The 56714-nt window shown below is 69.1% G+C and carries 48 protein-coding genes (2 of these 48 only partly in view); 9 read left to right on the top strand and 39 right to left on the bottom strand.

Annotated elements, in window-relative coordinates:
- Positions 1 to 1054: the 5' portion of a DUF1570 domain-containing protein gene (locus tag HUA74_RS29235; protein ID WP_254614349.1), read on the bottom strand. Its footprint begins 401 nt before the window's first position; only the first 1054 of its 1455 coding nucleotides appear in the window; the start codon lies at positions 1052 to 1054; its stop codon lies beyond the left edge, outside the window.
- Positions 1055 to 1186: 132 nt separating this feature from the next.
- Here HUA74_RS29235 and HUA74_RS29230 point away from each other — a divergent pair, with 132 nt between their 5' ends.
- Entirely contained in the window at positions 1187 to 2203 is a 1017-nt protein-coding gene (locus HUA74_RS29230; RefSeq protein WP_141646950.1) for a stage II sporulation protein M, read from the top strand.
- Positions 2204 to 2294: 91 nt separating this feature from the next.
- Positions 2295 to 2744 (top strand): inorganic diphosphatase, encoded by a 450-nt coding sequence (locus HUA74_RS29225; protein ID WP_141646949.1) that lies wholly within the window; start codon positions 2295 to 2297, stop codon positions 2742 to 2744.
- On the opposite strand, the gene HUA74_RS29220 is transcribed toward HUA74_RS29225, so the two are convergent.
- The 12 genes from HUA74_RS29220 to HUA74_RS29165 form a co-directional block, all read right to left on the bottom strand.
- Positions 2701 to 3243 carry a GNAT family N-acetyltransferase gene (locus HUA74_RS29220; protein ID WP_174457179.1) on the bottom strand — a complete coding sequence of 181 codons (543 nt, stop codon included), beginning with the start codon at positions 3241 to 3243 and terminating at the stop codon, positions 2701 to 2703. The genes HUA74_RS29225 and HUA74_RS29220 overlap by 44 nt on opposite strands.
- A gap of 11 nt (positions 3244 to 3254) precedes the next feature.
- Positions 3255 to 4562 carry a DUF58 domain-containing protein gene (locus tag HUA74_RS29215; RefSeq protein ID WP_141646947.1) on the bottom strand — a complete coding sequence of 436 codons (1308 nt, stop codon included), beginning with the start codon at positions 4560 to 4562 and terminating at the stop codon, positions 3255 to 3257.
- Entirely contained in the window at positions 4559 to 5557 is a 999-nt protein-coding gene (locus HUA74_RS29210) for a MoxR family ATPase (protein WP_141646946.1), read from the bottom strand. Before HUA74_RS29210 ends, HUA74_RS29215 begins: the two co-directional genes overlap by 4 nt.
- Positions 5554 to 6837, bottom strand: a complete 1284-nt coding sequence (locus HUA74_RS29205; protein WP_174457178.1) for a DUF4350 domain-containing protein — start codon at positions 6835 to 6837, stop codon at positions 5554 to 5556. The genes HUA74_RS29210 and HUA74_RS29205 overlap by 4 nt, the downstream gene beginning before the upstream one ends.
- Entirely contained in the window at positions 6830 to 8722 is a 1893-nt protein-coding gene (locus HUA74_RS29200) for a DUF4129 domain-containing protein (protein WP_174457177.1), read from the bottom strand. Before HUA74_RS29200 ends, HUA74_RS29205 begins: the two co-directional genes overlap by 8 nt.
- A 3-nt stretch (positions 8723 to 8725) precedes the next feature.
- A complete protein-coding gene (locus HUA74_RS29195; RefSeq protein ID WP_141646943.1) occupies positions 8726 to 8995 on the bottom strand; it encodes a hypothetical protein in 270 nt (89 codons plus the stop codon).
- Between the two features lie 63 nt (positions 8996 to 9058).
- The gene (gene rho / locus HUA74_RS29190) at positions 9059 to 10633 is read right to left on the bottom strand and encodes a transcription termination factor Rho (RefSeq protein ID WP_141646942.1); all 1575 of its coding nucleotides are present in this window, start codon (positions 10631 to 10633) and stop codon (positions 9059 to 9061) included.
- A 257-nt stretch (positions 10634 to 10890) separates the two neighbouring features.
- Positions 10891 to 13371: a signal peptide peptidase SppA gene (sppA, locus tag HUA74_RS29185; RefSeq protein WP_174457176.1), complete on the bottom strand. Its 2481-nt coding sequence runs from the start codon at positions 13369 to 13371 to the stop codon at positions 10891 to 10893.
- Positions 13372 to 13419: 48 nt separating this feature from the next.
- Positions 13420 to 14631, bottom strand: coding sequence for a PEGA domain-containing protein (locus tag HUA74_RS29180; RefSeq protein ID WP_174457175.1), 1212 nt, complete (start codon positions 14629 to 14631; stop codon positions 13420 to 13422).
- A gap of 55 nt (positions 14632 to 14686) precedes the next feature.
- Entirely contained in the window at positions 14687 to 16225 is a 1539-nt protein-coding gene (locus HUA74_RS46690; protein ID WP_174457174.1) for a PEGA domain-containing protein, read from the bottom strand.
- A 97-nt stretch (positions 16226 to 16322) separates the two neighbouring features.
- Complete coding sequence (locus HUA74_RS29170) at positions 16323 to 18254, bottom strand: type IIA DNA topoisomerase subunit B (RefSeq protein WP_141643842.1); 1932 nt, start codon at positions 18252 to 18254, stop codon at positions 16323 to 16325.
- Positions 18255 to 18266: 12 nt separating this feature from the next.
- Complete coding sequence (locus tag HUA74_RS29165) at positions 18267 to 20639, bottom strand: DNA topoisomerase (ATP-hydrolyzing) subunit A (RefSeq protein ID WP_141643843.1); 2373 nt, start codon at positions 20637 to 20639, stop codon at positions 18267 to 18269.
- 393 nt (positions 20640 to 21032) lie between these two features.
- On the opposite strand from HUA74_RS29165, the gene HUA74_RS29160 reads away from it, so the two are divergent.
- Positions 21033 to 21884 (top strand): helix-turn-helix domain-containing protein, encoded by an 852-nt coding sequence (locus HUA74_RS29160; RefSeq protein ID WP_174457173.1) that lies wholly within the window; start codon positions 21033 to 21035, stop codon positions 21882 to 21884.
- A gap of 27 nt (positions 21885 to 21911) precedes the next feature.
- Positions 21912 to 22760: an NAD(P)H-binding protein gene (locus tag HUA74_RS29155; protein ID WP_174457291.1), complete on the top strand. Its 849-nt coding sequence runs from the start codon at positions 21912 to 21914 to the stop codon at positions 22758 to 22760.
- 723 nt (positions 22761 to 23483) lie between these two features.
- Here the strand turns inward: HUA74_RS29155 and HUA74_RS29150 are convergent.
- Positions 23484 to 24152, bottom strand: coding sequence for a hypothetical protein (locus tag HUA74_RS29150; RefSeq protein WP_174457172.1), 669 nt, complete (start codon positions 24150 to 24152; stop codon positions 23484 to 23486).
- A gap of 96 nt (positions 24153 to 24248) precedes the next feature.
- Here HUA74_RS29150 and HUA74_RS29145 point away from each other — a divergent pair, with 96 nt between their 5' ends.
- Positions 24249 to 24905, top strand: coding sequence for an MBL fold metallo-hydrolase (locus HUA74_RS29145; protein ID WP_174457171.1), 657 nt, complete (start codon positions 24249 to 24251; stop codon positions 24903 to 24905).
- Between the two features lie 56 nt (positions 24906 to 24961).
- On the opposite strand, the gene HUA74_RS29140 is transcribed toward HUA74_RS29145, so the two are convergent.
- Together HUA74_RS29140 and HUA74_RS29135 are read right to left on the bottom strand one after the other, a co-directional pair.
- Complete coding sequence (locus HUA74_RS29140) at positions 24962 to 25267, bottom strand: hypothetical protein (protein ID WP_174457170.1); 306 nt, start codon at positions 25265 to 25267, stop codon at positions 24962 to 24964.
- 13 nt (positions 25268 to 25280) lie between these two features.
- The gene (locus tag HUA74_RS29135; RefSeq protein ID WP_174457169.1) at positions 25281 to 25691 is read right to left on the bottom strand and encodes a hypothetical protein; all 411 of its coding nucleotides are present in this window, start codon (positions 25689 to 25691) and stop codon (positions 25281 to 25283) included.
- A 229-nt stretch (positions 25692 to 25920) separates the two neighbouring features.
- Between HUA74_RS29135 and HUA74_RS29130 the strand changes: the two genes are divergently transcribed.
- Complete coding sequence (locus HUA74_RS29130; protein ID WP_174457168.1) at positions 25921 to 26847, top strand: hypothetical protein; 927 nt, start codon at positions 25921 to 25923, stop codon at positions 26845 to 26847.
- A gap of 71 nt (positions 26848 to 26918) precedes the next feature.
- Here the strand turns inward: HUA74_RS29130 and HUA74_RS29125 are convergent, their stop codons facing one another.
- The 3 genes from HUA74_RS29125 to HUA74_RS29115 all read right to left on the bottom strand — a co-directional run bounded on the left by HUA74_RS29125 (position 26919) and on the right by HUA74_RS29115 (position 30901).
- Positions 26919 to 27644 carry a hypothetical protein gene (locus HUA74_RS29125; protein WP_174457167.1) on the bottom strand — a complete coding sequence of 242 codons (726 nt, stop codon included), beginning with the start codon at positions 27642 to 27644 and terminating at the stop codon, positions 26919 to 26921.
- A 250-nt stretch (positions 27645 to 27894) separates the two neighbouring features.
- Positions 27895 to 30066, bottom strand: a complete 2172-nt coding sequence (locus HUA74_RS29120; protein ID WP_174457166.1) for a PHB depolymerase family esterase — start codon at positions 30064 to 30066, stop codon at positions 27895 to 27897.
- Between the two features lie 97 nt (positions 30067 to 30163).
- Positions 30164 to 30901 (bottom strand): M50 family metallopeptidase, encoded by a 738-nt coding sequence (locus HUA74_RS29115; RefSeq protein WP_141643856.1) that lies wholly within the window; start codon positions 30899 to 30901, stop codon positions 30164 to 30166.
- A 140-nt stretch (positions 30902 to 31041) separates the two neighbouring features.
- On the opposite strand from HUA74_RS29115, the gene HUA74_RS29110 reads away from it, so the two are divergent.
- From HUA74_RS29110 to HUA74_RS29100, 3 genes are read left to right on the top strand one after another with little or no spacing between them, the layout of a single operon-like run.
- Positions 31042 to 33219 carry a S46 family peptidase gene (locus HUA74_RS29110; RefSeq protein ID WP_174457165.1) on the top strand — a complete coding sequence of 726 codons (2178 nt, stop codon included), beginning with the start codon at positions 31042 to 31044 and terminating at the stop codon, positions 33217 to 33219.
- On the top strand, positions 33219 to 33878 hold the full coding sequence (locus HUA74_RS29105) for a hypothetical protein (RefSeq protein ID WP_174457164.1): 660 nt from the start codon (positions 33219 to 33221) through the stop codon (positions 33876 to 33878). Before HUA74_RS29110 ends, HUA74_RS29105 begins: the two co-directional genes overlap by 1 nt.
- A gap of 51 nt (positions 33879 to 33929) precedes the next feature.
- Complete coding sequence (locus HUA74_RS29100; protein ID WP_217443593.1) at positions 33930 to 34856, top strand: ADP-ribosylglycohydrolase family protein; 927 nt, start codon at positions 33930 to 33932, stop codon at positions 34854 to 34856.
- Between the two features lie 11 nt (positions 34857 to 34867).
- Here the strand turns inward: HUA74_RS29100 and HUA74_RS29095 are convergent, their stop codons facing one another.
- From HUA74_RS29095 to HUA74_RS29000, 20 genes are all read right to left on the bottom strand, one after another.
- Positions 34868 to 35377 (bottom strand): RNA polymerase sigma factor, encoded by a 510-nt coding sequence (locus HUA74_RS29095; protein ID WP_141643873.1) that lies wholly within the window; start codon positions 35375 to 35377, stop codon positions 34868 to 34870.
- 540 nt (positions 35378 to 35917) lie between these two features.
- Positions 35918 to 37555 (bottom strand): sigma 54-interacting transcriptional regulator, encoded by a 1638-nt coding sequence (locus HUA74_RS29090; RefSeq protein ID WP_141643860.1) that lies wholly within the window; start codon positions 37553 to 37555, stop codon positions 35918 to 35920.
- A 93-nt stretch (positions 37556 to 37648) separates the two neighbouring features.
- Positions 37649 to 38623: a type II secretion system protein GspN gene (gene gspN / locus HUA74_RS29085; protein WP_141643861.1), complete on the bottom strand. Its 975-nt coding sequence runs from the start codon at positions 38621 to 38623 to the stop codon at positions 37649 to 37651.
- Positions 38624 to 38626: 3 nt separating this feature from the next.
- Positions 38627 to 39181, bottom strand: coding sequence for a type II secretion system protein GspM (gene gspM, locus HUA74_RS29080; protein ID WP_141643862.1), 555 nt, complete (start codon positions 39179 to 39181; stop codon positions 38627 to 38629).
- A gap of 2 nt (positions 39182 to 39183) precedes the next feature.
- On the bottom strand, positions 39184 to 40788 hold the full coding sequence (pilM, locus tag HUA74_RS29075) for a pilus assembly protein PilM (RefSeq protein ID WP_174457163.1): 1605 nt from the start codon (positions 40786 to 40788) through the stop codon (positions 39184 to 39186).
- Between the two features lies 1 nt (position 40789).
- On the bottom strand, positions 40790 to 42181 hold the full coding sequence (locus tag HUA74_RS29070; RefSeq protein ID WP_141643864.1) for a general secretion pathway protein GspK: 1392 nt from the start codon (positions 42179 to 42181) through the stop codon (positions 40790 to 40792).
- The gene (locus HUA74_RS29065; protein ID WP_141643865.1) at positions 42181 to 42855 is read right to left on the bottom strand and encodes a type II secretion system protein J; all 675 of its coding nucleotides are present in this window, start codon (positions 42853 to 42855) and stop codon (positions 42181 to 42183) included. The genes HUA74_RS29070 and HUA74_RS29065 overlap by 1 nt, the downstream gene beginning before the upstream one ends.
- Entirely contained in the window at positions 42852 to 43778 is a 927-nt protein-coding gene (locus tag HUA74_RS29060) for a prepilin-type N-terminal cleavage/methylation domain-containing protein (protein ID WP_174457162.1), read from the bottom strand. Before HUA74_RS29060 ends, HUA74_RS29065 begins: the two co-directional genes overlap by 4 nt.
- A complete protein-coding gene (locus HUA74_RS29055) occupies positions 43775 to 44518 on the bottom strand; it encodes a prepilin-type N-terminal cleavage/methylation domain-containing protein (protein WP_174457161.1) in 744 nt (247 codons plus the stop codon). Before HUA74_RS29055 ends, HUA74_RS29060 begins: the two co-directional genes overlap by 4 nt.
- Positions 44515 to 44961: a type II secretion system protein GspG gene (locus HUA74_RS29050; protein WP_141643868.1), complete on the bottom strand. Its 447-nt coding sequence runs from the start codon at positions 44959 to 44961 to the stop codon at positions 44515 to 44517. Before HUA74_RS29050 ends, HUA74_RS29055 begins: the two co-directional genes overlap by 4 nt.
- A 38-nt stretch (positions 44962 to 44999) precedes the next feature.
- Entirely contained in the window at positions 45000 to 45428 is a 429-nt protein-coding gene (gspG, locus tag HUA74_RS29045) for a type II secretion system major pseudopilin GspG (RefSeq protein WP_141643869.1), read from the bottom strand.
- A 61-nt stretch (positions 45429 to 45489) separates the two neighbouring features.
- On the bottom strand, positions 45490 to 45645 hold the full coding sequence (locus HUA74_RS29040) for a hypothetical protein (RefSeq protein ID WP_174457160.1): 156 nt from the start codon (positions 45643 to 45645) through the stop codon (positions 45490 to 45492).
- Between the two features lie 12 nt (positions 45646 to 45657).
- Positions 45658 to 46914, bottom strand: coding sequence for a type II secretion system inner membrane protein GspF (gspF, locus tag HUA74_RS29035; RefSeq protein ID WP_141643870.1), 1257 nt, complete (start codon positions 46912 to 46914; stop codon positions 45658 to 45660).
- 40 nt (positions 46915 to 46954) lie between these two features.
- A complete protein-coding gene (gene gspE / locus HUA74_RS29030; protein ID WP_141643871.1) occupies positions 46955 to 48769 on the bottom strand; it encodes a type II secretion system ATPase GspE in 1815 nt (604 codons plus the stop codon).
- 6 nt (positions 48770 to 48775) lie between these two features.
- A complete protein-coding gene (gspD, locus tag HUA74_RS29025; RefSeq protein ID WP_174457159.1) occupies positions 48776 to 51352 on the bottom strand; it encodes a type II secretion system secretin GspD in 2577 nt (858 codons plus the stop codon).
- Positions 51353 to 51376: 24 nt separating this feature from the next.
- Positions 51377 to 52282, bottom strand: a complete 906-nt coding sequence (gspC, locus tag HUA74_RS29020) for a type II secretion system protein GspC (protein WP_174457158.1) — start codon at positions 52280 to 52282, stop codon at positions 51377 to 51379.
- A 193-nt stretch (positions 52283 to 52475) separates the two neighbouring features.
- Complete coding sequence (locus tag HUA74_RS29015; protein WP_141647404.1) at positions 52476 to 53867, bottom strand: sigma-54 dependent transcriptional regulator; 1392 nt, start codon at positions 53865 to 53867, stop codon at positions 52476 to 52478.
- 31 nt (positions 53868 to 53898) lie between these two features.
- Positions 53899 to 54918, bottom strand: coding sequence for a ParB/RepB/Spo0J family partition protein (locus HUA74_RS29010; protein ID WP_174457157.1), 1020 nt, complete (start codon positions 54916 to 54918; stop codon positions 53899 to 53901).
- Between the two features lie 122 nt (positions 54919 to 55040).
- A complete protein-coding gene (locus HUA74_RS29005; RefSeq protein ID WP_174457156.1) occupies positions 55041 to 56387 on the bottom strand; it encodes a TldD/PmbA family protein in 1347 nt (448 codons plus the stop codon).
- An 18-nt stretch (positions 56388 to 56405) separates the two neighbouring features.
- On the bottom strand, positions 56406 to 56714 hold the final stretch of the coding sequence (locus tag HUA74_RS29000; RefSeq protein ID WP_174457155.1) for a TldD/PmbA family protein. Its footprint extends 1173 nt past the window's final position; only the last 309 of its 1482 coding nucleotides appear in the window; the start codon falls outside the window, past its right edge; the stop codon is at positions 56406 to 56408.

Genomic DNA, 56714 nt, shown 5'->3' with positions numbered 1-56714 from the left:
CCCACGCGAGGCCGCTCTCCGGCCTGCGGCTCACCAGGTCCCGCGCGAAGCCGAGCTGCTGGTCCGGGTCCCCCATGGAGCGGATGCGCAGGAGCGCCACCGTGAGGTTGCCCGGGTCCTCCTTCAGCGCCTGCGCCATTTCCCACTCGGCTTTTTCCTGGCGAGCGTCGGCGGGCGCGGCGCCGGGTGTCAGGAGGATGAGGCGCGCGCGGACCGCGTGCACCTCAGCGGGGTCCAGGAGTCGGGTGTGGATGTCGCTCGACACGGGCAACAGCGGCGCGGTGATGCGCGGGTAGTGGACGTGTCGTCCGCCGTGGGCGTAGGCGTGGACCTGGCCCGCGATATCCTTCACGCCCCGGAAGGACTCGTCCCAGGCGCTCCTAGGCTCCTCGCCGCGCATGAGGCGCTTCTGGAAGCGCTCGAAGCGCTCGGAGTGCTGGCTGATGAAGAAGTGAACCCAGAGCCACGCGGAGGCGTAGTACTGCCGCGACTCCGCGCTGCTCATCAGCCCCCGCCGGTCCCACTCCCACAGCTCGTCGAGCGTGCGCCAGCCACTGCGTTTGACGTGGTCGAGGAACGGCGCGTGGAGCGCTCCGAGGATGACCTCCCGTCGCTCCGGCCTCAGGGTGATGGTCTCCAGATAGGTCGCCAGCCCCTCGGACAGCCAGCGCGGCTGTCGCACCAGGGCGAACTGCGAGAGGTAGTGCGTCAGCTCGTGCGCCTGCGTGGAGATGTCCGCGGCGTCCTCGCTGAGCGCGTAGCTGTTTCCCGCCATCACCAGCAGCGGGCCCTCGGACGTGGTCGCGGAGAAGCCCTCGATGCCGACGTTGGTGAACTCCGACAGCTCCCGGCGGTTTCGCAGGACGATGACCTCCACCGTTCCCGGCGGGTCGAAGCTGCCGCCCCACGCCTGGAGCAATCCCTGCCGCAGCATCTCCAGCTCGCGCGCCGCGTCCTCGGCCGTGTCCGTGTCCAGGTCGGTACGGATGCTGAAGTGGGGGCTGCGCACTTCCACCCAGGGACGGCCGCCCTCCAGGGGACACAGCGCTCGCATGGAGCTGCATCCCGATAAACAGGCCAAGAGCCATCCCAGGAACGCCAGCCGACACGTCATCCCCCTGTTTTCCCACAACCGGCGCCCGTAGGGCAGGGTGGGCGTACGGCCCTCCTGGGCTAGACTGTCGTCATGGAGATGGCGGAGTTCATCGAGTCGCGTCGACCTCGGTGGGAGAAGCTCGAGAAGCTTTTGGACCAGTCCGAGGTCCGCGGCCTGCGCGGCCTGAGCCTCGATGACGCGCGAACGCTCGGAAAGCTGTACCGCGCCGTGTCGAGCGACCTGCTCTGGGTGAGGGCCCGCAGTGGCTCGGCCGACGTCAGTGCGTACCTGAATGACCTGGTGGGGCGGGCCTATGCGCTCACCTATCCGGGGCGCCGCCCCCGGTTGGCGGACGTCTGGGGTTTCGTGGCGCGAGGCTTTCCCGCGCTCCTGCGCCGCGAGTGGCGCATGTACGTGGCGGCGGTGCTGCTCTTCCTGGCCGGCGTGGGCTTCGGCTACTTGGGGATGATGGTGGACCCGGATGCGGCGCACTACCTGGTGCCCGCCGAGCACCTGGACATGGACCCCGTGCAGCGCGCCGCCAACGAGGCCGCGGGTGACGGAATGTCGGCGGGCCAGCAGGCGCACTTCTCCTCGTTCCTCTTCACCCACAACATCCAGGTGGCCTTCCTGTGCTTCGCGCTGGGCGTGACGCTGGGGCTGGGCACCGCGGTGATGTTGTTCGTCAACGGCCTGTTCCTGGGCGCGCTCGCGCACGTGTACGCGGCGAAGGGGATGGCCGGCTGGTTCTGGGCCTGGATTCTCCCCCACGGCATCCCTGAGATAACGGCCATCTGCATCGCGGGTGCGGCGGGCCTCGTCATCGCGCGCGGCCTGGTGGCCCCCAAGGGACTGCCACGAGGGCAGGCCCTGCGCGCCGAGGCCGTGACGGCGGTGAAGCTCCTGTTCGGGACGCTGGTGCTGTTCGTCCTCGCGGGCTTCATCGAAGGCACGGTGTCGCAGATTCATCCGCCCAAGCTGTCGGTGGCCTTCAAAGTCACGTTCGCGCTCGTGGTGGGCAGCGGCGTCTATTCGTACCTGCTGTCGGACTGGCTGCGAGGTTCGCGCTCGGACGACGCGCGGCTGGACGCTCCTCGGGCGTCCTGACGGGCTCCCCGACTCGCGGCGCGCGTCTGTCGCTCGACAGGGGAGGGCGAGGCTCCACGCGCCCTGTCCCCGCCCGTGCTACACGGGACTCGTGTCCGAGCCGCTGCTCCTGCCCCTGCTTCCGCGCGAACCCGAGGTCGTCATCGAGTGCCCGCGCTTCTCGTTCGTGAAGCGACGCGCGGACGGCTCGGTGGACTTCGTGGCGCCGCTGCCGTGTCCGTACAACTACGGCAGCATCCCCGGGCTGATGTCGGACGATGGAGACCCGCTCGACGCGGTGGTGCTGGGCGCTCGGTTGCCTCGAGGCCAGCGCGTGCGTGTGCCCGTGGTGGCGGTGCTGGGCTTCATCGATTCGGGGCGCGGTGACCCGAAGGTGATTTGCAGCCTGGGCGAGTTGAGCGACACGGAGCGGCTCGGTCTGGAGTCGTTCTTCCGCGTCTACGCCTTCTTCAAGCGCGGCCTGCACCTGGTGCGGGGCAACGTGACGGACACGCGCTTCACGGGGTGGCTGCCGGTGACGTCAGCGTCTTTCGCATCCTGAGCACGCGGTAGTTCAGCTCGCCCTGCCGCATCGGGCCCACCCACTCCTCGTCCTCGAAGCCCATGCGGCGCCAGAAGCGCAGCGCCGCGGTGTTCGGCTCGGAGACTCCGACGCGCAGCACGTGCATGCCCTCGGAGCGCAGCCAGTCCTCGTAGCCGTGGAGCAGCGCCGCGCCGAGACCCAGCCCGCGCACGTGGGGCGCGAGCAACATCAGTCCCAGGTATGCCTCCCCGGGCTTTCGATAGCCCTGGAGTCCTTCGAGGACGCCCACCCACTGGCCCGAGGCGTCGCGCACCGCGATGAGATGGCCCGCCTCGGAGGGCACTCCAGGAGGGCGTTCGAGGGGGAGCTGCCGTCCCTCGTCCGGGCGCGCGGGGCGGCCGAAGCACAACTGGAAGAAGTCCTCACAGTGTTCCAGGAGCGGCTGGAACCGCTCGGCTTCGGGGTCCTCGATTCGCTCGGCGGTGAAGGAGCCCTGGGCCTGGAAGAGGGGGCGCATGGTGCCAGCCGCTACAGCACGCCCCGGGCCTTGATGTCGAGGTAGCGGTTGACGGCCGCGAGGCTCAAGTCATCCGGTTGAACATCCAGCATCTGCACGCCGCCCTGACTCACCCGCGCCTTGAGCACCTCTCGGTCCGCGAGCAGCTCCGAGGCGACGGCGTGCTGGAAGGACTCCTCCGGCCCGGGCGGTGGCGTGCGCAGGAGCTTCTGGAGCGCGGTGTCCTTCACCGATAGGCAGAGGGGCACATGGCGCCGCGCGAGCCGGTGCAGCGGGGCCACCATGGTGGAGGCCTGCTCCTCGTCGAGGAAGTCGGTGAAGACGCACAGCAGGCTGCGCCGGGTGAGGCGGACGTTCAGCTCCTTGAAGAGGGCCAGGTAGTCCACGTACGTGAGGCTGGGTGTCGTGGAGTACAGCGCATCGACCATCTTCCGGTACTGGCCACGTCCGGCCGCTGGGGGCAGGTAGGTCTTCACGCCGTCCGCGAAGACGGCCAGGCCCACCCGGTCTCCGTTGCGCACGGCGACGAAGGCCAGGAAGAGCGCGGCGTTCACCGCGTGGTCCAGCTTGGTGAGGCCGTCCACCTGCGCGGCCATGGAGCGACCCGCGTCCACGCAGATGAGGATGGACTGTGAGCGCTCCGACTCCAGCACGCGCGTCACCGGCTTGCCCCGGCGGGCGGTGGCCTTCCAGTCCACGTCGCGCGCGCTGTCTCCCTGGGCATAGTCGCGCAGGCGAGCGAACTCGCTGCCCCGGCCATCCCGGCGCAGCTGCCGCAGGCCCAGGTTCACCAGGTCCAACGCGGCTCCGGACAGCAACAGCCGGTTGGCGCCACGCAGGTCCGGGTACACGGAGATGGCTTGCGCGGCGGGGAACACGCGCTCATGGGACACGAGGCCCAGCGGGCCCTGGACTCGCGCGTACACGTCCCCGAAGTCGAAGCGCCCGCGCTTCGCCGGCGTCACCCGGTACACCCAGCGCGTCTCGCTGTCCGCTTGGAGTTCCAGCGGGGCTTCCTCGGGCGTGGCGGTGAAGGACTCCGGCACGCCGTCCTTGAGGCGCACGCGCACCGTGCGACCGCCTCGGTGCACCACGCGCAGCTCGACCTTGTTGGGCACGCCGACGTTGAGCCGCTGCGGCAGCACGCGCCGCACCTCCAGCTTCGCCGAGCGGGCGCTGAAGAAGTCCAGCAGGGCCAGCGCCAGGGCCAGCGCATCCAGGGCGACCACGGCGCCGCCCAGGCCGGGAAAGAAACCCGCGGCCATCATGGGCAGGGCCAGGAGCGCGAGCAGCCCCCAGAGGCGCCCGGTGGGAATCACCGGGGGACCTCCACGGCCTGCACCACCTCGCGCAGCACGTCCGACGGCGTGGCGCCATCCAGCTCCGCGTCCGGCGATAGCAGCAGACGGTGCTTCAGCACGGGGCCGGCGAGGAAGCGCACGTCATCCGGCGTGACGAAGTTGCGTCCGCGCAGGGCCGCCAGGGCCTTGGCCGCGAGCAGCAGATGCACACCCGCGCGAGGACCCGCGCCCAGCCGGATGCGACCGGAGGCGCGCGTCGCCGACACCAGCTTGCGGATGTAGCTGAGCACCGGCGGCTCCACGTTGACCTCGTTGAGCGCGGCACGCGCGGCCAGCAGGCCCTCTTTCGTCACCGCGGCGCTCACGCCCGCGCGCGCCAGGTCTCCCGAGTCGAAGCCCCGGTGCACCGACGCCAGAATCGCGTCCTCTTCCTCCGGTGCGGGGTAGCCCACGTCGATCTTCAGGAGGAAGCGGTCCAACTGCGCCTCGGGCAACGGGTACGTGCCCTCCGACTCCACCGGGTTCTGCGTGGCGAACACCGTGAAGAGGGGCGACAGCGGCAGGTTGCGGCCCTCCAGCGACACGCCGCGCTCCTGCATGGCCTCCAGCAGCGCGGACTGCGTCTTGGCCGGGGCGCGGTTGATTTCGTCCGTCAGCAGCAGGTCCGTGAAGATGGGACCGCGCACCAGCACGAAGCCCTGCGTCTTCAGGTCGAACACGCTGGTGCCCAGGATGTCCGCCGGCATCAGGTCCGGGGTGAACTGGATGCGCTTGAAGTCGGAGCTGATGCTCCGGGCCAGCGCCTTGGCCATCAGCGTCTTGGCCACGCCGGGCACACCCTCCAGCAGCACGTGGCCGCCAGCGATGAGGCCGCAGAGCATCAGCTCCAGCACCTCGTCCTGGCCCACGACGGCCTTGCGCACCTCGCGCAGCACGCCCTCGCGGATGGCGTGGGCGGCCTGCACGGCGGAGCCAGTGGGCACGAGGGTGGAGGCGGGGTCATTCGCGTTCATGGGGTTCCGGGAGTGCTGCGCCGGGCGGAGCCGGCGGAGTGAAGGCGTTGGCGCAGGCCCGCCGCACGGGCCGCGAGCTGCTGGAGGTCGGAGTCGTTGGCCGCGGTCTCGGCGCGGGCGGCCACGTCATTCAGGCCGCGCGCCAGGTCCTCGCGTCCGCGCTCCTTCAGCGCGTCCGAGACGGCGGTGTGCGTGGCGTGCGCGGGCAGCCCCGCATGCAGGGCCAGCTCCTGGGTGAGTCCACGCGAGACGAGCTTCGCGGCGAAGGCGTGGTGCCGCCCCTCGCGATACAGCCGCGCCATGGCGAACAGGGCATCGGTGGCGCCCACGCGAGCGGACTCGGGAGGAGGACGCGGGGGGCCAAAGCGCTTGAGCGCCACGGACCACAGCGCCACGCCGACGAGCAACTGGAGCACCGCGAACTGCAGCCCATAGCGCCGCGCGAAGTCCACCACCGAGCGCTCGTTGGTGAAGCCGTGATGGAACTCGTCGAACTCGTAGGGGCCCGGGCCCAGCGCGCGCAGGGAGGACAGCCAGAACTGCGCGTTGTCCGCGCGCGCCAGCGCCCCATTCATGGCCAGCTCCGGCGCGCCCACCACCAGCACCCGGCCCTGGCCGTGAGGCACCACCGCGGCCACCATGCGTCCCAGCCGCTCGTCCTCGAGCACGGGGACGGCGTTCTCCGGCAGCTCCAGATAGGCCTGCACCTTCACCTCCACCCGCTCCACGCCCAGCGTGTACGGGGAGGGGAAGGGCGGCACCAGCGTGCGCATGGGCAGCGTCGTGTCCGCCTTGGTGAGCTTCACCCCCAGGGCATCCAGCAGCGGGTTCTCCCGCGAGCCCCAGGGGACGTAGACCACCGTGCCGCCCGCCACCACGCGCTCCAGGAGCTCCGTCACCTCGCGGTCGTCCAGGTGGCTGGCGCGAAAGGCATTGAAGCCGACGCGCGGCACGTGCTCGTCGCCCAGGCCCGCATCGGGCTCGGCGGCGAGCTGTGTCTGCTCCAGGTCATCCTCGCGCGAGCCCTCCACCTCCACCGCCAGCAGCACCGGCGTCGAGGTGTCCGCGCCGGTGATGCGCAGGTCCGCCATGCGGCGGGTCACCGGCAGGCCGCTCTCCTCGGCCAGCAGGAACAGGGCGCGCGCGCCGTCTTCGTGCGCGCGATAGGTGGACAGGGTGTCGGCGAACTCGCCGCGCTTCGCGCCCTTCACGAGCAGCGAGCCGAGCACCGCGGTGAGCACCAGCCCGCCCACCACCAGCAAGGGAAAGCGGTCACGCACCGGCGGCCTCCAACGTGGCGGGCGCGGCCAGCATGGGCGCGGTGAGCGAGCGGAACTCCTGGTAGCCCGACTGGCCCACCGGGGTGTTGCCGTACCAGGCGAAGTCGAAGCGCAGCGTCAGCTCACGGAAGCGGGGCTTCCACTCGGTGCGCCCCTTGAACTGGCTCAGGTAGTCCCAGTTCGACAGCGTCACGTCGTAGAGAATGGCGCCGTCGCGATGCAGCCGGGACAGCAGCGCCAGGTAGAGGCTGCGCACCGCCTCACGGTACTCCCCGCGCGCCGCCAGCTCGTCCGCCAACTGGGCCCAGCCCTCCGGCGGGCGTGACAGCGCGTGCGCCGGGTCTCCCGCGAGCGTCGTGGCATCCAGCGTGGAGACCTCCAGGCCCGCCTCCCGGTGGCTCGGACGGGATTTGCGCAGGGCCCGCATCAGCACCACGCCCAACACCACCACCGTGAGCGCCACCAGCATCACCACCAGGACATTGGCCACGGCGCCGCCGGTGACGGCGGGGGGCGCGACGTCCACCGGGGCGGGGGCCTCGTCGCGCTTGAAGAATTCCTTGAGCCACTCGCCCAGCTTGTCGATGAAGCGGCGCCACCAGCCCGGAGGCTCCGGGGGCGGCGTGGGCTCCTTGGTCTCTTCGTCTCGGGGCGGCGCCACGGCGAACTCCGGCCGCGCGAGGATGTCGCGTGCCCGCGCCGAGGCGACACGTGCGTCCGCCTTCTCCTGCGCCTCCACCGTCGACGTGGCATGCGTCAGGCCCCGCTCCAGCGCGGCCAGGGCCGACTCGCAGTCCTCGTTGTCGTACGCCTGCCGCTCCACCGCGCGCACCAGCCGGTCCAGCTTGCCGCGCTCACCGGGGCCCAGGGCGCCCATGCGCTCGAAGCGAGGGTCGCTGGCGGTGTCCTCGCCCTCGCAGGCCTGTGCCACCTGGCCCAGCCGCCGCGCCGCATCGCGCCCGGAGGTGACGGGAGGACGCGGCGCCACTTCGTCCGCCCGGGCGGGGCTTCCGACGAGCAGTCCCAGTCCCAGCGCCACCGCGAGCACGGCCGCGCTGCGCGGGCCGAGCGGCTTGCCGGAGTCTCGCGTCGGGAGCTGCTGCGCGGCCGCCATCAGGTCGAGCCCCTCCTGCCTCACCCGGCCATCCACCAGCAGCAGCGTGGCGGTGGCGGCGCGCACCGGCTCGAAGAGGGCGAACGTCGTGGCCACGAGGAACAGGAGCCAGGGCGCGTTGTCCAGCGAGGCGAAGCGCTCCGCGAAGGTCAGGTCGATGCCCAGGAGCTTCCGGGCCAGCATCAGCAGGAAGTTGAACGCGATGTGCAGGTTGAAGAAGACCAGGACCTGCACGCTCATGAGGATGCGGACCATCGTCGCGGTGCCACGCGCCGGGCCCAACAGCCGCGAGCAGTGCCCATACAGCCCCAGCACGCTCCCCCGGCCCTGCATCACCGCCGCGTAGCCCACGCTCGCCGAGGAGAACACGACGTAGGCCACGCCCAGGCCGAACAACAGGGCCATGCCGTCGAAGACGAAGAGGTAGCCCACCGCGACGCAGAGCGAGGGCAGGCGCCCCAACGCGGCCTTCAGCGAGTCCCACGTCGAGGGCTCGCCTTGACCCTCCAGGAGCCGGGCCTGGATGTGGTGACACGCGGCGCCCTGGCACACGCCTCGGAGGAACCACGCCAGCGTGAGCGCCAGCGTGGGCAGCACCAGCGGGCGTCCCAGTCGCACCGCCTCCGCCAGGTACAGCATGGCGGCGACGACGGCCGCGCCGCCGGGCAGGGTGAGGGCCCAGACGCCCGTGCTCCGGGCGCACAGGCGCAGCGCCGCGTCCATCAGCGAGACGGCGTTGCGCGGGCGCAGCTCAAGCGCGGAGACGGCCATGGGCTAGCTCGCCACCACGGAGGCGACCAGATAGATGCCGCCCCAGACGAGGAAGAGCCCCACCAGCGCGAGCATCCCGTTGCCCACCGTCCACTCACGCCGCTCACCCGGGCCCTCCAGCGCCTTGAGGCGCCGGCCCAGACAGCTCGCGCAGCGGTTGATGCCCTCGAACTGCGTGGTGCATTCCCGGCAGATGACCCGCCGGCACTCCACGCAGATACCGAGGCCGGCGCGCTCCGGGTGGTAGTGGCAGCGGCCCGAGCCCTGAATCATGCCGCCACCTTACGCAAACCCGGGCCCGCCACACCACCCCCGCGCGCTGTCTCGGAGCTCGGCTTAGAGCTCGTCCAGGAACTCGTCGTTGTAGGTGTACCGCGACAGCCGCTTGACGAGCGCTTCCATGGCCTCCACCGGCTTCACCGCGTGGAGCATCTGCCGCAGCTTCTTCACCTTCTCGTACTCGCGCAGGGTGAAGAGCTTCTCCTCCTTGCGCGTGCCGGACTGGGCGATGTTCACCGCGGGGAAGACGCGCTTCTCCGCGAGCAGGCGGTCAAGCGTGACTTCCGAGTTACCGGTGCCCTTGAACTCCTCGAAGATGACCTCGTCCATGCGGCTGCCGGTGTCGATGAGCGCCGTGCCGATGATGGTCAGCGAGCCCGCCTCTTCCGTGGCGCGCGCGGCGCCGAAGATGCGCTTGGGGCGCTCCAGCGCGCGGCTGTCCACGCCGCCGGACATGGTGCGGCCGGAGTTGTCGATCTCCTTGTTGTAGGCGCGCGCCAGACGGGTGATGGAGTCCAGGAGGATGACCACGTCCTTGCCGTTCTCCACCAGCCGGCGGGCGCGCTCCAGCGCCAGCTCCGCCACCTTGAGGTGGTCGGCGGTGGGCCGGTCCGAGCTGGAGGCGACGACCTCCGCCTTGATGCTGCGGCGCATGTCCGTCACTTCCTCGGGCCGCTCGTCGATGAGCAGCACCATGACGTGCGCCTCCGGGTGATTGGAGATGACGGCCTGGGCGATGCGCTGGAGCATGATCGTCTTGCCCGTCTTCGGCGGGGCGACGATGAGCGCGCGCTGGCCCTTGCCGATGGGAGACACGAGGTCCAACACCCGCGTCACCATCTCCTTGTGGCCGCACTCCAGCTTGAGCCGCTCGGTGGGGTCCACCGACGTCAGGTCCGCGAAGTGCGGCAGCCGGGGCGCGCCTTCCAGCGGGCGGCCGTCCACCGTGTCGACCTTCTGGATGATGCCCTTGTGGCCGCGCATCTGCGCGAAGGCCGTCAGGTACTGGCCCTGTCGCAGGCGCAGCTTCTGCACCAGGTTCTTGGGCAGCTCCGGGTCGTCCGGCGCCGCCAGGAGGTTTCGCTTCACCTGCCGCAGGAAGGCGTTGGGGCCCTTGGCCTCCGTGTCCAGCACGCCCTCCACGGGCGCCAGGTTCGACTGCTGCGCCGCCTGGCCCTGCTGACCACCGCCGTGGTGCTGGCGCGAGTGCTGCTGGCCGCCACCGTGCCCGCCGCCCTGCGGCTGCTGCTGACCCTGCTGGGGCTGCTGCGGGCCCTGCTGCTGCTGGGCCTGACGCTGCTTGTGCTGCTCCAGCTCCTGCGGCGTCAGGAAGACCTGGACCTGCTGCCCGTCCGGGCCCGGCTGCATCCGGTACGCCTGGCCATCCGGCGTGAAGAGCACCTGCGCGCCACGACGACGACGGCGCCGACGACGGCGGCGTCCACCGGGCTGGCCGGGTTGTCCGCCGGGGCCACCACTGGCCGAGGCGCCACCGCCTTCGCCCTCGTCTCCACCCTCGTCGTCGCCTTCATCGCCGCCATCGTCGTCCGCTTCGGGAGGAGGGACAGGACGGGCGGCCGCGGGCGGCGGCGGGGTATCACGTGGATCGCGGTTATCGGAGTTTTCGCTCATGAGGTTTCCAGACCGTGTGCGCCCCACACGGGCCATCCCGAGGGGAGGGCGGGGGGACGCAGGGTGACTCAGGCTGTGGGACAGGGAGCCGGGCGCGGGGCCCTGAGACACGGAAGGCCGAACCGCCGGTCCCTGGAGCACCCTGGCGGCCCGAAAGCCGACCAGCGTGCATGAGGAACACTAACAGAGGACGCCCGGCGCGCTCCCGGTTTTTTCGCCCGGTGTTGGCGGGCGGACCCCGCCCCGCCGTGCCGTCGTCAGCGAACGGTGAGGGTGAAGGGCATCATCGCCTTCATCCCCGGGCGCAGGAGCTCCAGGTTCACCCCCGCGTCGCGCGCCAGCTGTCGCAAGGCGGCGGGGAAGGGCTCGGAAGGCGCCGGGAGCAGGGCAAGGGCCGCTTGCACGCCCGGCTCCCCGCCCATGCTGGAGAAGAAGCCGCGCGCCTCGCCCATCAACACCAGGTCCAGCTCCTCGGCCTGGGGGACGCCCGCGTGTTTGCGAGCGGACTCCACCGCGTCATGCAGGCCGCCCAGCCGGTCCACCAGTCCCCGGGCGAGCGCGTCGGTGCCGCTCCACACCCGGCCTCGGGCGATGGTATCCACCTCCGCCTTGTCCTTCTTGCGCGCGCGGGCCACCTCGGTGATGAACATGTCGTAGGACGCGTCCACCCACTGTTGCACCGCCGTCTGCTGCTCCGGCGTCCAGGGCTGCCAGGTGTCGAAGACGTCCGCCATGGGAGAGCGGCTCAGCGTCTCCTGGCTGATGCCCAGCTTTTCGCCGAGCAGGCCCTGTAGCGCGGGCTTGATGTAGAAGACGCCGATGCTGCCGGTAATCGTCGTGGGCAGCGCCAGCATCTCCGTGGCGCCCATGGCCGCGTAGTAGCCGCCGGACGCCGCCATGTCGCCCATGGAGGCGATGACGGGCTTCACCTTCGCCGCGTCCAGCACCGCCTGGTACATGAGATAGGAGGCCAGCACCTCGCCGCCGCCCGAGTCCACGCGCAGGACGATGGCGACGACGGACGGGTCCGACTTCGCCGACTCCAGCGCGCGCACCACCGTCTCCGCGCCGGCGATGCGGCTGAAGCCCAGCGGGTCCTCGCGGCTCTTGCCTCCGGCGATGGTGCCCAGCACCGGCACCACGGCGATGCGGCGACGCTTGCCCCAGCGGTCCTCGCGCTCGTCGCGAGGCGCGTACGCCGCGCTGAAGCGGGCCCGAGGCGCCATCTCCCGCACCTTCCCGTCCAGCTCCGCGGGGTGGATGATGGCGTCCACGAAGCCCAGCTCCTGGGCCCGCTTCGGCGTGGGCAGGCCCGCGGCCCACAGCTCGCGCAGCTTCTCCACCGGCACCTTGCGCGACTCCGTCACCGCGCGCTCGTACCAGCTCACCTCGTTGTCCAGGTACGCGCCCACTGCCTCGCGCGACGCGTCGCTCGGCTCGCTGAGGGTGAGCTGCTCGGGGGCCGTCTTGTACTTGCCCACGCGCGCCACGTCCCACTTCACCCCGAGCTTGTCCATCGTCCCGCCGAAGGTCTGCAGGTGCGCGGCCAGGCCGTTGATGTGCAGGAAGGACTCCGGCACCGCGTAGATGCGCTCCGCCGCCGTCGCCACGAAGTAGCCCATGTCATCCACTGACAGCAGCACCGCCATCACCCGCTTGCCGGACGCGCGCAGCCGCAGCACCGCCTGTCGCAGCTCCTCCGCCTTGCCCCAGTCCACCCCCGGCAGGCCCTCCATCTTCAGCACCACGCCCGACAACCGCTCGTCCTTCGCGGCCAGGTCCAGCCAGCGCGACAGCCGCAGGAACGGGTCCGCCTCGCTCACGCCGAGCACCGCCAGGAGCGGACTGCCTCCGCTGGCCAGCACGTCGTTCAAGTCGAGCATCGTGACGACGCCCCCGGGCGGACGCAGCGAGCGATAGCTCTCCGAAGACAGGCGCACACCCAGGACATGGTCCGTGCCGTCCTCGCCGCCGCCCGCCGCGTACGTGACGCCGATGTGGCCGGTGTCCACCGTCGCCGCCAGCTGGAGCGCCAGCGGTACGCCGCTGACGAAGCCGTGCGACACGCCTCCGCCCAGCCGCAGCCCCGGAATCACCTCCGCCTGGAGCGTGTACGTCGCCTGACCCTGGCGGAAGGCCCCCTCGGAGAAGAGCCAGTCGATGCCCAGCGTGAAGCGCTCGTCCAGCGGGCGCAGGCCCAGGCCGAAGTCGTACTTGCGTTTGACCTCCAGGCTCCCCTCGGTGGGCGCGTTGAGGTCCTTCACCACCGCCGCCAGCGACAGGGCGCGCACGGGGCGGGCGGTGAGGCCCACGTCGAACGTGTCCAGCGCGTCGATGTCGTCATCGTCGGAGCTGAAGCCGTGCCAGGAGCCGCCCAGTTGCAGAGTGGGCGAGCCCAGAGACAGGCCCAGCGACGTGCGCCGGTAGTCCGGCTCGTGACGCCCGCGAATCCACTCCATGGACGCGCCCAGGCCCAGGCCCAGGAGCTGCGCGCCCAGGAAGACGCCGTCCGCGACGCTGTCCCGCTCCAGGTTGCGCTCGTGCAGGTAGAACAGCTGCCCGGAGCGGACGAAGCCCAACCCGGCCGGGTTGAGCGACAGGGCGGTGGCCTCGTCCACCAGGGCCGCGCCAGTGGGCGGCAGCGTCATCCCCCGCGTGGGGACGGGGGCCTGGACGATGGTGCTCGTCTGAGCGAGCGCGAGCGACGGGAGCAGCAGCAGGAGGGCGAGCAGGCGCATACGCGCCAGGACTCTAGGCCGCGCCCGCCCGAGGACAAGCGCCGCGTGTCACCAGTCCTCGGTTCCGGACACCCCGTCGAGCGGGTCATCCACCTTCTTCTTCTTTTTCTCCTCGGAGCGGGTGCGTCCGCCGCGGTCCTCCGCGCCCCAGTCCTCGGTGCCGCCCCGGTTGTCGAGCGGGTCGGAGCTGCGCACCACCTTCTCGCCGCCACCCTCGCTGGTGTTCACCATCTGATTCACCATGCGCTCCATCTCCTGCTTGAGCTGACCGAACTCGTCGCCCTGGAGCACCACGCGGCGGCTTCCGAGCTTCTTGCCGTTGCGCAAGTCGTAATAGCCCAGGATGAGCTCGGAGCCCTCGCCCGAGGCCTTCACCGTGCCCACCATGGCGCGCTCCAGGCCCATGGACTTGCCCAGCCCCGCCACGCCGTTGGCCTGGGGGATGCCACGCGACACTTCGCTGGCCACGCGGTCCAGCTGCGCGTCGTAGGCCTTGTACGAGGCGGTGGGTACCAGCTCCGTGCTCACCTCCACGTCGTCCGGCGTCACCTCCATGAGCTGGCCGAACTGGCGGAAGCCCGGCCGTTCGATGCGCAACAGATGCTTGCCCACCGCCAGCGCGGGAATCGTCACCGGCGTGTGGCCGGCCAGTTCACCATCCACGTAGACACGGGCGCCGGCGGGCCGCGACTTCACCGTGGCGCTTCCGCGCAGCTGGGACGTGCGGCCGGTGGCCACCTGCACGCGCAGGGCGATGAAGTCCCGGCTGAAGCGCTTGGGGTTGAGTTCGAAGGTCGGCGAGACGGCGATGAGGTCGATGAGGACGAGCTTCGCCTCCTCCACGTCGCCGCGCAGGTGCAGGAGCGCCGCGTACAGCGCCAGCGACTCGCACAGGGGCGAGCAACCCCGCATGGACGACGGCGCGCCGTTGAGCTCCTTGAGGGTGGCGCGGACCTTCGCCTCCGCCTCGTCGTACTCCTTCTTGTCGAAGGCGGCGGCGCTCTCCGAGTACCCCTTGCGGGCACGCTCGAGCGCGGACTGGGCGGCGGGGTCTCCGGGCAGGCCGAAGAGCTCCTCGGGTTTGCGCACGGTGAAGCCGGAGAAGTTCCCCAGCGCCTCGTTCATGTAGCCCTCCATCTGGACCGCGGTGGCCTCGGAGGCCGGGTCCATGGGGACGAGGAGGCTGGAGACACGCCGGGCCGGGGCGGGGGACGCCGCCAGGGCGAGCGAGGGAAGCAGGGCGAGGACGAGGGCTCTCATGGGGTAACCTCTGAAACGAGCGACGCGAGCGGCGAACCGTCATTCAACCCGTGGCTCAGAAGCCTGTTCCTCCGGTGATGGGATTGAAGGGACGGCCCTTGTCCTGGGTCGCCACGAAGACGGCGCCCGCCGTCACCGCCGCCACGCCACCGACGGCGGCCCAGAACCACGGCCGCTTCAGCAGGGACACGCCCGTGCCACCGCTCTCCGCGACGCGGGGCGACATGGCGCCGTGGATGAAGTCGCGGACCTGCTGCGCGGCCGCCTCGGGGCCCCGCTTGCGGTCCTTGCCCGACAGGTCGATTTCCACGCCGCGCAGCCGGGCCTGGGTGCGCACGTCCCAGACCTGGAGCTCCGCCTGGAGGCGGCCCTTCTTGTCCTGGGACACCGCGGCCAGCACCAGGTAGCGGGCATCCAGGCGCTCGGCGATGGCGCCCGTCTCGGGAGGCAGCGTCTCGCTGTCGAAGGCCTCTTGCGAGCCGGCGCGCACGGCGGCCTCGCGGATGGCGGACAGGCCCGGCCCGGGCACAAGCGTCGCCTTCACCTCGGCGCTCCCGGTGGACTTCACCTCCGCGTACTGGGCGAAGGACGTGTAGCCCGGCAGCGTCACGATGACGGCGTGGTGGCCGGCGGGGACGGACACGCCCTTGAGCGGCGTGACGCCGAGCTCCTGGCCGCGCACGTGGACCTGCGCGCCCGCGGGCTGGGACTCCACGGCGAGGGTGCCAGCGGGCCGCGCGCTCACTTCGGCGCGCGCCTCGTCGAAGGCCTTCTGCACGTCCTGACCGAAGAGCGCCTTGTCCGGGCGGGTGGCGGGCTCGGCCACCACGGAGCGGATGAAGGACTCCTTCGCGCCGGCCGCGTCGCCATTGAGCATCCGGGCCGCGCCGAGGAACAGGAACGCCTCACCCAGCCGCTCCGGCCGCAGCTCACCGGGGGCCTGCTCGTACGCCTCGGCGGCCGCGCGGAACTTCGCCTCGGCGACCTCCGGGTCCAGGTTGTCGTAGGCGGCCCGGCCGTCCTCGAACAGCCCGTCGGCCTTCGTCAGCGGCGTCGGCTCCGGGGGCGGGAAGGCCGCGCCCAGGTCCACGAACTGCACGTCTCCGCCGCGCTGCAGGTGACGCGTCAGTTCCGTCTCCAGCTTCAGCGCCGCGGCGGACGCGGCCGAGGCTCGGGCGACTGAGAAGAGCGCCACGGGGCCGGTGGACACGGCGGGCGTGGCGGCCAGCGACGGCCTCGTGCTGGGCTTCTCCGGCTCGGTGGCGCTCGGAGAGGGCGGCGCCACCGGCGTGGCCACCGCGGCGGGCGGAGGCTTCGCGGCGGGCGCCTCCGGCTTGTCGGTGGGGTGCGGCTTCGAGTCCGGCTCTCCGAAGACCATGGGCTCCGGGGACGCGACGTCGTTCGTGTCCGCCGTGTCCGTGTCCTCCACGGGCGGGGCTTTCTTCACGTCCCTGCCCGCGGGCTTCTTCTTCTTCACCACCTTGGTGGGCACGGCCTTCTTGCGCGCGGACTTCTTGCGCGTCGTCTGGGCATGGGCGGGAAGGACGGCCAGCAGCAGGGTGAGGAGCAGGGCGATTCGGCGGAACGTAGTCACGGCGCCGGATGCTAGCCGAGCGAGGGGAGCCCCGTCACGGCCCTCCGCCCCGGGGGCAATCCGGGGCGGGGGGGACCCGCGGCAGGATGACGGATGGCTAGACGTCCAGCGCTTCGACCTCGCCCGCGCGCTCCATGATGAACCGGAACCGGGCACTCACGTCCTTGCCCATCAGGTCATTGATGACGCGGTCCGTCTCGATGGGGTTGTCGATCGTGACTCGCAGGCTCATCCGGTTTTTCTGGTCCAGCGTCGTCTCCTTGAGCTCGTCGGCGGTCATCTCACCGAGGCCCTTGAAGCGCATGATGTTGGGCTTGGCGTTGCCCTTCACCTTCTCGCGGATGATTCGGTCGCGGTCCGCCTCGTCCAGCGCCCAGTACGTCTCCTTGCCGATGTCCACGCGGAACAGCGGAGGCTGGGCGATGTGGATGGCGCCGCTCTCGATGAGCGGGCGCAGGTGCCGGTAGAAGAACGTCAGCAGCAGCGTGGCGATGTGGTGCCCGTCGCTGTCGGCGTCCATCAGCAGGAAGACGCGGCCGTAGCGCAGCTTGGTGATGTCGAAGTCCGCGCCGATGCCGCAGCCCAGGGCGCTGACGATGTCCTGGAGCTCCTTGTTGCCCGCGACCTTGTCGGTGGACGCCTGCTCCGCGTTGAGCACCTTGCCCCGCAAGGGGAGGATGGCCTGGGTGCGCCGGTCGCGGCCCTGCTTGGCGGAACCACCTGCCGAGTCACCTTCGACGAGGAACAGCTCGCTCAGGTTGGGGTCCGTGGACGAGCAGTCCGCCAGCTTGCCCGGCAGGTTGAGCCGGTGGCTGACGGCCGTCTTGCGGCTGACGGCCAGGGACGCGGCGCGACTGGCCTCGCGAGCGCGGGCCGCCAGGATGATGCGGCCGACGACGGCCTCGGCGATGCTCTTGTTGTCGTTGAGCCACTTCTCCAGCGCCGGGCGCAGCACGCCGTCCACCTGCGCCGTCACCTCGGGGTTGTTGAGGCGCGACTTCGTCTGGCCCTGGAACTGGGGCTCCACCACGTACACGGACAGGATGGCCGTGATTCCCTCGCGGATGTCCTCCGCGGTGAGCGTCACGCCCTTGGGCGTCAGGTCGTGCGTCTCGATGTAGTTGCGCACCGCCTTGACGATGGCGCCCTTGAGGCCCGCCTCGTGCGTGCCGCCCATGGGGGTGGGCACGCCGTTGACGTAGGAGCGGATGTGCTCGTCCGTGGCCTCCGTCCACCCCAGCGACGCCTCCAGCCGCACCCCGTTGTCGCGCGAGTGGTAGAAGTTGGTGCTGCCCACCGGTACCAGCGGCTTCTGCCGCTCCGTCACCACCTTGGTGAGGTACTCGGCGATGCCGCCGTCGTGCTTGTACGTCACCGACGTGGCGGGGCTGGCCGTCTCATCCTTCCAGATGACGATCATGCCCTTGTGCAGGTAGCTCTTGGCCTCCAGCCGCTCGCGCACCAGCTCCGCGTCGAACTTCAGCTTCTCGCCAAAGATTTCGGGGTCCGGCTCGAAGGTGATCGACGTGCCCGTGCCGCGCGCGCCGCCGTCCGCCTTCAGGGGGCTGGTGGGCTTGCCTCGCGCGTACGTCTGGATGTGGCGCTTGCCGTCGCGTTTGATCTCCACCGTCAGCTTGCGGGAGAGCGCGTTCACCACGGAGCTGCCCACGCCGTGCAGACCGCCCGAGTGGGTGTAGTTGCCCTGCTCGAACTTGCCGCCCGAGTGCAGCGTCGTGAGGATGACCTCCACGGCGGGCTTCTTGAGCTTGGGCATGATGTCCACGGGGATGCCGCGCCCGTTGTCCACCACGGTGATGCTGCGGCCATCCTTGTGGAGCGTCACTTCGACGGTGGTGGCGTGGCTGTTGATGACCTCGTCCACCGAGTTGTCGAGGATCTCCCACAACAGGTGGTGATACCCGGTGCCGTCCGTCCCGCCGATGTACATGGCCGGGCGCTTGCGCACCGGATCCAGGCCCTCGAGGACCTGGATGTCGGCGCCTGTATAGCTTTCCTTCTTCGTCGCCATGGCGTCCTCTGGCTAGTCCTTCTTCTCGGGCAACGGGATGAAGACGACGGGCCGGGCCACGTCCTCCACCGCGTCGCGCTTGGACATCTCGTGGCCCTTGCCGCCGCGGCCCGTCACCCCGTACTTCGCGGGGGCGAGCTGCAGCTTGCGGCCCTTCTGCGTCTCGAAATCCAGCTTCGCGTCCTTCTGGTTCGGCGCGGTGACGAGGAAGTCGACCACCTGGTCGTCCGCGTCCACCTTGATGACGGTGACGCCCTTGCCAGGGCCGGCCAGTTCGTTGATCTCCGCCGCCTTGCACACCAGCGCGTTGGTCTTCTTGGTGAGCACCGCGAGCAGGTCCTTCTCACCCACGGCCTGCACGCCGATGATCTCATCGCCCTCGCCCGTCTTGGCGTAGCGACGTCCGGCGCGCGTGGAGACCTCCAGGTGCGGCTCCAGGAGGAAGCGCATGCCCATGCCCTGCTTCGTCACGCCCAGGAGCTTCTGCGGACTCGCCAGCCGCGTGTCGAGCGAGAGGGCGGCGACCACGCGCTCGCCGTCGTCGAACTTGAACAGCTTCTGGACGGGGTCGCCGTAGCCGGTGGAGGCGGGGATGTCGTTGAAGCGGGTGACGTAGGCGGTGCCGAAGTTGCTGAACAGGACGAGGTTCGCCTTCAGGCTGCCGGCGAGCACGGCCATGACGGCGTCGCCCTCGCGCAGGCGGGTGGAGGACGGGTCCTTGACCTCGCGCACGCGCTTGACCCAGCCGTCGCGGGTGATGACCACATGGGCATCCTCGTCCGCGATGAACGCGTCGGCGTTGAACTCCACTTCCTCGGAGCCCGCGCCACCAATCTTGGTTCGGCGCTTGTCGTTGTAGAGCCCCTTGATTTCGGCGAGCTCGTCCTTGACGGTGCCCCAGACCTTCTTCTTGTCCTTGAGGATGCCCTCGATGCGTTTGATCTCCGCGCGCTTCTCCTTGAGCTCCTTCTGGACGACCAGGATCTCCAGGCGGGCGAGCTTGTAGAGCTTCATCTCCAGGATGGCGTCCACCTGGAGCTCATCCAGCTTGAAGCGCACCATCAACTTCTGGGCGGCGTCCTGCTTGCCCTCGGACTGGCGGATGATGCGGATGATCTCGTCCAGCGCGTCGTAGGCCTTCTCGAAGCCCTCGAGCAGGTGGACGCGCTTCTGCAGCTCGCCCAGCTCGTGCTGGTAGCGCCGCGTGACGATGCCGAAGCGGAAGTCGAGGAAGAACTGGAGGATGCTCTTGAGGTCCAGCCGGCGCGGCGTGCCGACCTCGGGGTTGTCGTCGCTGGGGACGAGGCAGGTGAGGTTGACGCCGAACGTCGTCTGCAGCGGCGTGTGCTTGTAGAGGTACGCCATCACCAGGTCGGCGTTGGCGTCCTTCTTCAGCTCCAGGACGATGCGCACGTCCTTGGTGGACTCGTCGCGCACGTCGACGATGAGCGGCAGCTTCCGCTCGCGCACCAGGTCGCCAATCTTCGCGACGAGGGTGGACTTGTTCACCGTGTAGGGGATGGACGTGACGATGATCTGCGTGCCGCCGCGCTTGAGCTCCTCGGTGTCCCACTCGCCGCGGATGCGGACGCTGCCCTGGCCCGTCTCGTAGATGTCGCGCAGCTCCTTCTTGTCATTGAGGATCTGCCCGCCGGTGGGGAAGTCCGGGCCCTTGATCCACTTGAGCAGATCCTTGGTGAGCAGCGCCGGGTTCTCGATGAGCGCGACCAGCGCGTCCACCAGCTCGCCCAGGTGGTGGGGCGGGATGTTGGTGGCCATGCCCACGGCGATGCCCGTGGTGCCGTTCATCAGCAACTGCGGCACCCGCGAGGGGATGACGATGGGCTCGTTGCGCGTGCCGTCGTAGGTGGGCCGGAAGTCGACCGTCTTGCGCTCCAGCTCACCCAGCATCTCGGTGGCGAGCTTCTCCAGTCGGCACTCGGTGTAGCGGTAGGCGGCCGCGGAGTCGCCGTCGAGCGAGCCGAAGTTGCCGTGGCCGTCCACCAGCGGGTAGCGCAGGGAGAAGTCCTGCGCCATGCGCACGAGCGCGTCGTAGATGGAGGCGTCGCCGTGCGGGTGGTAGCGACCCATGATGGCGCCGACCACCTGCGCGCACTTCTGGTACTTCGTGTCGAACGACAGGTTCAGGTCGTTCCACATGCCGTACAGGATGCGGCGCTGCACGGGCTTGAGGCCGTCGCGCACGTCCGGCAGGGCGCGTGAGGTGATGACCGACAGGGCGTAGTTGATGTACCGGCGACGCGCCTCGTCAGCGAGCGAGGCGGGGATATATCCATCTCCACCACCCGCCGAGCCCGAGGCTCCACCCCCGCCACCCGCGCCTCCCTGCTTCTTTGGCGTCTTCTTTTCGGCTTCTGCGCGCATGCTCTTCAAACCCAGGTGAGAACGTCTCGTACCCGAACGCGGTGCGTGACTCGCGCACTCCGCGCCATGGAATCTGGAAGCTGTAACAAAGCGGCGGGACTACCATGGCCCCCTGACAATTGGAACGAATTCGGGGGGTTGCGTATCCTCGGAGGCATCCTACCTGAAAGCCCGTCCAGTTCGGTCCCAAGGTGAAACATCCCTGTAACCCCTTGGAATTCCGAGGGCGAGGGCCCATGGGACTCACCTGGGGACGGGACGGTGGGTGCGGGTAGGAGAGGACGCCCGGTTGGCTCCTGGGAGGCCCTGGACAGGTAGGACAGGGTGGGCTTGCTCCCTTGCCCGGGCATCGACGCGGCGTGCTGGAGACGGGGGTATGAAGCGGGGCGAGCGATGACCCAGGTCCATTCCTTCTACCGTGCGCTCGCGCCTCCCGAGCCCCTGCGCCCGTTCATCCAGGCCTTCTGGCTGTACGACGGGTATCGGCCCGGGCATGGGCTGGAGCGGGTGCTGCCCACGGGAACGCTGGAGCTGGTGATTCCTTTGGCGGGGCAGCGACTGGAGTGGAGGGAGCTGGATGGTGAGGCGGGGGCGTGCGCGGAGGCGTTGGTCTCTGGTCCTCGGCGTGCCGCGTTCGACGTTCCCACGGCGCAGCAGTCCATGCTCGCGGGCGTCCACTTCCGCGCGGGGGGCGCCTGGCCCCTCTTGGGCGTTCCCCTGGATGCGCTGGCCGGGCGGCACGTGGAGCTGTCCTCGTTGTGGGGGCCTGTCGCGACGCGGTGGGTGGCGCGACTCTCCGAGGCGTCGAGTGACGAGGAGCGCTTCGCGCTTCTGGGCACGGCGTTCCTTGCCCGGCATGCGTCGCTCCGGTCCGTGCATGAGGCGGTGTGGACGGCGCTGGGGCGACTTCGAGCGAGTACGGCGGACGTGCCTGTCTCTTCGCTCGTCGCGGGCTCGGGCTTGAGTCACCGCAGGTTCATCGAGTTGTTCCGGCGCGAGGTGGGACTGACGCCGCGAGACTTCCTCCGGGTCCGCCGCTTCCAGCAGGCGCTCCAGCGCACGAGAGAGGACGCGACGGCGTCGCTCACCTGGCTGGCGCATGAAGCGGGGTACTGCGACCAGTCCCACTGGTTGCTTGAATGCCGGAAGCTCTCCGGATTGGCTCCGGGGGCCCTGTCAGCGGCCGCTCGCGGCGCCACGGCGCTGCCGCCCGAGGAGCGGGGTCAAATGCTTCCTATCGGGTGAGGCACTGGCGCGCGCATCTTGCCGCGCATGAACGTCATCCTGGGTGCAACGGGAGTGGTGGGAAGCGCGGTCCTCGACGAGCTCGTGAAGCGGGGGGGGCCCACGCGGGCGGCGTTTCGCTCGCGAGTACCGGACCCTCGCGCCACACAGCATGCGCGTGTCGACTTGAGCACGGGCGAAGGACTGGAGGCATGTCTGGACGGTGCGCGGACGGTGTTCCTCGCGACGGGGGACATGGTCGACCAGGTTGGCGCCGAGGTGCGAGTCATCGAGGCCGCGCGCCGCGCGGGGGTGAGCAGGTTGGTGAAGCTCTCGATTCTCTGTGCGGGGAGCGAGGCGTTCTTCCTGGCTCGTGTCCACGGCGCCATCGAGCGTGAGCTGGAGCGCTCGGGAATCCCGAACACCGTGCTCCGGCCCGGGGGCTTCATGCAGAACTTCGTCACGTACTACGGCCACGCGCTGAAAACCGAAGGGGTGCTGCGCCTGCCATGGGGCGATGGAGAGGAGAGTCCCATCGACGCGAGGGACATCGCCCGCGTGGCGGCGGTGTGTCTGACGTCCGAGTCCTTCACGGGGAGGCACCTGGACCTCTGCGGCCCCAAGGCGATGACATACCAAGAGATGACCCGCGTTCTCGGTCAGGCCGCGGGCCGCGAGCTCAGGTACGAGTCCATCCCTGACGGGGTGTTTCGCGAGGCGATGCTGCCGTATGCCGTGAGCCCCGCGCACGTCGAGGGGCTCATCGACATGTTCCGCTTCCACCGAGAGGGCCGGGCACCCAGGGCCAGCGACGCGGTGCTCGAAGTCACGGGCACTCCGCCGCGCTCCTTCGAAGACTTCGCTCGGGAGCATGCCGGGTCATGGCGCGAGGACTGAGGCCCGAGCCGAGGGAGGGCCTTGTCCACGGGCTTCGTTTCAGAGGCAGCCCCGCGCGCGGGTGGGTTCTCCCTTGGGTTGCTGTGGGGGCGCGGCGCTCCCCAGGTCCCAGTCGTCGAGCCGGTCGATGTCGGTGATGGCTCCCGAGAAGAGACCCATCGCACCGCGGCCCTCCGCGCGAAAGGTTCCTCTCACGACGACGTAGCCCGGAGGCGAACCCGCTTTGGGCGCCCCTGTCTGTCCAAGCACGAGCCACACCGCGCTCATGGGAACGCCATGCTGGTGATCCTGGGCGTTGAGGTAGAGCGCCGTGCCTGTTGAGTCGAAGGACCCGTAGCCGACAATCTGGACGCGCTTGCCGTCGTAGGCCTCGGGGGCCGCGAGCAGTCGTACCAGGGAGACCAGTTCGAAAGAAGATGCGGGCGCGTCCGCACCCGTGACGGCCAGGTAGACGACCAGTGCGATGGTGACGGGCTTCAGGGGGACTCTCCCGACTGGGTTGCCTCCCGCGTGGAACCATCAGCGTTCCGCGCGAGAGGAGAACGTCTCGGTCGTGATTCCGCTTCAGGGCCGAATCCGCGTGCGGATGGCAATCGGGTGGGGGTACCACCGCCCGATTTCAGCCCCGTTTGCGCGCGAGAGATAGAAGGTCCCTAGGGAACTCGACCACTTCACGCGCGGCGATTCGAGAGAGGAGCTGTGCCCCGTGGGCTCCGCGTCAGCTCAGGGCGTCGCCTTGGGCGCCTTGCCCCAGTTGCCGTCCTTGAAGATGCGCACGCCCCGACCACCGCCGCCGCCAATCATGCCGGGCACGGTGGCCTGGATGGGCTTGCCACCGGGTGGCTGATAGACGACCCGCGCCTTGCGCGCGGACGGAATGGACGCGTGGGTGGTGTCGATCAACAGGTAGACCGTCTTGCCGTCGGACTGGATGCGGTCGGTGTCGTGCTTGTGGCTGAGCTCGGCCAGCAGCTCACCGTCATCCACCGTGCTCGCCTCGCTGCCCAGCAGTCGTACCTTCACTCGCAGCCACGTCTGGGCACTGCCGCCGCCCTCGGACGCATAGTCGCGCACGCCCTGGATGATGACGGCCAGGTCGGCTCCGTTGCCCGGGGCCCCCTGCGCGAGCCGCAGCCCTGTCTGCTTGCTGGAGTCCGTGTCGATCAACAACGTGGCGTTGGAGCAGCGGCTCTTGCACTCCTCGCCCCAGGGGTCCTTGTCGAAGCGCAGCCGCATGGCGAAGTCGCTGCCCTGCGGCGCGATGACGGCGTCGACGATGACCGGCCGCTCCCCGTCCGCGGGCGCGGTGTACTTGAAGGTGGACCGTTCCTTGGCGACGACGCTCGAGCCGGCGAGGAGGGTGCAGACGAGCAACGGCAGAGAGCGCTTCACGGTGGGTGGACCTCCGAGAAAAAGACGCCCATTCAAGAGGGAAGAGGCCGTGGCGGCAAGTCTCAAGCGTTAGAGTCTTCCCGGGAGGTATGAGAGATGCGAATTCCCTACGTGCGTCAGCTCAAGCTGGGGCCCATGGACAACTTCGTCTACCTGGTCGGCGCGGCGGACTCTCCCGACGTCGTGGTGGTGGACCCGGCGTGGGATGTGGAGGCGATTGAGCGCGCGGTGGCGGAGGACGGCAAGCGCCTGGCCGGAGCCTTCGTCTCGCACTGCCACTTCGACCACATCAACGGTCTGCCGGATTTGCTGTCGCGGCATGACGTGCCCGTCTACGCGCAGCGCGCGGAGGTGGAGTTCTCCGCGGAGTTGCGCGAACTGAAGGACGCGCTGCGTCCACTGGGGCCCGGGGACGCGGTGCCCGTGGGCGCCGAGGTCTTCCAGGCACTGCACACGCCAGGGCACACGCCGGGCTCCCACTGCCTGCTGGCCGGTGACGCGCTCGTGTCCGGGGACACGCTGTTCATCAACGGCTGCGGCCGGTGCGACATGAACGGGGGAGACCCGGAGGCGATGTACCGCTCACTGTCCCAGGTGCTGCTCAAGGTCCCGGACTCGACGCGGCTGTTGCCAGGGCACGACTACGCGGACGTGCCGGTGGCTCCCCTGGGTGACGTGCGTCAGAAGAACCCGTACTTCGCCTTCCCCGACGTGGCGTCGTTCGTCGCGTTCCGGATGCGCCCCCGGAAGTGAGCACTCCGTGAAGCGGGACCGGAGGCGACACAGCCTCCGGTCCGCTCCGGTGCCGACTACGGGCGCTGCTGGGCGAACATCCAGTCCCAGAAGCCCTGCAGGCCGTAGGTCTCGGACCAGCCCATGTGCGCCGTGCCCGGGTACAGCACATAGCGAACGATGGAGCTCCCCGTGGAGATGACGCCGGGTTGCGAGGTCCAGGTCTGCGTCGTCTTGCTGAACAGGTACGTCGTCGTCTGCGTGGATTGGACGAGGGGCGGGAACGCCCAGTAGTTGTAGTTCTTCGTCACGGGGAGCACCCAGGACTGCTCGCCCCACCGGTCCCCGTGGCTGCTGGCGGCCCACACGGGGACGTCCTTCATCTTGGTGAGCGTGTCACCCGGGGCGCCGATGTTGGAGGCGATGGTCGCCAGCGAAGATGAGCGCCTTCTTCTGGCCGTAGTACGTCTTCCAGGTGGTGCTGTGGCGGATGTTCCGCAGCGCCCCGTTGCGCGTCACGACCTCGTAGAGCGCCGTCGGGTTCTGCGCGACGCCCAGCTCGCCGATTCCGTTCAGGTGGATGACGACCGGGTACGTCTCCGTCGAGGTGTTGTAGCCCGGAGGGATGTACTCGCCATAGGGAAGCGGCGAGCCCGCGGGACTCGGCATGTGCACCGAAATCTGGTCTTCGACAGGGGTGATGAGCGGGGCAGGGCGGGTATCGAGTTCCTGGGCGGGAGTCTCTTCCTGGCCCGGCCCGCAGGCCGTGAGGACCGCGACGAAGACGGCGATCGCAACGCTTCTCATGAATCCAACTCGAGGTGTGGGAGGAGTGCGGCCCTGTCTGTCTATATCTAGATTCACAAGCACACTGGTTTCTGTTGTTTCTTGAGTTGCAATTGAATGTCCGTGGATGGGGCATTGACAGAGGCGCGAAGGGGCCGGGCGAGGAGGAGATGGCGCGCCCGACGCCCATGTCGTAAATGTCCTGTCTGGTCGAATCCTCGCGGAGCCATACGTTGGAGAGTTCTCGGACATGAGTGGGTTGACGGATGCGGAGTTCCTGCGCGACGCCTACATCCAAGAGGGCCTGAGCCCCGTTCCTGGGGTGGTCATCGCCGCATGCACGGTGGGGGATGACTACGACAACCCTGGCAATCGCATCGGCGTGCGCAGGGACGGCGCGTGGCTGGAGTTCGGAGTGTCCGGTGAGGCGGTCCTCTCCGTGGATGCCACCACGGCGGGACTGGCGTACGTCCTCGGAGAGAACGGGACAGTGATTCGCTTCGACTGGAAGACGCCGAGGACACCGGATGCGCTGAAGGCCTCTCGCAAGGTGTTCAAGAACGCGGCCGTCGAGGACCTCGGGCCGCTGCGTCGACTCCGCGTGCTGGGGAACGACGTCGTCTGTGTGGGCGCGGTGGGGCAGGCCTACGTGCTGGGCAAGGCACGTTTCAGCACGCTGCCCCAGCTCACCATCGACGGGGAGGACGTCACCCTCGAAGCCCTCGCGGGCCACGGCCGCGACGACTTCATGGCCGCCACCTCCGAGGGGCATCTGGCGCACTTCGACGGAAAGCGCTGGCGCCGCATCTCGCTTCCGCTGGAGACGGGCTTCAATGGCGTATGCACGCTGAAGAGCGGCTATGCCCTCTGCGGTGGCGAAGGCGCCGTCCTGCTGGGAAGCGGCGACGACTGGCGCGTCATCCGGCCTCCCGACACCGAGCGCGACTACTACGGAATCGCGACGTTCCAGGACCACGTCTACGTGGCGCATCTGGGAGGCATCGACCGGGTGGTCGGCGACAGGCTGAAGCCCGTGGCCATTTCCAAGGCGGACTCGCTGCGCTTCACCGGGCTGCGCGGCGCCGGTGATGGCGTGTGGGCGCTCGCGGACCGGACCGTCGGCTGGATTCACGACGACCGGTGGCACACGGTGGCGGCCGAGCCTCCCTCCGAGTGAGCACGGGCCCGGTTCCTTGACGCGGGACCGGAGGCGACAGCGGCCTCCGGCCCACTCACGTCACCCTGCGACTACCAGTAGACGGCGACCGACGAGACGCGGTCGTTCCACGAGTGCCAGCGGCGGAACGGCCACCAACCCGTGTACCAGCCGTAGCTGCCCATGTTGCCGACGGCCCAGGCGCGCGCGACCCAGAGCTGGTGACCGCCGAAATAATGGTGCTCGGTCATCACCGTCCAACGGCCACACTGGGTGCTCCACATGGAGGAGATGCGGTCGTTCCACCAGCCCAGCGTGTTGTAGCCCCAGCCCGGATAGACGGAGAAGTTGGCGCCGCCGTACCACGAGTGCTCGAAGAAGACCGACCAGGGGTTGCACGGCGCGAGTTCCGCGCCCGTGGGCTGCTCGGAGGGAAACTGGCCCGTCTGGTTGAAGTACTTCGTCACGTCCGCCGTGGTGCGGAAGCCCTGCACCACCGCCTGCTCGGCGGAGCGGGCATCCAGCACGTAGTGCGACAGGTGGATGTCCTTCTCCTGGATCTGCTTCGCGGTGTACTTCACACCGTCGACCAGGATGGGGAGCTCCGGAAGGAAGCCCTCCACGGGGGCCTGCTCGATGTCCTCACGCGCCGAGTCCTTGAGCACCTTGCTCAACGGAACGCGCACCATCTCTCCATCCCTGCTGGGAATCTCGCCCGTCTCGTGCGGGGGCACCGGCTCGATGTTCTGGGCCACGGCCGTGCCACCGGTCAGCAGCGTCGCCAGCGTCAGCGAGCCAATCAACGTCTTGAGCTTCATGTCTGCTCCTGGGGGTATGGGATTGCCCGTAGCCGGAAATAGCTACGTGGCCCGCACGTATAGTCCGTCTGTTTTTCATAAGACAAATCCGTGAAATTCCGTTTAGCGGATAAGTCTTGACCCACGTTCGGGCGGACCCGGGTGCGTGCGGAATGGCAATCCCTCGCAACCTCCTGGCCCCTGGTGGAGGGCGACAGTCGCCACGGAGGATGACCGTCGCCTTGGAATGAGCAGGCCTTCGCTCAGGGGGTCAATTCAGGCGCGGATGGAAGAATCCAGCCTGTCTTTGCTGGGCGAACATCCAATCCCAGAAGGCGACGTGCTCGTACGTGGGCGTGCCGAAGTCGGTGCCCTGGGGGTGCACGGTGAAGCGCAGGGGAGAGGTCCCCGCGCCGTGGGCTCCCGTCTGGGTGGACCAGGTGTCGTTGGTGGCGTTGAACACGTACGTGAGCGTCGCGGCGGGCGCGGCGAAGGTCAGGTACTGGTCCCAGCCATACGCTTTCGTCAGGCCGCGCAACCAGGAGTGCTGGGCCGTCCACGCGTCGGCTGTCTGCCAGGCGTCCACCATCCACACGGGGACGTTGACCAACTGGGTGAGCGCGGGGCCGGGGCCGCCCAGGTTCGCGCCCACGGGCGCGAGCGCGGCGATGCGGTTGCCGTGGCTGTGGCCATAATTCCACGCACCGGAGCCGCCGAGGACGCGGCCCGTGACGTAGATGCGCGACGGGTCCACGCGGTAGTTGGCGATGATGAAGTCGACCAGGGCGTTGAGCTGCGTGGCGTCCCAGTTCGCGGAGGCGCGCGGTGCGAAGACCATGGCCTGCTTCGTGCCGAAGTACGTCTTCCAGGTGGCGTTGTCGCGGATGAGCTTGAGCGGGCCGTAGCGGGACACCACCTCCACCAACTGGGCCTCGGTGCTCGTGGTGCCCATCTCCCCGGAGTCGTGGAGCTGGAGCACCAGCGGATAGGTCGTCGTCGGAGACGTCAGGTAGCCCGGCGGCAGGTACTCCGCGTAGGCGTACGGCGCGCCCGTGGCGCTCGTCAGCCGGCCGACGAGCTGGTCCTCGGTGGTGATGGGCAGGCCCGACGAGGACACGCGATAGGTCGCGGTGACGGTGGTGGCCGCCGCGGGCATCGTCAGGGTCGTGGTCGCGGACGTCAGGTTCGCCACCGTGGCCCCGGTCCACTTGTCGAACACGTAGCCAGCGGCCGGAGCGTCGGCGGTGAGGGTGACCTGCGTGCCGCTCGTGTACTGGCCGTCGCCCGAGCCGCTGTTGACGGTGAGGGTGTACTGCGTGGGCGAGGACACGCGGTAGGTCGCGGTGACGGTGGTGGCCGCCGCGGGCATCGTCAGGGTCGTGGTCGCGGAGGTGGTGCTGGCCACCGTGGCGCCGGTCCACTGGTCGAACACGTAGCCAGGGGCCGGAGCGTCGGCGGTGAGGGTGACCTGCGTGCCGCTCACATACTGGCCGTCACCCGCGCCGCTGTTGACGGTGAGCGTGTACTGGGTGGGTGGAGGCGGCGTCGTGCCGCGCTGCTGCGCCAGCATCCAGTCCCAGAACGCCTGCGTGCCGTAGGACTCCGACCAACCGGTGTGGTCCGAGCCGGGAATCACGATGAACCGGGCGATGGCCGTCCCCGTGCTCACGGCGCCCGCCTGCGACGTCCACTGCTTCGTCGTCTTGTCGAACAGGTACGTCAGCTTCTGCGAGGTGTTGGAGATGTTCACCACCTGCGACACGTCGTAGTTCTTGGTGTAGCTGACCAGCCAGGCCTGCTGCGCGGCGATTTCGTTGTAGCTGCTGGAGGCCCAGATGGGCACGTCCTTGAGCGTGGTGAGCGTGTTGCCCGGCGCTCCGATGTTGGTGGCGAAGGGGGCGATGGCCGCCAGCTCCGCGCCATACAGGTTCGCGTACCGCCACGTCCCCCAGCCGCCCATGCTCAGGCCCGTCAGGTACACCCGCGTGGGGTCGACGCGGTAGTTGGCGACGATGAACTGCACGAACGGACGAAGCTCCGTGGGCGAGTAGTTGTCCAGGCTCTGCGGCGTGAAGACCATCACCTGCTTGTTGCCGAAGTACGTCTTCCACGTGGCGCTCGCGCGGATGTTGGCGAGCGCGCCGTGCCTCGTGGTGATGGCGTACAGCTCCGCCTCCGTCGTCGCCCGACCCAGCTCTCCCATGCCGTTGAGGTGGATGATGGCCGGGTAGCTCTGGGTCGACGTCAGGTAGCCCGGAGGCAGGTACTCGGAATACCCGAGGGTGGCTCCCGAGGCGCTCGGCAGGCGGGTGACAATCTGGTCCTCCACGGTGATGTTGACCGCGGAGCGCTGGACACCGAGTTCCCGGGCGGACGTCTCTTCGGGGCCCGTGCCACATGCCGCCAGGACCGCCACGACGACGCTGAGTACGACGCTTCTCATGGAACACCTCTCGAGCGGGAGTACGACCCGACCCACTCTAGTAGGTGTTCTGTAATTGTTTCAATGTTGCGTTTGCAGCGGAGTGTGAAGTGGCGGCTCAGGCCCGACGGGCCCGGGTGCCCACCGGGGGCATCTGGATGCCCCGGGGCCGGGCGTGGAGGGACCAGTACGCGGCGACGACCAGCAGGCCCACGGCCAGCAGCGTCCACAAGGCGGCCCACACGATGGAGGGCACGTAGGTGACGTCGGCGAGCAGCGCCGCGTCGCTCTGCGCGCGCACGGTGCTGTTCCAGAGGTCATCGCGGAGGTCGAACACCGCGTACAGCGCGGTGAAGGCGGCGATGAAGAGGTTCAGGAGGTCCACCGCGCCATCCGGCAGCCACTTCGCGCACGCGCCCATCACCACCGCGGTGCCCACGCAGAAGGCCAGGGTGAACATGTCGCCCGCGTACAGCAGGCCCATGATGACGAGCCACGCGGAGGCGGCCACGAGGACGCCCCGGCGGAGCTGGAACCGGAAGGTGGCAATCAGCAGCCCGGCCCCGGCCACCGCGCTCCCCAGGTAGCCCCCCGAGTACAGGACGACCTGTCGCAGCACGCCCGGTGGGAGGCGGGACATACACAGGCCCCCCTGGTCGGCCATCAGGTGGATGCGGTCCACGGACCCACCCAGCAGCAGGGTGGCGAGCGCGTGCCCGCTCTCGTGCATCATCACCACCAGCACCTTGAGGGGCCACAGGACGGGCGAGTCCCAGAAATACCAACCCACTCCCAGCATGGCGAGCAGGAGGGCCAGGCGGCCGAGGTCGAGCTTTGCTCCGCTGGCGGTCCTCATCGTTTTCCGGGCCTCCCCTCCATCAGACACCCCAACACTTAAGCTCGGTCCCTCTTCCCGGGAAACTCCTGGCTTGCCGCGCAGCGTCGGACCCTCCGAGGGGGTCGCCTCCGGGCGCCGGACGGGGTAGGGAGTTCTCCATGAAGAAAGCGCTGCTCCTGCTCTCGCTCGTGGCTGCCCCGGCTCTGGCCGGGGAAGGGAAGTGGACCCCCCAGCAGGTGCTGGACCTGGACCCGGCGTGGCTTCGCGCCCAGGGGCTCCAGGTCTCTCCCCGGAAGCTCTGGGACCCCAAGCGTGGCACCGGCCTGCTCGCGGGCGCGGTGAACGTGGGTGGGTGTACCGGCGCCTTCATCTCCTCCACGGGCCTGGTCATCACCAACCACCACTGTGCCTTCGGCGTCATCCAGGAGCACAGCACGCCCCAGAGGGACCTCATCACCCAGGGGTTCCTGGCCTCGGAGCGCAAGGACGAGCTGCCCGGAAAGGGCGCGCGGGTGCAGGTGCCCCGCAGCTTCACGGACGTGACGGCGCAGGTGCTCGCCGCGGTGCCGCAGGGCGCGGACGACCTGGTCCGCTACAAGGCCATCGAGCGCAAGCAGAAGGAGCTGGTGGCCGAGTGCGAGAAGCGCCCCGCCACGCGCTGCCAGGTGTCCACGTTCGACGGCGGCGTCAACTACACGCTGGTGGACGCGGTGGAGCTGGTGGACGTGCGGCTCGTCTACGCGCCGCCGCGCGCGGTGGGTGAGTACGGCGGCGAGGAGGACAACTGGATGTGGCCGCGCCACACCGGTGACTTCGCCATCGTCCGCGCGTACACCGCGCCGGATGGGGCCTCGGCGCCGTACAGCGAGAAGAACGTGCCGTTCAAGGCGGAGTTCTTCTTCCCGCTGGCCACCGAGGGCGTGAAGCCGGGCGACTTCGTGATGGTGCTCGGCTACCCGGGCCGCACCTACCGCGCGCTGCTCGCGGAGGAGATGGCGGAGCGCCAGTCGCGGCTCTACCCGCGCATGCGCGACGTGTTCGGCGAAGCCATCCGCATCCTGGAGGAAGAAGGTGACAAGGACCCGGCCGGGAAGATCGCCGTCGCGTCCACCGTCAAGAGCCTGCACAACGTGCACAAGAACGCGGGCGGGCAGCTCGCGGGTCTCAAGCGCGGGAAGCTGGTGGAGAAGCAGCACCAGTCCGAAGCGGACGTGGCGGCCTGGGCCGGCAAGAACAGCGCGAAGTGGGCGAGCGCCCTGACGGCCCGCGACGCGCTGCTGGCCGAGCAGAAGGCGAACACGAAGGTGTTCGAGCGCGAGTTCCTGCTCGGGTCGACTCCTCGGCTGGCCCGAGGCCCCGCGCTGGCGGTGACGCTGTCGCGGCTGGCCGCGGAGCGCGCGAAGCCGGACCTGGAGCGCCGCCCGGAGTACATGGAGCGCGAGCAGGCCCGCATCAAGGACCGCCTGGAGCGCGAGCAGAAGAACGTGTTCCTGCCGGCGGAGAAGCGGCTGCTCATGGCCTACGTGCGGCGCGCGCAGGCACTGGGCGCGGACGAGCGCATCGCCGCCGTGGACAAGCACTTCGGCAAGGTGTTCGTGGAGAAGGACGTCGCCGCGAAGGTGGACGCGCTCTATGCCGTCACCCAGGTGCTGACGCTGTCCGAGCGCATGAAGATGGCGACGGAGACGGTCGCGCAGCTGGAGGCGCGCAAGGACCCGATGCTGGCGTTCGGCGCGGACCTGGCGCGGGAGCTGGAGGCGCTGGACGACGTGGGAGACCGTCGCCAGGGCATGTCGCTGCGGCTGCGTCCGGACTGGCGCAAGGCGGTGCTGGCGCATGCGGGCAAGCCCGTGGCGCCGGATGCGAACGGGACGCTGCGCGTGACGTTCGCCAAGGTGCAGGGCTACTCGCCGAGAGACGGCGCGGTGTACACGCCGCAAACGACGCTTACGGGCATGCTCGCCAAGCACACCGGCGAGGAGCCCTTCGACGTGCCGGAGCGCGTGTCGAAGGTCGCCGAGTCCAAGCGGTTTGGCGCGTGGGCGGACAAGAAGCTGAAGGACGTGCCGGTGAACTTCCTGGCGGACGCGGACACGACGGGTGGCAACTCCGGCAGCCCCACGGTGAACGGCAAGGGGCAGTTGGTGGGCGTCAACTTCGACCGCGTCTGGGAGAACGTGGCCAACGACTTCGGCTACAACCCGGACGTGGCCCGCAACGTCAACGTGGACGTGCGGTATGTCTTGTGGATGTTGGACCAGGTGGAGAACGCGGACACGCTCTTGAGGGAGCTGGGCGTGCGCAAGGGCCCGAAGGTCGCGGGGGAGACGCGCTGATGACAGACCCGGCGGACGCCGCTCCGCCCCTGCCCACCTTCCGGCCGGAAGAGCAGGTGTGCGGCAACTGCAAGCTGTGGAGCCCTCACTCGGTGGATGAGCGCCGGGGCTGGGTGGGGCCGTGTCGGCTCCAGTCCTCGCGGGGCATGTTCCCTCCGTCCGCCCCCATCTGTGACAAGTACGCGCCCCGAGGCACGGCCGTGGCCCCGGCGGCGCATTCTGCTTCGCGCGAGCGGACCGCGCGCAGCGTGGCCCCGGTGGTGATTCGCCGCCGGGTGGACCCCAATGAAGTCGTGGACCTGGAAGGGCTGAACATGACGCGTGAAGAGTTGATGGACATCTTCCGGGAGGCGTCCGGCCTGACCGACGCGCCCCCGCTCGCTGGCAAGTGGGAGGGCGGCATGGTGCGCCTGGTTCCGGGCAACCCGGAGCTGCAGGCCAAGGACCTGCCCATCGACAGCCTGTTCCACAAGGTCGTGATGGTGCGCGACAGGCTCCGAGTGCTCGAGCAGAAGCTCAACGCCCATCCGAAGCTGTCCGATGCGGAGAAGGTGGAGATGCAGAGCTACATCACCCGCGTCTACGGCTCGCTCACCAACTTCAACGTCCTCTTCAAGGACAAGGGTGACCAGTTCGTCGGCGCGAAGGGTGACGAGTAGTCGAATAGTGTCGATTTGACACGAAGGTGGCGCCGGGTGTTGACTGGCGCCATGTCCTCGACTGGCAGACCGGCGGACCACGCGGAGCGGATGTCGCGAGCCCTGTTGTCGTTGGAGGGGCTCTCCGTGGGGGATGGCTTTGGCGAGCGGTTCTTCGCGGCGCGGAGCCTGGTGGCGGAGTGGGTGGAGGCGCGCAGGCCGCCTTCCCCTCCGTGGCCGTACACGGACGACACGGAGATGGCGCTCTCCATCGTCCAGGTGCTCGACGAGCATGGGCAGGTGGAGCAGGAGAGGCTCGCGCAGCTCTTCGGCAAGCGCTACCGCGCCAACCGCTACCGGGGTTATGGCGGCACGGCGCTGGATATCCTCGAGCGCATCCACCTGGGGATGCACTGGCTGCCCGCGTCGTCCCAGGTCTTCGACGGCACGGGGTCCAAGGGCAACGGCGCGGCGATGCGCGTGGCGCCGTTGGGTGCCTACTTCGCGGGCGACTTGCGGCGCGCGGCGGACGAGGCGCGGCTCTCCGCGGAGGTGACGCACTACCATCCAGATGGACAGGCGGGCGCCGTGGCCGTCGCGGTGGCGGCGGCGTGGGCGTGTCAGGACGCGGCGACGCGCGGGCGTGCGCGCAACCTCTTCGACGTGGTGCTGGAGTACACGCCGAACGGGGCCACGCGGCGCGGGCTGGAGAAGGCTCGGGGCTGGTCTCTGGAGACGACGCCGACGGCGGCGGCGAAGGAGCTGGGCAGTGGCTTCCAGGTGTTGTCGGAGGACACGGTGCCCTTCGTGGTGTGGTGCGCGGTGCGGCACCTGGAGCACTACGAGGACGCGTTGTGGTCCACGGTGTCCGGGCGGGGCGACATGGACACGACGTGCGCCATGGTGGGCGGCATCGTCGTGCTCGTCACGGGCAGGGCGGCGATTCCCGCGTCGTGGCTGGAGGCTCGGGAGAAGCTCCAGCTTCGGGCGCTGGAGTAGCGCCGTGGGCCTCAGGGGTGGTGGCCGCGCTCTTCCATGAGGCCGAAGGTGCGCTGCCGGGCGCGGTGCAGGGTGCTCTTCACGGTGCCTTCGGGGATGCGCAGCAGGCGGGCGATTTCCGGGTAGCTGAGACCGCGCACCTCGCGCAGGTGGAGGACCTGGCGCTGCTGCTCGTTGATTTCCTGCATGGCGTCGGTGAAGTGGCGCTCCAGTTCCGCGCCCACGGCCTGGACTTCGGGCGTGAGGGGCTCGGATGGCTCCAGGCTGAGTCGCTCGCGGCGCTTGCGTGCGCGCAGCCAGTTGATGCTGCTGTTGACCATGACGCGGTGGAGCCACGTGGTCCAGGCCGCGCGTCCGCCGTAGCCAGGAGACTTCCAGGCGAGTCGGGCGAAGACGTCCTGCACCACGTCCTCCGCATCGTCCGCGTCGCCGACGATGCGGCGGGCGATGGCGAGGGCGCGGGCACGGTGCTCGTTGTAGAGCTGGGTCAGTGGCGGAAGGTCGATGACTGCGGCGTGCATCACGGGTGGGCTCCTGAACACCCCAGCGGGGACCTCCTTTGGAACGAACCGGTCGCGAAAAGGGTCTATCGGCCCGTGGCGGTGGGATTTTTCCACCGCGCATCTGTCGGTACGGACAGGAGCCCGGCGCCGGGTTTCTGCTCGTACTTCAGGGCATGAAGGTGGGTAGGCTCACGGTGTCCTGGGGCCGCGTGGCGCGGGACGTGGGCGGGGTTCACGGGGGGGCTGACGGCCGGGTCGAACGCCGCCTGGCTCCGTGTCATCCACGGAGGAAGGTCGTGGATGGACAAGAAGATGAGGCTGGGTGGTGGGCGGGGACTCGTTCCGGATTCCGCCCCTCGAGGTCGATCTCGCGACGGCTTCGACGGACATCGTCATCGTCGCCGACTCGGGGTTGGGCGTCGTCAAACGGGAACGGTTCCACACGCACGTCGATGCGGCGCCGCGGTCCGAGCGATTCGCGGTGTTGATGCTCGACGGGCCCCGCGACACGGTGCGCCCGCCCTTCATGACGCCTGAAGGGCGGGGCTGTCGCGGGCGCTACTCCTGCTCGTCCTGCTTCGTCAGGCCCCAGTCCTTCAGGCGCTTGAACAGGGTGGAGCGAGCCACGCCCAGCTCGCGAGCCACGCGCTCGCGGTTGTTGTTGTACCGGCGCAGCGCGGCCTCGACGATCTGCCGCTCCAGCTTCTCCAGCATCTGCTCCAGCGTCATCCCAGGAGGCAGCTCCGGCACCGCGATGCCAGTCTCCTTGTTCATCTCCTGGTCGAACGTCAGGTCCGCCGCGTCGATGACCGGGCCCTTGCGGAACAACAACGCGCGGTGCACCACGTTGCGCAGCTCGCGGATGTTGCCCGGCCACATGTGTCCGCGGAGCCGCTCCACCGCCGCCGCCGAGAAGCTCACCGTCTGCCCTCGCGGCGCGTACACCTTCACGAAGTGCTCGGCCAGCGCGGGCAAATCACTCTTGCGGCTGCGCAGGGGCGGCAGGTGCAACGGAATCACGCAGAGGCGGTAGTACAAATCCTCGCGGAACTTGCCCTCGCGAGCCGCCGCCAGCAGGTCCAGGTTCGTCGCCGCCACCACCCGCACGTCCACGTGCATGGGCCGGCTGGCGCCCACGCGCTTGATTTCTCCGCTCTCCAGCGCGCGCAGCAGCTTCGCCTGCAGGTCCAGCGGCAGCTCGCCAATCTCGTCCAGGAAGAGGGTGCCGCCGTCGGCCTCCTCGAAGGCGCCCTTGCGCGCGTTCGCCGCGCCCGTGAAGGAGCCCTTCTCGTGGCCGAACAGCTCGCTCTCGATGAGCTCCTTGGAGATGGCCGCGCAGTTCACTGGCACCAGCGGCTTGTTCGCCCGCTGTGAGCACTGGTGGATGGCCTTCGCCACCAGCTCCTTGCCCGTGCCGGACTCGCCCAGAATCGTCACGGCCGCCGTGGAGGGCGCCACGCGCTCGATGAGGTCCGCCAGCCCCTTCACCGCCGTGTCGTTGCCGATGATGCCGTGGAAGGAGGCCACTTCCTTCTTGGACCCCGTCGCCGCCACCTCCAGCACCAGCTCCGTCTCGCCCACCCGCAGCGTGGTGGGCAGCGTGACTTCCGCCTCGAACAGCCGCACCGGCCCCAGCCACGTGCCGTTGGTGGAGCGCAGGTCCACGACGTGGAACGTGCCTTCCCGCCGCGTCACCTTCAGGTGCTTGCTGGAGGCGAACCGGTCCTGGAGGACCAGGTCACAGCCCGCGTCCTTGCCCGCCGTGAAGCTGTCCCCGGTGAGCCGGTGCACCGACTCGTTCAGGCCCTGCTTCACGCGCACCTGCGCCGGCTGCCAGCGCGGCACCTGCGCGTCCTTCTGGATGGACGTGGTGTGGCCCACCTCGGTGGCGACATCCGCGCCCTCGCCGCCGCCGCTCAGGCGGAACACCGCGCGCCACTGACCGAGCACCAGGTCGGCGCCGTCGGGCAGCTCGGCGTCGGTGACGGACGTGCCGCCCACCACGGTGCCCTTGCCGGAGAGGTCCTGCACCCGGCACCGCGTCCCGTCCCACAGCAGCGCCACCTGCTGACGGCTCACCTCCGGGTCCGGAATGGCGACGTCGCTCTGCTCGCCGCGCCCGAGCACCAACCGTGCCCGGTCCACGCCCACCCTCAACACCTCCTCGCCACGACGAAAAAACACCAGCTCCGGCATCCACGACCCTCCTGTGCGCCCGCGCTTTACACGTCCCGGCGCGCTGACTTCAACCCCACGCGTCGGGTTGGGCGCGCCCCCAGGTGCCGCGTGCTACCGACGGGGCAGGAAGGTGGGCCGGTTGAGGAAGCCGCCGAGCCTGGCCGCCCGGAAGCTCGGGTCCTTCTTGTCCGGGGGGAAGATGGTGATTCCCGCCGCCAGGAGGCCCAGCCGCTTCTGCGCTTCCGGGTCCAGCCGGAGATTCACATCCATGGCGGGCTCGCTGTACTCCAGCCGCTTGCCCAGCTTCAGCGTGCCGGTGGCCAGCGCCTCCACGTCCTCGCCCTTCAGCCGCAGCTCCTGCACCGTGCCCAGGCCCTTCTCGAAGTTGATGCGGCCCACCAGCGCGCCGAGCGCCACCTGCGGCAGCTCCATGGGCATCGAGTTGCCACCGCCCATGGGGATGGACGCCTTGCCGCCCTTGATGATGAGCCCCTGTGAGTCGAGCGTCAGCTCGCCGTTCGCCTGGGACAGGTCCGGCTCCGGGCTCTTGCCCTTGGGCAGCGTCAGCGCCAGCACGCCATTGAGCTCGCCATCCAGGTCCATCCCGAGGAAGGCCGGCAGGTTGCCACCACTGGCCTTGAGCCCGTCCAGCTCCGCGCGGACCTTCATGTCGCCCAGCCAGCCCATGGAGCCCGCCACCGTTCCACCCAGTGCGTTGGCGCGAATGGCCAGCCCCGGCGGGAAGAGGGTGGGGCGCACCGCCACGCTGTCGATGACCACCGCCTCGCCCAGCTCCGCGGCGCCCGGCAGGGTGCCCTCGCCGCTGACGAGCATCGCCAGCGTCTCCGCGCTCAGCGGCTGGGGCGGCTTGCTCACCCGCACGTTGGTGGCGGTGACACCCGCCAGCCCCGGCCTCAACGAGCCGATGCGCACGGCGAGCCCCGCCTGCGCGGCCTCCGAGACGAGGCGCGTGCGCACCGTGTCGTACGGGAAGGTGATGAGCAGGCAGAGGATGAAGGCCACGAGCGCGAACGCGCCGTAGCCCAGGATGATCTTCCAGCGCGCGAGCTTGGTGTCAGAGGACATGGGTTATTGCTTCATCCGGTAGGTGGCCACGGTGGTCCACGCCGTCAGCGTGTCGTTCGGCCTCGGTTCGATGCGCAGGTACTTCACCTTCACCACGCCAGGACCGCTCTCCACCGTGCGCATGAAGTCCGTGAGCTTGCGCAGGTCCACGTCGGAGAACGTCAGCTCCACCGAGCTCTCCATGATCTTCCCGTCACCCACGCCCACGTCGCCCTTGGGCGTCATGTTGGGCACCTGGAGCCCGGCCGCCGTGGCCTTGTCCTCGATGTAGGTGATGAGCTGCACGTTGCTGGACGTCAGCTGCGTCTCCACCGCCTGCCGCGACGCCTGCGCCTCGCGATAGCTGGCCGCCAGCGCCTGCACCTCCTGCAGCTTCGCCAGCTTGTCCTGCGTGCGCTTGCGGTAGCCGGACGCGGTGTTGGCGAACGTCATCAGCACCGCGAACACGACGAACACCGCCACCGCCGCGCCGGCGATGGACACCATCCGCCGCTCACGGTCACTCAACCGCTCGAACCACGTCTGCACCGGCGCGAGCACTTCCTGAAGCCTGGCCATGACTAGCTCTCCCCCCCTTCCGCACCAGGGCACTGCACCTGCACGTCCAGGCGGAACGTCACCTTCTGCCCGTCGCGGGTGCGCTCCACCTTGCCCTGCTTCACTTCCTTGAAACACGCGTGGTTCTTGAGCGCGTTGGACAGCGTATCCACCTGCTTGGAGGAGTCCGTCTCTCCCTGGAGGATGACGCGGTCCGTGTCGATCTGGATTCGGTCGAACTTCACCGGCAGGTCCGTGGGCACCTTCTGCGTCACCTCCGCGAGCAGGTTCACCGCGGACATCCGGGGCAGCGCCGCCGCCGGGCTCTCCACGCCCTTGAGCAGGTTCAGCGCGCGGTTGTAGTCCTTCTCACACTTGCCGAGGATGCGCTGGGTCGTCTCGCACAGCGCCGCGTCCACCTGCGCCTCGCGCCGCGACAGCACGGAGTTGCGCACCACGCCGAAGGCGATGAGCAAGAGCAAGAGCGTGGCGGCGAAGGACGCCAGCAGGCCCAGCTTGTCCTTCACGTAGTCAAAGTCGCCCTTGAAGGCGAGGTCGTCGCGTCGGTAGTTGAAGCGCGGCGCACGCGCGCCCGTGGCGTTGCCTCGCAGCGCCAGCGCGTAGGCCTGCGCGGCGGACGGCTGCTCCGCGGAGGGAACCGCTTCCGAGGTGTCCGCGGGAAGCGCCAGCACTCGCACCGGCAGGTTCAAGTCCCGGGAGAGCTGCTCCGCCAGGCCCGGCATCCGCGCCGAGCCGCCACACAGCACCAGCGCGCCCACCTGCTGGCGACTGCGCGCCGTGTAGGCCTTCAGGGTGGGGCGCAGCTCGCGCAGCACCGGCTGGAGCCCGCGCACGAAGGCCGCCGCCGCGCGCTCCGCGTCCGGCCCCTGCGCCGCGCTGGCCATGGCCCCGTGCTGCTCCTTCCAGTGATGCGCTTCGGTGAGCGAGGTCTGGAACTCCGTCGCCAGCGCCTTGCTCAAGTCCTTGCCGCCGCCCGCGAAGGTGCGCGCGAACTGCACGCCCGTGCCCGGCCGGCCAATGGCCACCGAGGTGCGCTCGTGGCCCATGTCCACCACGGCCACCACGCCGCCCTCGCCGCTGCCCTCGAAGAGGCTGGCGGCCTGCTGGAGCATGTTCTGGTAGGCCAGCGCCGGGTGCGTGACGATGCGCGGGTCCACCTTCAGCTCGCCCAGCAGGTCGAGCAGCGACTTCAGCTCCGCCCTGCGCACCACGCCCACCAGCAGGTCGCTGGCCTTCTCCTTGCCGTCCGTCTCCTTCTGGCCCACGACCTGGTAGTCGTAGACGACGTCGGAGATGTCGAACGGGAGCAGGCTGCCAATCTCGAAGGGCAGCGTCGCTTCAATCCGCTTCCCGTCGGAGAACGGCAGGCTCAGCGAGTGGGTGATGAGCGCGGGGCCGGGCAGGGCGACCACGACCTGGTCGGCGTGACCCGGTGGCAGCTTGCCAATCAGCTCCTGCACCGCGGCGCGCAGCGTGTCGGCGCGCTCGCCCTCCTGGGCGCGGCGCACCTCCACGTAGCTCCGGGTGGCGTGTCCTTTCGTCCGCGCCTCCAGCACCACGCCCTTCACGGAGTGGCTGCCCAAGTCGAGGCCAAGAATGCGGGCCATGCTATTCCTCTCTCCAGTACAGGAGCCTGCCCAGCGTGTCGTCCAGCCGGACCACTGCGGTCAGCGTCTTCTGCACGTTGCCCGCCTCTCCCACGGATTTGATGGTGAACGTCTGACTCTTGTCGCCGATGAGGCGATTGCCCGCCACGTTGGACTTCACGGCGGGATTGACCACGATGCCCGCGCTCTCCACCACGGCGACGAAGTCCTGCACGCCCATGCCGAAGAAGCTGAACATGCGCGCGCTGCGGATGCGGGTGATGAGCTCGTTGAGGAACACCGGGTCCTTCAATCGCGGGTCCGGCCGGGCCGGGTCCGCCACGGACATGATGGCCAGCCCCATCATCACCGGGTCATCCGTGTTGATGTTGGGCCGGGAGTTGATGTCCGGGTACACCGTGAGCCTGTCACGGAACGCCGACATGAACTGGTCATTCACCCCGTGCACCCGGTACAGCTCGTCGATGCTGTCGAAGCGCGCGTTCTTCGGCTCGTAGCTCGGCTCGTAGCGACTGTAGGGCGAGCCCTCATCGGAGAATCCGGAGGGCATGGGGTTGACGGGGTCCGCCGGGTTGATGGTGGAGCCCGTCTCGTCGTCGTCCGCCCAGTCCTTGATGGCCAGCATCACTTCCCGCGGATTGCCGCGGACCTTGTTCGCGTCGTCGCGCTCCCAGAGGAACTCGAAGCGCTTGTCTTCGAGCATGTCCAACATCCGCAGCGCCGTGGGAAGCGCGTCGCCCGCGCCCGCCACCAGCCGGTGCACGTTGAGCTTCTCCTCCTCGTCGGAGATGGTGGACAGGAAGCAGCCCTCGAAGCCGCCGAACGAGCGGCGCGTCATCTGCTGCGACATCTCCCGCGACGCCGGGTCCTCGCCGTCCTTCATGTCGAAGTTCGGGTCGTCCTCGTCCACGGGGGCCAGCGGCGGAGCATCGTTTTCGGGCTCCAGGCCCTCGCTCTTCACCATGCCCTTGAGCATGTGGCAGTCCACCCGCGCCATCTTCCAGAGCTGGAGGTTGAGCGACGTCGGCTGCGGGGTGTTGCCCTGATTGCCCTGGTTGCCCATCAGGCTGCCCAGCAGCGACGCGGGGTTGGGGATGGGCGTCTGGTCCACCTGCTTCTGGAAGCGAAGCAGGAGCCGCGACAGCGCCACTCCCGAGCGCGCCATGTAATACGCGCGCACCTCGTCCCGCTGATTGGCCGCGAGTTGGAGATCGACCCGGCTGTTGTAGGCGAACTCGGTGGCGATGACCGTCAGGAGCGCGATGGAGACCACCGCGATGATGAGCGCCACGCCACGCGGGCGCCGCTCCCCACCAGGGCCGCGCGCGGCTCCGGACGTGGGCGGACTGGGACGGCGCCGCCGGGGCGTCTGCTGGAAGAAGGGCAGGGGCATCAGTACCTCGGCAGCTCGGTGTTCAACATGATGCGCGCCTGGGTGGAGTAGCGCGCCTCCTTGCCCGTCTCGTCCACGGCGGTAATCGACATCCGCACGCGCGTGGGCAGGATGGTCTTCTGCTCCGTGCGGCGGGTGTCCCACTCGTCATCCCATTCCTTCTTCTCGGAGTTCCAGTACTCGAACTCCAGCTTCTTGGCGCCCTCGAACAGCACGTCCGTCGTGCCGCCCCGGTCCATGCGGTCATCCACGTTGGGATTCACGCGGCGCTTGAGGTCCACGCGGCCCTTGGCGGCCCGGTCGTCGGAGGCCTCCAGGAAGTACTCCACCACCGCCTGGTCGGACTCCTTCACGTCCGTGTACAGCCGCTGGTGGGCGAACGTGGTGAACAGCAGTCGGTCGCTTTCGCCCACGAAGTTGGTGGGGCGGTCCTGCTGGTCGCGGAAGCGCTTCAGGTCGAACCTGTCGCTCACGTACGCGGAGCCAATCTCCCGGGCCATCCGGTTCATCGCCACCCGGACCTGCCGGTAGCGGTCCGCGTCCTCCTCCACAGACTCCTTCGCCGTCAGGCCCGTCTGGAAGGCCATGGCCACCACCGTGCCCATCAGGGCGGTGATGGCCACCGCCACCATGACCTCCATCAGCGTGAAGCCGCGCGCGCGCCCGGTCCTCATCGGTCGTTCCTCTGCTGCATGCCGGGGAAGTTCGGAATCGACGGACGACCGCCTCCGAAGATGCCGCCGCCCGGGGTGGGAACGACGCCGCCGTTACCGCCGCCTCGCTGCGGCTGGCTGCCGCCATTGGCGCGCTGCAGCCACTCCGAGCGGCGCATCAGCGGCTTGCGCGTCTCCGGATGGAGCATGGTGCCGTTGGGGCCGGGGATGGGGTTCTGCACGATCATCCCCGGGCTGTCGGGGTCCACCCACTGGTTGTCGGCGCCCGGCGTGGTGCCCTGCGTGGCCGTGAAGCCGCCGTTGCGGTCCGAGCCCGGCCCGAGCGACACCACGTGCGTCACCAGGTCGATGCTCTCCAACTGGGTGCCCTCCTGCCAGTACACGGTGAGGTGCACCTCGCGCACCGTCTGGGTGAGCTGCTGCACCATCTGCGTGAACATGGGCTGCGCCATGCCCATGGCCGCGCCCCCCAGGCCTCCGCCCGCGGGCTGCGGTCCACCAGAGGCGCCGTCCTTGCCGCCACCGGCACCTCCGCCGAACAGGCTGGCGATGCCGCTCATCGGGTCATCCGAGTCCCCGCCGCCGATGGGCAGGTTGAAGAGGGCGCCGATGAGCTGGTCCGGCGACACGCCGTCCAGCTTCGGGGCGATGATGCGCGCCTTCCACTTGAACTGGGACCAGCCCTCGTCGGAGAAGTCGCCGGACTCCTCGTCGTCGTCGGGCGAGAAGCCGTCGTCGTAGAGCTTCTGCTCCACGTCCGTCATCTTCGCGCGCGCCAGGAGCGAGGCCACCGTGAGGCGCTTGGTGTAGACGTGGTTGGACACCGCGCCCGCGTTCAGGTCGAAGATGGCCATCAACGCGAGGCCCAGGATGGCCAGCGCCACGACGACTTCCAGCAGCGTGAAGCCCGAGGAGCGCCTCATCGCGGCACCTCCAGCACGTCGTTCGCGATGGTCACCTTGCCGGTGAGCGGGGACACGTCCAGCGTCCAGGCGTTGTCGCCCTGGCTCACGTACACGTACGCCTTCTCCGTGTACCCCTGCGGGAAGAAGTAGAGGTACGCCACGCCGTTGTCGACGGCCTCCTTCTGCTGGCGCGTCCACACCGACACGCGCACGTCCGCGGGCAGGTCCCTGGCCGGCACTTCCTCCGAGGTGAACGAGGAGAAACGCGCCGCGTTCTGCACGCGCTCCTTCTCTCCGTCCATCAGCTCCTGCGCGCTGGGCGCGTCTCCGCCCGAGGCCACGTAGCTGCGGCGCTCCTCGTTGCCCTGGGTATTGCCCCGGTTGGAGCGCCGGGCCTGCTCGCGCTCGCGGTTCTCGTCGCGCAGGGCGGTGTCGCGGTCCCTGGCCGTCGTCACCGCGCTCTCCGCGCACTCGGCATGGTAGCGCGTGGCCTTCTCCTCCTTGGGGTCCGGAATCTCGAAGACGAGCCGGCACGTCTTGCCGCGCAGGGCCGCCGAGTCGTAGAGCGAGCGGATGGTGCCCGCAAGCTCCCCCGCGGCGCCCTTGGCCTTGGCGCCCGTGAGCGAGCCGATGCCCATCACCGCCGCGGAGAACAGCATCGCGACGATGATGATGGCGATGGAGATCTCGATGAGCGTCAGGCCGCGCTGGGCTCGGTGGAGCGTGCGCCGCCCGGTCGCTGTCCTGACACGCGTCATGGTTGCCCCCAGTCCGTCAGCACGCCCCCGCTGCTCAGGTCAGCGTCCGTCCCCACGCCGCCCTTCTTGCCGTCCGCCCCGTAGGAGATGACGGCGCCATTCCTGCCATCCATCCAGTAGACGTACGGGTGACCCCACGGGTCCAACGGCACGGAGTCGATGAGCTTCGCCTCGATGAGCGGCGTGAAGCCCTGCTCCTTCGACGGGAAGCGCCCCATCAGCCGGTTGTGCGCCTTGAACAGGCCCTCCAGCTTGCGAATCTCTCCGCGCGCCCGGCGCTGCTCCGGCACCAGCGAGCGGTCGTCCGTCACGTAGACGAGGACGAACGCCAGCACGGTGGCCACCAGGAAGATGGCCGCCAGCAGCAGCCGCCCCTTCGTCTGGGGGCGCAGGGCCCCCGCGGGCGAGGGCATCTGGGATGGAAGTGAGGTTTGCACGTTCATACCCGAAGCCCTGTCAACACGCGGGGTGCGCTACTTCTTCACTTGTTCTTGGCGGAGGCGCCGTCCGCGGAGGAGATGTCCGCGTCGTTGCCCTCGCCGCCGGCGGTGCCGTCCGCGCCGTAGGAGATGATGACGGGCTTGCCGCCTTCGTTCAGGTACACGTAGTCGTTGTTCCACGGATCCTTGGGCATCTGCTCCAGCGACTGGGTCTCCACCAGCGCGTTGAGGCCCGAGGACGTGTCCGGGTACTTCCCCTTCTTCGTGTAATAGAGCTTCAGCGCGCCCTGGATGCTCTTGATGTCCAGGGAGGCCCTGTCCCTTCGGGCCGCCTCGAGCTGCGGAATCACCGCCACGCCGACGGCGGCGGCGATGAGGCCGAGGATGGTGATGACCACCATGATTTCGATGAGGGTCATGCCGCGGCGGTTGCGGCGGCGGCGCTGCTGCGAGTGGGTGTTCTGGCTCATGTCTGCTCTCACCTCGGGGTGACTTTCTGGCAAGCCACCGCATCGTGTTCAGGACTTCCTGTCAGGGTGCCCGGGGCCCGTCCACCACCCCTGCGGGCGGCACGGGGGCTCGGGGCCCGTAGAGTCGGGCCCCCACCGTCACCAGCGCCGCCGCGAGGGCAATCATCGCCGCGAGCGTCGCGCGCTGAATCCAACGGTCGAGCGTGTCATTCGTCATGTCCCTGGCACCTCACCGGATGGCCGAGTTCACCTGGAGAATCGGCAACAGGATGGAGAGGGCGACGAATGCAATCACCGCGCCCATCACCACGATGAGCAGGGGCTCGAGGAGCGAGGTGAGTGCGCCAATGCGCACGTTCACCTGCGTCTCGTAGTTGTCCGCGACGTTGGTGAGCATGTCCTCCAGCTGTCCGGAGCGCTCTCCAATGGCGACCATGTGGTACACCAGCGGCGGAAACTCCCCGGAGCGCTTGAGCGGAGTGGCGATGCTCTCGCCCTCGCGGATGGAGTCGCGGGCCTTTTCAATGACTTCGGCCAGCACGGTATTCGTCATGATGGCCTTGACGATGTCCATGGCCGCCAGCAGCGGGACGCCGCTCTTGAGCAGCGTGGACAGCGTGCGGGCGAAGCGGGAGATGGACAGCAGGCGGACGAGGCTGCCGACGACGGGCGCCTTCAGCACGAAGCGGTCCCACTTCGGCTTGCCCTTGGGGCTCTTCGTCCAGCGCATGAAGAGCCACACGCCCAGGGCCATCATCGGCACGGCGACGAACCACCAGTTCTGGAAGAAGTTGCTCGTGGCGATGAGGATGCGCGTGCTCAACGGCAGCGTCGCCTTCATCGTCTCGAAGATCTTGGTGACCTTCGGCACCACGAACACCATCAGCGCCACGAGGATGCCGCCGCCCACCACCATCATGATGGCGGGGTAGAGCATGGTGCTGAGGATCTTCTGCTGCAGCCGGGCCTGGTTCTCCGTGAAGTCGGCCAGGCGCGTGAGCACCGCGTCCAGCGCGCCGGACGCCTCGCCCGCGCGCACCATGTTCACGTAGATGTTGGGGAAGATTTTCGGGTGCTGAGCGAGCGCGTCCGCCAGCGTCGAACCCTCGTTGACGCGCTGCTTGATGTCGGAGAGGGCGCGCTTGAAGCGCTCCTTCTCCACCTGGTCGACCAGGGCGGTGAGCGACTCCACCAGCGTGACGCCGGCGCCCAGCAGCGTGGACAGCTGCCGGGTGAAGATGGCGACGTCGTCGGTGTTGACGCGGCCCCGGCCCAGCTTGCGCAGGTCGATGTCGCGCGACACCTGCGCCGCGTTGGCGCCCTTGGACACCGCGCCCCGGCTGCCTTCCGCCTGGGCCAGCACGTCCGTGAGGAACACGCCGTCGGCGCGCAGCTTGGAGCGCAGCGTCTTGGGCGAGTCGGCTTCCAACAGGCCCTTGATCTGCTTGCCCGCGGAATTGAGACCTCTGTACTCGAAGACCGGCATGGCTCGATGACCCCGGCCCCTCCCAGGGAGGAGCTGTCGGTTACATGTCCTCCTGGGTGATGCTCAGCACTTCGGCGATGGTCGTCTCGCCCAGCGAAATCTTCCGCGCGCCGTCTTCCAGCAGGGTGATCATCCCCTTGCTCGTGGCGGACTTCTTGATGGTGGAGGCGTCCACGTTCTTCAGCACCAACTGGCGCACGTCGTCGTCCACGGGCAGGAACTCGTAGATGCCCGTGCGGCCGCGGTAGCCGTTGCGGTTGCACGTGGGGCAGCCCACGGCCTTGTAGATGCGGTCCGTCCCGTAGCGCGCCTTGAACGAAGCCAGCGAGTGCCCCAGCTCCTTCAGCTCCACGTCCGTGGGCTGGTAGGCCACGCGGCAGTCGGGGCACACCCGGCGCACCAGTCGCTGGGCGAGGATGCCGGTGAGCGACGAGGCCACCAGGAAGGGCTCCACGCCCATGTCCACCAGACGGGTGACGGCGCCCGCGGCGTCGTTGGTGTGCACCGTGGAGAGCACCAGGTGGCCCGTGAGGGAGGCCTGGATGGCGATCTCCGCGGTGTCCTTGTCGCGAATCTCGCCCACCATGATGACGTCCGGGTCCTGGCGGAGGAACGAGCGCAGGCCCTGGGAGAAGGTGAGGCCGATCTTCGGGTTGATGGCCATCTGGCCAATGCCCTTGAGCTGGTACTCGACCGGGTCCTCGACGGTGAGGATGTTCAGGTCGGAGGTATTGATCTTCGACAAGGCGCCGTAGAGCGTCGTCGTCTTGCCGGAGCCCGTGGGGCCGGTGACGAGGACGATGCCGTGCGAGCGCTTGATGACCGCCTCCATCGCGTGGAGCGTCACCTGGCTCATGCCAATCTCCGCCAGGTCCAGGAGCGTCGCCGTCTTGTCCAACAGACGCATGACGATGCGCTCCCCGTTCGTGGTGGGGATGGTGGACAGACGGATGTCGATGTCGCGGCCGGCCAGCTTGATGCGGATGCGGCCGTCCTGCGGAAGGCGCTTCTCCGCGATGTTGAGCTGCCCCATCACCTTCACGCGGCTGACGATGGCGTTCTGGTAGCGCTTGGGCGGCTTGATGACTTCCTGGAGCACACCGTCCACGCGGAAGCGCACGAGCAGCTCGCGCTCCATGGGCTCGATGTGGATATCGCTCGCGCGCTCCTTGGCGGCGCGGAAGAGCACGGAGTTCACCAGCCGGATGACCGGTGCCTCGTCGTCCGTGTCCAGGAGGTCCTGCGGCTCGTCCAGCTCGTGGGCGAGCGCGTCCAGGTCCTGCGTCTCCATCTCGTCGACCAACTGCTCGGCCTCGTTGATGGAGCGGTCATAGACGCTGTTGATGGCGTCGGTGATGGTGGAGGCCAGCGCGAGCCGGGGGCTGATGCTCTGCCCCAACAGCAGCCGCGCGTGGTCCATGGTGGACGTGTCCAGCGGGTCCGCCACCGCCAGCACCACCGCGTCACCCTCCACGGACAGCGGGAGGATGTGCGACTGCTTGGCGAAGTTGATGGGGATGCGCTTGACCAGCTCCGCGTCCACCTCCTCCGTGAAGATGCGCGCCAGGTAGGGCAGGTCCAACTGGTGCCCCAGGGCCTTGACGACGTCCTCCTCGGAGACCGCCTTGAGGCCCACCAGCACCTCACCGATGCGCCCACCCTTCTCCTCCTGGGCGGCGAGCGCCTCGTGGAGCTTCTCCTCGGTGAGCGAGGGGACGAGCGCGCGAAGGATTTCCCCCAGGGGCCTTCCGCAGAGGAAGGCCTGCCCGTGGGCGACGACCTGGGTGGAGTCGTTCCGGGCGGTGGCCGCGCCGGGCGCGGCGGTGGCGAGGGTGGGGTCGGCGGTCACGTTCATGGGCTCTTAGTTCCCCGATTCAGGCTGGATGCGCAGGCGCTCTGGCGACGCGTCTCCGGAGGACTCCGGAGACGGCGCTTCGGGCGTCGGGGCCGCGGGGGCTGACTCTTCGGAACCCGCGGGGGGCGGAGCCACTTCCCGCACCTCCGGCTCAGGCGACGGGGCAGGCGTGGGCCGCGTGGACGGCGCGGAGTCCTGGCGAGCAGGCGAGGAGGAGCTCGGACCGATGACCTTCTCCCCGTGGAGCCCGGGGCCGCCGTTCTCCGCGCGATTGCGCTCCCGGATGACGGCCTGGTTCATCCGCGACAGCGGACCGGGCTTGCGGCTGAAGTCCACCGCCACGTCGTAGCCCGGCACCTGGCCGTAGAACTGCTCCACGAACTGCTGCCGCTCCTTCATCTTGCGCTCGAAGATGGTGCGGAAGTCCTCCGGGCCCCGGATGATGTAGGGCGTCAGGAACAGCAGCAGGTTCGTCTTCGTCTTCTTGCGCGACGTCTCCCGGAAGAAGTTGCCGATGATGGGGATGTCGCCGAGCACCGGGACCTTGGTGACGGACTCGATGGTGCGGTCCTGCATGATGCCGCCCAGCACCACCGTCTCCTGGTCCTTGGCGATGACCGTCGTCTTCGCGCTGCGCTTGCTCGTCGTCGGACCGAGCACCGGGTCATTGGAGGCGATTTCCTCCGTCTGCTCCGTGATGACCATGCGGATGTAGTCGCTGTCGTTGATCTGCGGCTTGACGGTCAGCTTCAGCTCCACGTTCTGGCGCTGGATGGGCGCGTACAGCGAGCCCAGACCGCCCAGACCGGCGAGCAGCGACGGATTGAGGCCACCCGCCGCCCCGCCAGCGCCGCCCACCTGGGAGCCCAGCGAGGAGGGCGAGAAGCCGGACTGGAAGGGCACGTTCTGGCCCACCGTGATTTCCGCCTCCTCGTTGTCGCTGGTGAGGATGTGCGGCGTGGAGAGCACGTTGACGTCGGAGCTCTGCTGCATCGCGTGCAGCACCACGCCGAAGGCGGGGATGTCCAGGCCCAGCTTCTCCAGCGCCGGAATCACCGGACCCTGAAGGCCCGCGAGGAAGCCGCCGAAGGACGCCAGGTTCGCAAGGCTCAGCGAGGGCGGAAGGCCCTGGCCGCCGTTGTTGGTGCCAATCAGGCCGGGCGCCGCGCCGCGGTCCGTCTGGAGCGCGAAGCCGCTGTGCAGGTTGACGCCGAACTCGGCGTTGCGGTCCAGGTTCACCTCCATGATGACGGCCTCGACGAACACCTGGCGGCGGGGCGTGTCGAGCTGCTGGATGACCTGGACGATGTTCTTGTAGTCCGTCTGGCTGGCGACGATGACCAGCGAGTTGGTGCCCTTGTCGGCCGAAATCTTCACCTCGCCGCTGAACAGCTCCGCGGCCTGGGTGGTGCCGGCGGGACGCGGGGCGCCCTGGGGCATGTTCGGCATCGGCGAGCGCGGCCGGTTCGCGGTGCCCTGGGCCAGCGACTGGAGCGTGCTGGCCAGCTCCTCCGCGTTGGCGTTCTCCAGGTAGTAGACGTTGATGCGACCGCCCGTGCCGGAGGGGATGTCGATCTGCGTGACGATGTCCTGGATGCGCTCGAACGCGGCGGGGCTGGCCACGATGATGAGCTTGTTGGTGCGCTCGTCCGGGATGATCTGCGACAGCGTCACCGGCCCGGCGGAGGCCTCCTGGCCGCCCGAGGCGGGCTGGGCAATCACCTCACCACCGGGCTGTCCGGCGGGCGGCACGCCCTGCGTGAAGGTGCCGGGCCGCTGACCGGGACGGGCGCCCTTGGCCTCGAAGAGGCGCTGCACCGTGGTGGCCACGTCCTGCGCGGAGGCGTACTGCACCTGGATGACCCGCAGCTCGTCGCTGGCCGCGCGCGTGTCCAACTGGTCGATGAGGCGCTCCAGGCGGTGGATGTTGGAGCCCACGTCGTTGACGATGATGGTGTCCGGCGGATACGGGATGGTGTCGCCGTCCTTGGAGACCAGCTGCTGCAGTACCCCGCGCAGGGGCTCCACCTCCACGTTGCGGATGCGGAACAGCTTGGTGATCATCTGCTCGTTGGTCGTGTACGGCTGGCCATCCTCGACGATGGTGGGGATGGGGTTCTGCTTCGCCGAGCGCTTGTCGACGATCTTCATGAACCGGCCGTACTGGTACGCGGCGAGCCCGTTGGCGTCGAGTGAGGCCAGGAAGGCGGAGTAGAACGCGTCGGCGTCCACTTCGACGCGGCCGTTCTCCGGGCCGATGATGGAAATCTTTCCGCGCACGTTCTCCGGAAGGATGAACGTGCGGCAGGTGGCGTCGGCGACCGTCTGGACGAGCTTTTCGATCTCCACCTTGTCGAAGTAGATGCCGTAGCGCGCGTTGCGCCGGGCCTCTTCGCACGTGGGCGTACGCCGGGAACCCTGATTGGACTCGTCGGCGCCCGGGGGCGACGACTGGGGAGTGATGGTCCGCTCACCCGGCGCTGAAGGCGCGGAGGTGCCGGGCGGAGGGGGGCGGCGCTGCGCCTGCGCGGGGACGGCGAGCGCGAGGCACAGGCAGAGCATCCAGGACGGGAGCGTCTTCATGGAGGAGCGGGCGCGGCGTGGGGTTTAACGGACGTTGTAGGACTTGCGGATCGGCGCGCCGTTGCGCTCGATCTCGATTTCAATGCGGGATGAGTCCTTCATCTTCGAATACACCTCGAGCGCCTTCTCGGGGCTGTTGAGGTCGAATCCGTTGATGCGGCGGATGACGTCGCCGTTCTGGACTCCAATCTTCGAGTAGATGGAGTCCGGGCGGATGGAGAAGAGCTTGAACCCCACGGCCTGGCCGTCCTTGAAGGCGGGAACGATGCGCGCCTGCATGGCCACGTCGTTGAGGTTGTTGAGCGTCTTGTCGATCTCCGCGCGAGGCACTTCGTACTCGTTGTCGCTGACGGCGCGGATGCCACTGGTGGAAGCGGTGTTCGCCTGCGCCACCGGAGGCGTGGGCGGCGTGAAGGCCTGAGCGCCGTCGCCCGGGTTGCCGTCGATGAACTCCTTGCGGCCGCCATTGAGGACGATGACGCGCTCACGCTCGATTTCGAGCACGGTGGCGCCCTGCAGGGCATTGCCCACCATGTACGTCTGCGAGCGCTGCGTCACCATGTCCTGGATGGAGGCGAAGGACCAGTCGGGGTTGCCCGCGACGAGCGTGCCCAGCAGCTTCACGCGCAGGCCGCTCTTCACGGGGGCCGCGTTGGGGTCGACCTGAGGCGCGGTGGGTTCCGCCACCGGGACCTCCGGCTCCGGAATCTTGATGCCAGTCACCCGGGACAACTGCTCCATGTCCGGCAGCGCCAGTGCGGACTGGGCTGGCCGGGCGTTGGCGGGCGCGCGCGCGGCGGCCCCCGACGTGGGCACCGGGGAGATGGCGGACTCGACGAACAGGTTCACCGTCTTCGCCGCCAGCAGCGCGACGAGGAGGACGAACAGCAGGTTCACCGTCCAAAAGTATTTTCGAAAGAAGAGTTCCATCACGCTTCCGAGAGAAAGCCGAACCCGTGGAGAGCAAGCCAGGTGCCACCGCGGGCCAGTGGGGCCAATCAAGGGGGACGGCCAAGCGCTCGAAATTATTCCGGAATGAGGGACAGCTCCGGGCGACTGAGCGAGCTGCCCCGAGCCTTGGGACAAATTGTCAAAGCCAGGTGGGGGCCTTTGTGACGGCCTGTCAGTCCTCGCTTCCGGCGGGGGGCTCGCCGCCGTTGGACTGCTCGCGCTCCAGCTTGCGGTAGATGGTGCGGGCCGCGATGCCCAGCAGCCGGGCGGCCAGCGTCTTGTCGCCCTTGGTGTGGCGCAAGGTCTCGTGGATCACCCGGCGCTCCACCTCTTCCATGGGTGTTCCAATGGGAATGACCAGCTGGGAGGCGGCGCCGAGCGGGCCCTTGCGCACCGACTCGGGCAGGTCGCTGGCCTCCAGCACCTCGCCTCGCGCGAGTACCACCGCGCGCTCGACGGCGTGCTCCAGCTCTCGCACGTTGCCGGGCCAGGCGTAGTTCTCCAGCGTCTGGAGCGCCTCCGGAGAGAAGCCGCGCAGCACCTTGCCGTTCTTGGCGGCGAAGCGGCGCAGGAACGCGTCCGCCAGGAGGGGGATGTCCTCCCGGCGCGAGGCCAGCGCGGGGACGCGGATCTCCACCACGTTGAGGCGGTAGTAGAGGTCCTCGCGGAAGCGGCCCTCTGCCACCTCCTTCTGGAGGTCCTTGTTGGTGGCGGCCACCAACCGCACGTCCACCTTCACGATCTGCGTGCCGCCCAGCCGCTCGATTTCGCCCTCGGCCAGCGCGCGCAGGAGCTTCACCTGGGCGGGCAGCGGCATCTCACCGACTTCGTCCAGGAAGAGGGTGCCACCATGGGCGCGCTCGAAGCGGCCCTCGCGTCTGGCCACCGCGCCGGTGAAGGCGCCGCGCTCCACGCCGAACAGCTCCGCCTCCAGGATGTTCTCCGGCAGCGCGCCGCAGTTGACGGCGACGAAGGCGCCCTTGGCCCGGCTGGAGTACTCGTGCACCGAGCGCGCGGCCAGCTCCTTGCCCGTGCCTGACTCGCCCAGCAGCAGCACCGTGGCGGTGGAGGGCGCCGCCTGGCGGATGGTGTCCAGCATGGCGCGGAAGGCGGGGGACTGGCCCACCATGGTGCGCCCGCCCGCGGCGCTCATCTCCGCCAGCTTCGCCTTGAGCGTCTGGTTCTCCGAGACGAGGGCCCGCTTCTCCAGCGCCTTCTGCACCGCCTTCACCAGCGCGTGGCGCTTGAGGGGCTTGGTGATGAAGTCGTAGGCGCCGTCCTTCATCGCCGCCACGGCCGTCTCCACCGTGCCGTAGGCGGTCATCAGCACCACCTCCACGTCGGGGCGGATGGTGCGCGCCGCGCGGAGCAGCTCCTGCCCGTCCATGCCGGGCATCATCAAATCCGTCACCATCACCGTGACTTCCGGACGGCGCAGCATCTCCAGCGCCTCCGTCCCGTTGGCGGCGGACAGCGTGGCCATGTTCTCCCGCTGGAAGATGCGCGTCACGGAGTCGAGGTTGGCGCGGTCGTCGTCGACGACGAGAACGGTGGAGGTGGTCATGATGGGCGCCGCTTCTTGCAATCCCCGTTCCCTACGCGTGCTCGTCGTCCGACTCGACAGGGCCACCGCCCATCCGGCCGATGTCCTCGCGCTTGACGGACTCCAGGTTGAACTTGAGCGCGCTGGCCAGCATTCGGTCCAGCGTTTCGTCGAAGTCGGGCTTGCCGCCGTTCTTGCGGAAGCGCAGGAAGTTGATGCGCGCGACGACGAAGTTCTTGAGGTAGGGGCTCTGCAGGCCCCGCTCCTTGAGGCCGTTGACGACGGCCACCACGGCGTCGTCCAGCTCCAGGAGCCGGTCCGCCCGGGCCTCGCGCAGGGCGAGCGCGGCCCCGAGCGGCTTGTCGAGGAAGTCCTCCACCACCTTGACGAACGGGTGGTAGGCGCCCGCGGAGAAGCGGGGGCGCTTCTCGTAGGCCGCGCCGAGCGTGACGAAGGAAGGCTCCTCGAACAGGTGCGCGAAGGCGGTCTCCTTGCCCTCGCGGCCCGCGCCGACGAGGCCCCGGTACATGCGGACCACCTCCAGCGAGCGCTCCTTGAGGTTGTGGGCCTTCTCCGTGTTGAGGGCGAGGATTTGGTAGGCCACGTCCTCGTCGGGGAGCAGCAGCGCGATGATGGACTTGGCGCCCAGAAGCTTGCTCGCGTGCAGGCGGTGGTTGCCGTTGGGCGTCCAGTACTTGCCGTCCTTGCGCACGGCGATGACGGGGTCCAGGAAGCGGTCCAACCGCTCCATGGCGCTGGCGAGCCGCTTCACGTGGGGCTCGGACAAGTCCCGCTGGTAGGGCGTGGGCTCCACCTTGTCGATGGGCAGCACCGCGAGCACCACCGGGTGGCCGCCCAACGGCTCGCGGTAGACGCCGAGCACCTCTCCGCCGTCGGTGCGCACGGCCTCGAGGATGTCGATGGGGTACTCCACCGAGTCGCTGGCCACGTCCGCGGGCGTCAGGCCCCGGGACTTGGGGTCCGCCTTCTTGCGGCGGGGCTTGCGAGGGGTGGTGGCCGGCTTCGCCTTCGCGGCGGCGGCCGTCTTTTTTCGTGCGGACTTCGCTGCCATGGGTGCGCCCTCCTGCGCTGCGGACGAAAGGTGTAGCCGGAGGCCCTGACATTCGCCTCCCCCAACACGTGGGGGAGGGGGCCTCCCGCGTCGCCCACGCTAGGGGGACGCGGGAGGTAGGGCTACTCTCCCGAGAGGGTGAGCTGCCGGAAGCGGACAGTGGGCGCGCCCACCGTGCCGCCTCGGAACTGCAAATCGTTGCCGACGCCGTCCATGTCCTGGAGCATCTTCAGGACGTTGCCGGCCACCGTGACTTCCTGCACCGCGTGCGTCAGCTCGCCATTCTCAATCCACAGGCCGTTGGCACCCGCGGACAGCTCTCCCGTCACGGGGTTTGCCCCATGGCCGAGCAGCGACGTGACGTAGAAGCCCCGGTCCACCTCGCGGATGAGCTGCTCGGGTGGCGTGGTGCCCGGTTCCAGGTACAGGTTGCTGGTGCCGATGGTGGGCAGCGCGTTGTAGCCGCGCTTGGCGTTGCCCGTGGGCCGCGCCTTCGCCTTGCGCGCGGTGAAGGCGTCATAGAGGAAGTTCGACATCACGCCCCGGTCGATGATGGGGGTGCGCCGGGTGGGCACGCCCTCGCCGTCGAAGGGCGCGGTGGCCAGGCCTCGCGACAGGAGCCCGTTGTCCACCAGCGTGACGTGCTCGCTCGCGAGCCGCTTGCCCTGGAGCGACGCCAGCATGCTGGCCTGCTGGTGCACGGCGTTGCCGCTGGCCGCCCTGGCCACGCCGGACATGAAGGACGCGGTGACGAGCGGGTCGAAGAGCACGGGCACCTGCTGCGTCTTCACACGCTTCGCACCCAGCATCCGCACCGCGCGCCGCGTCGCCTCGCGGCCGATGGACTCCGGCGAATCCAGGTCCGCGAGGAAGCGCTTGTAGTCCAGCCAGTAGCCCTTCTGGAGCTGGCCGTCCGCGGCGGCCACCGGCAGCGCGTACAGGTACACGTACGTGCCCGAGTAGCCTCCGGCCATCCCCTCCGACGACGCGACGTACACCTCGGACACGAAGTCCCCGGCGCCCACCGCGTTGAACGTCGTGACGCGCGAGTCCTCCGCGCGGCCCGCCTTCTCCATCTCCAGCGCGGCCTTCACCTTCCAGTCGCCGGGCAGGTTCGCCACGGCCGGGTCATACAAATCGCCCGTGTCTCCGTAGCGGCCCAGCTCCTTCGCGCCGGGCAGGCCGTTGAGCTTGCTGGGCGCGGCGGCCTCGGCCAGCTTCAGCGCCTGGTCCACGAGGAGCTCCAGCCCCGAGGGCTCGAAGTCCGACGTGAAGGCGAATCCGAGCCGGCCCTTCACGACGACGCGCAGGCCCACGCCCTTGGACGTGGACTGGGTGAGGTCTTCAATCTGTCCTTCGCGCACGCGCACGTTGCTCTGGCGGCTCACCTCCAGGAAGGCTTCGGCCTGGTGGGCGCCCTTCTTCGTGGCGCGCTGGACGATTTTCTTCGCGAGCTTCTGGTAGTCCATGGTGTCTGGCGCTCTCTCTCAACCGACCTGGGTTCCGCCCACGGTGACGTTGTCGATGCGCAGCGTGGGCAGGCCCACGCCCACCGGCATCGACTGCCCGTTCTTCCCACACACGCCCATGCCCGGGTCCGGCTGCGGGTCGCACCCCACGCGGGACACGTTCTTCAGCGCCTCCGGCCCCACGCCGATGAGGATGGCGTTCTTCACCGGGCGGCCCAGCTTGCCGTCTTCAATCTGGTACGCCTCGCTCACCTCGAAGACGAAGTTGCCGTTGCTGATGTCCACCTGCCCGCCACCGAAGGTCGCGCAGTACAGCCCGCGCTTCAC

It is taken from the genome of Myxococcus sp. CA051A, from assembly GCF_013336705.1.
Classification (GTDB): Bacteria; Myxococcota; Myxococcia; order Myxococcales; family Myxococcaceae; genus Myxococcus; species Myxococcus llanfairpwllgwyngyllgogerychwyrndrobwllllantysiliogogogochensis.
The sequence above is the reverse complement of the archived record's forward strand: the minus strand, read 5'-3'. Positions and strand labels throughout refer to the sequence as shown.

Bases quoted from the DNA above. Each gene is read 5' to 3' on its own strand.
- HUA74_RS29230 (WP_141646950.1), top strand. From the start codon at position 1,187: ATGGAGATGGCGGAGTTCATCGAGTCGCGTCGACCTCGGTGGGAGAAG.
- HUA74_RS29220 (WP_174457179.1), bottom strand. From the start codon at position 3,243: ATGCGCCCCCTCTTCCAGGCCCAGGGCTCCTTCACCGCCGAGCGAATC.
- HUA74_RS29210 (WP_141646946.1), bottom strand. From the start codon at position 5,557: ATGAACGCGAATGACCCCGCCTCCACCCTCGTGCCCACTGGCTCCGCC.
- HUA74_RS29200 (WP_174457177.1), bottom strand. From the start codon at position 8,722: ATGGCCGTCTCCGCGCTTGAGCTGCGCCCGCGCAACGCCGTCTCGCTG.
- HUA74_RS29195 (WP_141646943.1), bottom strand. From the start codon at position 8,995: ATGATTCAGGGCTCGGGCCGCTGCCACTACCACCCGGAGCGCGCCGGC.
- rho (WP_141646942.1), bottom strand. From the start codon at position 10,633: ATGAGCGAAAACTCCGATAACCGCGATCCACGTGATACCCCGCCGCCG.
- sppA (WP_174457176.1), bottom strand. From the start codon at position 13,371: ATGCGCCTGCTCGCCCTCCTGCTGCTGCTCCCGTCGCTCGCGCTCGCT.
- HUA74_RS29180 (WP_174457175.1), bottom strand. From the start codon at position 14,631: ATGAGAGCCCTCGTCCTCGCCCTGCTTCCCTCGCTCGCCCTGGCGGCG.
- HUA74_RS29170 (WP_141643842.1), bottom strand. From the start codon at position 18,254: ATGGCGACGAAGAAGGAAAGCTATACAGGCGCCGACATCCAGGTCCTC.
- HUA74_RS29165 (WP_141643843.1), bottom strand. From the start codon at position 20,639: ATGCGCGCAGAAGCCGAAAAGAAGACGCCAAAGAAGCAGGGAGGCGCG.
- HUA74_RS29160 (WP_174457173.1), top strand. From the start codon at position 21,033: ATGACCCAGGTCCATTCCTTCTACCGTGCGCTCGCGCCTCCCGAGCCC.
- HUA74_RS29155 (WP_174457291.1), top strand. From the start codon at position 21,912: ATGAACGTCATCCTGGGTGCAACGGGAGTGGTGGGAAGCGCGGTCCTC.
- HUA74_RS29145 (WP_174457171.1), top strand. From the start codon at position 24,249: ATGCGAATTCCCTACGTGCGTCAGCTCAAGCTGGGGCCCATGGACAAC.
- HUA74_RS29140 (WP_174457170.1), bottom strand. From the start codon at position 25,267: ATGAAGGACGTCCCCGTGTGGGCCGCCAGCAGCCACGGGGACCGGTGG.
- HUA74_RS29135 (WP_174457169.1), bottom strand. From the start codon at position 25,691: ATGAGAAGCGTTGCGATCGCCGTCTTCGTCGCGGTCCTCACGGCCTGC.
- HUA74_RS29130 (WP_174457168.1), top strand. From the start codon at position 25,921: ATGAGTGGGTTGACGGATGCGGAGTTCCTGCGCGACGCCTACATCCAA.
- HUA74_RS29125 (WP_174457167.1), bottom strand. From the start codon at position 27,644: ATGAAGCTCAAGACGTTGATTGGCTCGCTGACGCTGGCGACGCTGCTG.
- HUA74_RS29120 (WP_174457166.1), bottom strand. From the start codon at position 30,066: ATGAGAAGCGTCGTACTCAGCGTCGTCGTGGCGGTCCTGGCGGCATGT.
- HUA74_RS29115 (WP_141643856.1), bottom strand. From the start codon at position 30,901: ATGAGGACCGCCAGCGGAGCAAAGCTCGACCTCGGCCGCCTGGCCCTC.
- HUA74_RS29110 (WP_174457165.1), top strand. From the start codon at position 31,042: ATGAAGAAAGCGCTGCTCCTGCTCTCGCTCGTGGCTGCCCCGGCTCTG.
- HUA74_RS29105 (WP_174457164.1), top strand. From the start codon at position 33,219: ATGACAGACCCGGCGGACGCCGCTCCGCCCCTGCCCACCTTCCGGCCG.
- HUA74_RS29100 (WP_217443593.1), top strand. From the start codon at position 33,930: ATGTCCTCGACTGGCAGACCGGCGGACCACGCGGAGCGGATGTCGCGA.
- HUA74_RS29095 (WP_141643873.1), bottom strand. From the start codon at position 35,377: ATGCACGCCGCAGTCATCGACCTTCCGCCACTGACCCAGCTCTACAAC.
- HUA74_RS29090 (WP_141643860.1), bottom strand. From the start codon at position 37,555: ATGCCGGAGCTGGTGTTTTTTCGTCGTGGCGAGGAGGTGTTGAGGGTG.
- gspN (WP_141643861.1), bottom strand. From the start codon at position 38,623: ATGTCCTCTGACACCAAGCTCGCGCGCTGGAAGATCATCCTGGGCTAC.
- gspM (WP_141643862.1), bottom strand. From the start codon at position 39,181: ATGGCCAGGCTTCAGGAAGTGCTCGCGCCGGTGCAGACGTGGTTCGAG.
- pilM (WP_174457163.1), bottom strand. From the start codon at position 40,788: ATGGCCCGCATTCTTGGCCTCGACTTGGGCAGCCACTCCGTGAAGGGC.
- HUA74_RS29070 (WP_141643864.1), bottom strand. From the start codon at position 42,181: ATGCCCCTGCCCTTCTTCCAGCAGACGCCCCGGCGGCGCCGTCCCAGT.
- HUA74_RS29065 (WP_141643865.1), bottom strand. From the start codon at position 42,855: ATGAGGACCGGGCGCGCGCGCGGCTTCACGCTGATGGAGGTCATGGTG.
- HUA74_RS29060 (WP_174457162.1), bottom strand. From the start codon at position 43,778: ATGAGGCGCTCCTCGGGCTTCACGCTGCTGGAAGTCGTCGTGGCGCTG.
- HUA74_RS29055 (WP_174457161.1), bottom strand. From the start codon at position 44,518: ATGACGCGTGTCAGGACAGCGACCGGGCGGCGCACGCTCCACCGAGCC.
- HUA74_RS29050 (WP_141643868.1), bottom strand. From the start codon at position 44,961: ATGAACGTGCAAACCTCACTTCCATCCCAGATGCCCTCGCCCGCGGGG.
- gspG (WP_141643869.1), bottom strand. From the start codon at position 45,428: ATGAGCCAGAACACCCACTCGCAGCAGCGCCGCCGCCGCAACCGCCGC.
- HUA74_RS29040 (WP_174457160.1), bottom strand. From the start codon at position 45,645: ATGACGAATGACACGCTCGACCGTTGGATTCAGCGCGCGACGCTCGCG.
- gspF (WP_141643870.1), bottom strand. From the start codon at position 46,914: ATGCCGGTCTTCGAGTACAGAGGTCTCAATTCCGCGGGCAAGCAGATC.
- gspE (WP_141643871.1), bottom strand. From the start codon at position 48,769: ATGAACGTGACCGCCGACCCCACCCTCGCCACCGCCGCGCCCGGCGCG.
- gspD (WP_174457159.1), bottom strand. From the start codon at position 51,352: ATGAAGACGCTCCCGTCCTGGATGCTCTGCCTGTGCCTCGCGCTCGCC.
- gspC (WP_174457158.1), bottom strand. From the start codon at position 52,282: ATGGAACTCTTCTTTCGAAAATACTTTTGGACGGTGAACCTGCTGTTC.
- HUA74_RS29015 (WP_141647404.1), bottom strand. From the start codon at position 53,867: ATGACCACCTCCACCGTTCTCGTCGTCGACGACGACCGCGCCAACCTC.
- HUA74_RS29010 (WP_174457157.1), bottom strand. From the start codon at position 54,918: ATGGCAGCGAAGTCCGCACGAAAAAAGACGGCCGCCGCCGCGAAGGCG.
- HUA74_RS29005 (WP_174457156.1), bottom strand. From the start codon at position 56,387: ATGGACTACCAGAAGCTCGCGAAGAAAATCGTCCAGCGCGCCACGAAG.